Here is a 57671-nt window from a genome sequence, read left to right on the forward strand (position 1 = left end):
GAAAATGCCCAAGGGCGCATTGGTTAAATCAGCTTGGGGAAAGATTTCTGCTATTTCGCTTTGCAGCACAGCTTGACGTGCAGTTGTGCCGGAATCAACCTGCATGCGTTGGAGATGCTGTTGTTGCGGGGTGCCGTAAACGATTTCAATGGTGATTTTATCCATGGCGGCGATTGGCTTCTTCGATAAAAGAATCTACCAGTTTGCCGCTCAAATGATGGAAAACCGGGCTGATAAGGGTGGCCAGCAAGGGGTTGGAAAAATCATATTGCAGCTTAAATTCGATTTTGCAGGCATCATCGCCCAACGGAATGAATTTCCATGTGCCGTTTAGAGTTTTGAACGGGCCTTCCAGCAAATCCATATGGATTTCGCGTCCGGGAATGTTGTGGTTATGGGTAGCGAAAGATTGCTTAACGCCTTTGTAATCCATGAACAGGCGGGCTTTTAATTCGTTGCCTTCGCGTGAGATGATTTCGGTTTTGCCATACCAAGGCAGGAAATCCGGATAATCTTCAACGCGGTCGACCAGTTCGAACATCTGTTCGGCCGAGTGCAGAACGAGTACATTTTTTTCTACGGTTTTCATAAAGCAAAGCGTGTTTCGGCAAATTGAACAAAAGCGGGATTATAAACCAAAATGCCTGTCTGAAATGTTTTCAGACAGGCATTCTGTTTACTGAATCAGTTGCTTAATACATCTACGCCTTTAGGCGGCGTGAAGGTGAAAGTGTTGCCCGAAAAAGAGGGTTTGTTGTTTAAGTTGCTGAATTGAATGGTAGTTTGATTGCCAAAGCTGTCTTTAAGCTGCATATTGCTCAAAGCGGAGCCTTTGAAACCGATTCGGATGTATTGATAGCCGGCATTATTTTTTTTAGGCGTGGCGAGTACATAATCAATGCCGTCGGATGAACCGTCTTCTTTCAAAGCATAGCTGCTTTCAAGCGCGGTTTTGTTGGATAAGATGGCGGCCGGGCTGTCGCCGATGGTTTGGTTTTGGTTAGATTTGGTAACTTGTTTTAAATCAATGTCGTATAACCAAATGGTTTTGCCGTCACCTACGATGGTTTGCTTGTAAGGTTTGGTGTATTCCCAACGAAATAAACCCGGGCGGCGGATTTGGAAAGAGCCGCTGGCGGATTGGGTTTTCTTTTTGCTTTTCACGGTTTGGGTGAAGTTGCCGCTGATACCGTCGGAATCATTGTTAAACTGCTTCAAAGCATCAATTGCGCCCGCATGGGCTGCGCTGATGCTTAAGCTAAAAATAGTGGCAGCGGTAAAGAGTTTTTTCATTGGGGGTATCCTTTCTCTGTTCGGATGAATTTTATTGTTTGCTTGGCAAAGCATATTAAGCGATTCAGCAGAATTTACAAGGGTTTGGCCGCTTTTCAGACGGGCATTGTTTAATTGTAAAGATGCGGTTCAAATTAAAACCCTTGAAAATTCAAGCGGCAATAAAAATTGCTTTAACTTGAATTTAAACCCCTTTTACCTATGCTAAATACAACAGTATTTCAAATAATCTCTTGAGTGCCGGATAGAATAAGCAAATCCGCTATAATACAGCGATGAACAGCATTTATTCTCTTCTATATTCCGCGCTTTCAGCAAATGATGCCGACGAAAAATGCAAACTGACCAACGAAGCATTTGATGCTTGGGCGACAGGCAGTTTGACAGCTTCGGCTGATGAGCCGCCGTGTGATTTTCGTATGGCGGGGCATCCGGCAAAGCCGGAGCTGGTGCCGCCGTCTGAAGTGACACAACGCAAAATGAACACGCCGGAAGGTTATGCTGCTATGCTGCATGCGGTATGCCATATTGAATTTAATGCCATCAACCTCGCGCTGGACGCAGCTTACCGCTTCCGCAGCGTGCCACCGCAATATACCGCCGACTGGCTGCGTGTGGCGAAAGAAGAAGCTTATCATTTTGTGCTGATGCGCGATCGGCTTCGTGCGCACGGCTTTGATTACGGTGATTTTAAAGCGCACAACCATTTGTGGGACATGGCTTATAAAACGGCTTTTGATCCGTTGTTGCGTATGGCTTTGGTGCCGAGGGTTTTGGAGGCGAGGGGTTTGGATGTAACACCGGGTATCCGTGCTAAGGTGGCGCAGCGGGGAGACGAGGAAACTTGTGCGGTGCTGGATATTATTTACCGTGATGAAGTGGGGCATGTGCAGATCGGCAACCATTGGTATGTGTGGCTTTGCGAGCAACGGGGTTTGGAACCTGTGGCGCTGTTCCGTAATTTGCTGGCGCGTTACGATATGTTTATTTTTCGAGGTTATGTAAATTTAGAAGCAAGAGAGCGGGCGGGCTTCAGCCGATTTGAGTTGGACATGCTGGAGGATTTTGAAAATAGTATGAAAGCGGGCGGACAGCGGCGGAATTGGCAGAATGCTTTGAGGTGATATAGATTAGTTGAACCACTTGAGCAGTATCGTCATCTTTGGGTTAAGAGTGGGCGTGGTTTAAAGCATAGTTTATAAGTTGATTTATTATGGGATGCGCTCTAATGTATCCAATGTCGGTTTCTCAGATGCGATGCCTGTCTGAAAAATCAATTTATTCAGACAGGCATTCCTATAATTCTAACTATTTACCATTGTTCTTGAGTGATGAAAATGCCTGTCTGAAAACTTTTCAGACAGGCATTCTTCAAAAGGCTGTGCTGTAAGCAGAGCTATTCATCAGTTTCTTCGTCGCCGTAATATTTCACACCGATTTTAATCGGAGCGCGGCCTTGGGATTTACGGTGGTGGTTGGTGTCACGCAGTGAATAAGCGCAGCCGCAATATTCTTGTTGGTAGAAATGTTCGCGTTTGCTGATTTCAATCATGCGTGCGCTGCCGCCGCCTTTGCGCCAGTTGTATTCCCAGTAAACCAGATCGGGGTATTTTTCTGCTGCGCGCACGCCGCAATCGTTGATTTGGTTCATGTTTTTCCAGCGTGAAATGCCGAGCGAACTGGTAATTACGGGAAATCCGTGTTCGTGCGCATAAAGCGCGGTACGCTCGAAACGCATATCGAAACACATGGTACAGCGGCGGCCGCGTTCCGGATCCATTTCCATGCCTTTGGCGCGTTCGAACCAGTTATCCACGTCATAATCCGCATCAATAAAGGGTATACCGTGTTTCTCTGCAAAGGCGATGTTTTCGTTTTTACGAATTTCGTATTCTTTTTTGGGATGGATATTCGGGTTGTAAAAATAAATGGTGAAATCAATGCCTGAAGCGAGCATGGCTTCCATCACTTCGCCGGAACATGGTGCGCAGCAAGAATGCAGCAGCACTTTTTTGTGGCCGCCCGGCGGGGTGAGTATGGGGCGCTCGAAAGGTTTATCGTTTTGTAGTTTGCTCATGATGGTGTGCCTTACGAAGTTTCAGACAGGCATTGGATTGGATGGCTATTTATGTGCTTGTCTGAAAATATATCAAGCACATATTTTATCAGACTGAAAGGCCGCCCGAAAGCAGAGTTTCGGGCGGCCTTGTGTATGAAAAATTTAAAGTTTGTTTAAAGCATCTGCGAAAGTTTGAACTGTACGTTCGACATTTTGCAGCTTGTCTAAACCAAACAAGCCGAGGCGGAAGGTTTGGAAGTCGCTGCGTTCGCCGCATTGCAGCGGCACGCCGGATGCGATTTGAAGGCCGTATCCGATGAAGGCTTTGCCGCTTTGGATATCGGGATCGGTGGTGTAGCTTACCACTACGCCGGGTGCTTCAAAGCCTTGTGCAGCAACACTCGGATAGCCTTTTTCTGCCAGCAGAGTGCGGACTTTTTTTCCCAGCTCAAGCTGTTTTTCGCGCAGGTTTTCAAAGCCGATGTTTTCGGCTTCCTGCATCACCTCGTAGAGTTGGAACAAAGCATCGGTAGGCGGGGTGGCATGGTAAGCGTGGCCGCCGTTTTCAAAGGCTTCCATGATTTGCAGCCATTTTTTCAAATCCAGTGCGAAGCTGTCGGATTCGGTGGTTTGCACTTTATCGTAAGCCTTTTGGTTGAGCATGACCAAACCGCAGCCGGGCGAACCGCTCCAGCCTTTTTGCGGGGCGGAAATCAAGATGTCGATACCGAGTTTTTCCATATCCAGCCAGATGCAGCCCGATGCGATGCAGTCGATTACCAGCAGGCCGCCTACTGCGTGAGTGGCTTCCGCCAGTTTTTGAATGTAGTCGTCAGGCAGCATGATGCCAGAGGCGGTTTCAACGTGGGGTGCAAATACGATGGCGGGTTTGTAGGCGGCAATTTCAGCGCACACTTCGTCAATCGGCACGGGTGAAAACGGGGCTTGAGCCGCGTCTTTCTGGCGAGCGGTAAGCACTTTGGTGTCGGCTGCGAAGGCGCCTTTTTCTAGAATCTGCGTCCAACGGAAGCTGAAAAAGCCATTGCGCACAATCAAGCATTTTTCGTCGCGCGCAAGTTGGCGTGCCACGGCTTCCATGCCGGAGGTGCCGCTGCCGGGAATCACGGCAACGTGTCGGGCGCGGTAAACTTTTTTGAGTGTGGCGGATATGTGATTGAGCGCGGAGCGGAATTTTTGCGACATGTGGTTCAATGCGCGGTCGGTATAAACCACGGAATATTCCAGTAAGCCGTTTTCGTCAACTTCGGGGCGGGGCAGGGTGCTGCTCATACTAAAGATTCTCCTTGATTGTTTTATTCATGTAGGCTTGCTGCCTTGTGTCAAAAATATGTTGATTGCCATATTTTGTGCGGTTGCGGCCGCGTTTTAACTGCACGATATTAGCATTCTATGGCTGCAAATAAAAGCAATGCCTGTCTGAAAACTTTTCAGACAGGCATTTGCGCGGGTATAAGCACTGCGGATTATTTGCCCGCCTTGAGCTGCTGCCACAAGGCAACGGTTTGTTTTTTCGCTTTGTCGCTCATTTGCGGCATGACAAAACCGTTTTTCATATCTTCGGCGTTCGGGAAGATAGAGCGGGTTTCCACCAGCTCTTTCGGCAGTTTTTCACGCGCAGGCAGGCTGGCCGGTGCGAAGGTTACTTCCAAAGCGTTTTTGGCCGCCACATCCGGGTTCAGCGTCCAGTCGATATATTTGTGGGCGTTGACGATGTTTTTGGCATCGGCGGGAATCAGCCATGATTCAATCCAAAAGCCCATGCCTTTGGGGTTGAGCACTTCGATGCCGACTGTGCTGCCCACTTCTTCGGCGCGTTTCTTCGCCATGTTCAAATCGCCGCCGTTACCCGCTGCGATACAGAAGTCGCCGCGCGCCAGCTCGTCGATATAAGATGGGCTGAAACGTTTCACATCGGGGCGGATTTTTTCCAAAACTTTGGCGGCTTCGTCAATGTCGGCAGGGTTGGTGCCGGCAGGGTCTTTGCCTAAGTAGTTCAATACGATGGGGAACATTTCGCTCGGCGTATCCCACAAGGCGATGCCGCATTGTTTCAGCTTGTTGGTGTATTCCGGTTTGAATAATAAATCCCAGCCGTTTTCAGGCAGTTGGCCGCCCAGGATTTCTTTGCCTTTTGCGGTGATGGCCAGTGTGTTGACGCCGGAGAAATAGGGCACGGCGTATTCATTGCCCGGGTCGGCGGTTTCGAGCATTTTCAGAAGCTCGGGGTCGATGTTTTTATAGTTGGGGATTAAATCTTTATTGACTTTTTGATAGGCACCCGCTTTGATTTGGCGCGGCAAAAATGCGATGCCTGGCACCACTAAATCATAGCCGGATTTGCCGGTTAACACTTTGGTTTCCAGGGTTTCGTTGTTTTCGTAAAGGTCGTAGGTGAGCTTCAGGTTGTTTTGTTTTTTGAAGTCGTCTACGGTGCTTTCGTCAACGTAGTTTGACCAGTTGTAGATGTTTAGGGTGTCAGTTTGCGGCAGGTTGCTGCCGGCAGATGTGGCAGAAGCCGCTTGGCCGTTGGTTGGTTGTTCGGCTTTTTGTCCGCCGCAGGCGGCCAGCGCGAATGCAATCAGTGCGGTCAATAATGATTTTTTCATGATGGGTTATCATTCCTTGATGAGTGGAAAAAAGAGAGCCTTAGTGGTTTTGGATTAAGGCGGGAAACGATTTATTGTAATGGAGGATTTACAAAAAATCAAAATGGAAAAACATAGGCTTGATGCCTGTCTGAAAATAACATTCGCCGGGTATTTGGCTATAGAATACGGGATTCGTTCCATTTGAAGTGTTGATTGGTAATATTGATTATGAATTCCTTGGCGTTTGATGGTTTTGCGGCTGAAGCGGCGGTTGGTTTGTTGGAACGGGTTGCGCCCGAGGTTAGCTGTGTTGTATCGCCTTTTGTTGATAAGCTTTTTACTGCTTTGGCTGAAGGCCATTCGTTTATTTGGCTGGGCAAACAAGATGTTGCTGCACTGAAAAAAGCGGAGCCTGTTGTGGGTGAGGGGGTTGAAAACCCTCTGATTTTAAAGGGTAATAAACTTTTTTTTGGCAAAATGTGGCAGCTGGAGCGGGATTTGGCACGGCAGATTCTGCGCATTGCTGAAGTCAAACCGGAGCCGGTGGATTGGTTAAGCGCATCGCACCATTTGGCAGACTGGTTTTCAGAGCCCGGCAGCAGGGATCAGAAAGCGGCGGCGGCGTTGGCTTTGCTGCAAAACTTTATGGTCATCAGCGGCGGGCCGGGCACGGGCAAAACGACTACTGTAGCCAAATTGCTGGCTTTATTGTGCGTAAACTCGGGTAAGTTGCCGCGCATTGCTTTAGTGGCGCCGACAGGAAAGGCCGCTGCGCATATGGCTAAAGCGTTGCACCGCGCGTTGGGGCAATTTGATGCCGGATCGGATATCAAGGCGCATTTGGAAAATCTGGAAGGGCAAACGGTGCACCGTTTGCTTAAATTCAAGCCGCCTTATATGCAGCCGGTTTATTATGCCGATAATCCGCTTCCTTTGGATGTGATTGTGGTGGATGAGGCGTCGATGCTGGATACGGCGCTCTTATTGCAGCTTTTATCTGCGGTGCCGGACAGGTGCAGGGTGATTTTATTGGGTGACGAAAACCAATTGCCTTCCGTGGGTGCGGGCGCAGTTTTGGCTGCGCTTGCCCAACAAACAATGCTAACGGAAACAACTGCGCAGGAGCTTGCTAATTTATTGCCGGAACAGCCGTTTGACGTTTCAGACAGGCCTGTGCCTTTAGCAGAAAACATTGCACGTTTAACCATTAGCCATAGGTTTGGGGAACACAGCGGCATCGGCTGTTTATCGCGTGCGGTTGTGTGTGGGAATGCAGAAGATGCTATTGCGCAGTTTGAGCGGTTTCCAAATGAAATCAGTATTAACGATATGAATATTGACAAGCAGCTTGAAACTTTACATCGACTGCAGCAAAGCTACTGGCAGGCTGTGGCGCAAAATGATGTGAAAGCGGCTTTCGGGCATCAGGCCAACTGTGTGGTTTTGACAGCATGGCGCAGCAATGCAGAGCATTTCAATCAAGCATATCAGGCCTATCTGAAAAAAATCGGCATCATCAAGCAGGAAGAGCGTTGGTTTGCGGGGCAAATGCTGATGATAAGCCGCAATGATTATACGTTGGACTTGTTTAACGGCGATATTGGTTTGGTGCTGCGCGATAGCGAATCTGATTCGGGCGCACTGGCAGTTTATTTTCCCGATGGTACAGGGTTTCGCAAAATCGCCTTAAGCCGTTTGCCGGAATGCGAAACAGCGTTTGCTATGACGGTGCATAAAAGCCAGGGTTCCGAATATAAAGAAGTGTGGTTGCTGCCGCCCATGGGCTATGGAGTTGTTGAAACGGCGGAAGGCGGATTAAACCGGGCTTTGCTTTATACGGCGATTACCCGGGCGCGCGAGCGTTTTGTGTTTTTAGGCAAACAGGAAGCTCTTAAAGCTGCTTGTTTGCAGGAAGAAACGCGCCGAAGTGCGGTAAGGGAGATGTTGGCGGAAGGGATAAGTTGAGCGGGTTGGTGTTTATTATCGGTTAAGTATAAGCTTTCACGGAGTTTGCTATTCTTATGCCTGTCTGAAAACTATTTTTTCAGACAGGCATTTTTACAGTTTTATAGTTAATCAACTTAGAAAAATCACATGTTTAAATCATTAACGAATCTTGGCTATTACTGCCTGTCCGCTGGTACCTTTCTTTGCTTACTTTCTTCAGCGAAACAAAGAAAGTGAGTGCTGCGCGGCCATGAAGCGCAAGGGAATACAAAAATTAAAGGCGCACATTGCTATACCAAACTTTAAGTTGGTTAACTATAGTGAAATCGCTTATTTAAACAGTTGTGTCATAGTTTAGATCTTATCCGAGTGTGCTTTCCTTTTATTTATAGTAAAAAATGCCTGTCTGAAAGCCGCTTTCAGACAGGCATTTTTTACAGCTTGATAAGTTACTCTTTAGGCAGACGCAGAATAGATACAATCAATCCGCCCCAAATAACCAAAATTGAAATAACCATCATAATGATTGCAGGCGTACTCATGATTTGTCTCCTGTCGGTTGGGTGGGTTTGTCTTCGTGCGGCCAGCTCAGTTGGGATAGCATGAAGGCGATGACCAATAAACCGATTGCCATGCCCCAGCCCAAGCTGCCGACAAACCATGCCGGATAGCCTTCGTAGCCTTCAGACAGGATTTTTTTCGCCTCGGTAAACAGCATGAAGCCTAAGATAGCCGGTGTGATGATGCCTGCAAACAAGCGCCACAAGAAACCGAGTTTGAATGATGAAGTGGTGTTGACATGCGTGGTGAGCTGGTTGAAATTTTTAGTCAGCGTGATGCAGAGGATAGAAATAAAGCCTACGGCCACAATGCCGAAACTGTTTACAAATTTATCCATCACGTCTAAAACCGGCAAGCCTGTGGTGGTGCCGAACAGCAGGGTGGAAATCACCATTAACGGCAGGCACACGATAATGGTGGAGGTGATGCGGTGCATGCGCAGTTTATCTTGAATGGCTGCAATGATCACTTCCAAAATTGAAATCAGAGAAGTCAAACCGGCAAACACCAAAGAGCCGAAAAACAATACGCCGATAATGGCACCAAACGGTGCTTTGTCGATAATTGCCGGGAACGCGATAAATGCCAAACCGATGCCGGAAGTGGCGACTTCGCTCACTTCTTTACCTGCCGCAGCAGCCATAAAACCCAATGCGGCAAACACGCCGATACCGGCCAGCAATTCAAAGCTGCTGTTGGCAAAGCCCACAACCATGCCCGTGCCGGTTAAATCCGTATCTTTTTTCAGATAAGAGGCATAGGTGATCATGATGCCGAAACAGATGGAAAGTGAAAAGAAGATTTGGCCGTAAGCGGCGAGCCACACGGTAGGCTCGGTAAGTTTTTCCCAGTTAGGTGTAAACAAAGCGTTCAAGCCTTGGGATGCGCCGGGTAAAAATAATGCGCTGACCACCAGAATCAGGAACATCACTGTCAACAAGGGCATGAAAAACTGAGAGGATTTACCCACACCTTTTTGAACGCCCAAAGCCAAAATCAGCAAAGTAACTACCCAAACACCGATTAAGGGGCCGACGATGTTGTCGACGAAATTGAGACCCAGCGAGGCGCCGTCGGCCATTTGCAGATAATCTTTAAAGAAGAAAGCCGACGGATCAGCGCCCCAGCCGCTAAAAAATGCGAAATAGGTATAGCTGGCGGCCCAACCGATGATTACGGCGTAATAAATCGAGATAATCACATTAATCAGTACCTGCCACCAGCCGAAGGTTTCAAAATGCTTACTCATGCGGCGGTAAGCCAGCGGTGGAGAGCCGCGGTATTTATGCCCGATGGCATAGTCTAAGAAAAGCAATGGGATACCGGCGGTGAGCAGGGCAACCAAATAGGGGATGATAAAGGCGCCGCCGCCGTTGTCGTAAGTGATATAAGGAAAGCGCCAAATATTGCCCAAGCCCACAGCAGAACCGATGGCGGCAAACATAAACGCCTTGCGGGAGGAGAAAGTTTCCCGCTGGTGTTTTTTCGGATTTGAATCAGACACGATAAATACCTCAATGAAATATGTGGTAAATCAGTTGCTTATGAAATAATTTCTGGCAACAGTTATCTTTATGGTTGCAAACAAACCGACTTACTTTTAGCGTTTTGTAAAGTTATGCCATAAAAAATTAGGGTTATCGTAAAAAAAAATCAGAAAAATGGCAAGCAACAGGTCGATATTTGTTTGTGTTGGTGATTTGGTTATTTGCAAAGCAGGATGTGGAACTTAATTATTTAGAGATGGCTGAAAAGCGGTATTTTAAATGCCTGTCTGAAAGGTTTTCAGACAGGCATTTCTTCGTTTGCAAAATTTTTGCACAAGTGATGCATATTTTTCTTGCTATTTGAATTCATGTTTTGTATATTTGTATTCAAATGAATACAAAAGAAACTATTTGAAATGAATGCAGGCAACAGAATACCGGTTAGCGTGAGAATTTCTCAGGAAGATGCTGATTTTATAGCAAATTTAAATATAGAAGATGCGAATACACCTTCTGAGAAAATCCGCGAATTATTAAAGCAGGCGCGTTTGGCGCATACGCAGATGCATGATTACGGCTCGGCGTTGAATGCGACGGAGCAGTTTTTCCAATCAGCCAAGCATAAAGTGCTGCATGCTGAAAAAGAATATGGTGTGCACTCCCACATTCTGGCGCGGGTGTTTGAATTGCTGCCGGATTTGAGCGCGACATTGGCGGCCGATTTACCCGAGGGTGCTGATTTGGACATGCTGAAAAAATATGAGCGTGAAGTGATGTGGCGCATTGTCCGCCTGACAGACAGCATCCTCCAGCTGGCGATTACCGGAAAAGGCGCGGCATATGACGATAATGTGTTGGGCGAGTTGGAAAACACATTGAAGCTGGCGCAGATTGTGCAGCAGGCCGGCGATGTATAAATGCAGACAAACAGGAAAGGAAAGAATATGAGCGAAACATTGGCACGCAGAGTGGGGCGTTTGGTTAGCGGTGGTTTTCATGCCTTGGTGGACGCTGCGGAAAACTTGGCTCCAGAAGCGGTAATGAACGAAAGTATGCGCGAAATCGAGCGGGCGATTGATGAAGTGCGCGCGGAATTGGGCAAGGTGTTGGCGCAAAAGCATTTGGCCGCTAAGAAAATGGCGGATGAAAGTAACCGCCACGAAGCTTTGAGTGAAAGTTTACAGGCTGCGGTTAACAACGGCCGCGATGATTTGGCCGAGGCGGGCATTGCCGAGCAAATGGATATTGAAGCGCGTTTGCCTGTGTTGGAAAACACGATTGCCGATTGCGCTACGCAAGAAAAAGAATTGGAAAGCTTTATCGCGGCCTTACAGGCGAAAAAGCGAGAGATGCAGCAGCAATTGCAGCAATGGCGCGCGGCGCAGCAACGTTCGGCAGGCCCTGCGGACGCCGCAGGCGGTGATTTAAACCGCATTGCGCGCGATGCCGAAAAAAGCGGCAACACGTTTGACCGCGTAATGGGCCGCCAAAATGCCGTGCACAGCAGCACCGAAGCCGCGCAGTTGGCCAAGTTGAAGGAATTGGAAGATTTAAGCCGCAGCAATCGGATTAAAGAGCGGCTGGCCGCTTTGAAAGCCAATAAGTAAGCCGTTTTCAGACAGGCATCAATCATTCAGGTATGCCTGTCTGAAACACTTGGAAAGCAAACCATGTATCCATCTGAGCCTAAGCAAAAAAATAACAATAAATGGCTGGCTGTTGCGGCTGTTGTGTTGGTGTTGAGCATTGCCGGCTTGGTTTATGACAATTGGGATGGTGCGGCTGTTGAGGCATCATCATCCGAATCTGCTCTGCCTAAACCGGTATCACCGGCACAAGCTAACCGATCCGAAGCCGCCGTTGTTGAGCAGCGGAAAATTCCCCTTGTTGCTGCGCCTACACCTACGCCCGCCTCAGCCGCATTGCCCAGCAACACGCCGCAAGATGCCGAAGTTAATGAGTGGTATGCACAAGCTCAGGCTCATATGCGTAATGATGAATGGGATAAGGCTTTTCCGCTTTGGGAAAAAGCGGCAGCAAAAGGGCATGCCCGAGCTTTAAACAATCTTGCAGCTGCTTATTTGGAAGGAAGAGGAGTCAACAAAGATATCGAGCGTGGCTGCCAGCTGATGGAGCAGGCGGCAAACAAAGGCGCTTCTGTGGCTACTTGGTCAAATTTGGGCATGTGTATTGAAGATTTGCCTTCTCCCGATTACGAAAAAGCGGCTGCGGCTTATCAAAAAGCGGCTCATGGCGGCATGGGCGATGCGCAAATGGCCTTGGGCAGAATGTATGCCATTGGAAGAGGCGTGCCACAGGAAACTTCTTTTGCGCTTTATTGGATGGGCATGGCTGCGGGTAACCGTTACCCGAATGCGCTGCGTAGATTGGGCGAGTGTTTTTCACAAAGGGGATGCAGTAAACAATATTATGATCCGGCCATCGGTTATGCTTTGCAGCAGGCTGCATTTGAGCGTAGCGAAAAAAGCAGGAGTATTTTGAAACCTTTCCATCAATGGCGGCTGCGTTCCAAAGCTTTAAGCGGTTTGAGTGAACGCGACAAAAAATACGCCGAAGAATATCGGGCTGAATGGTCTGAACTGGACGATAAACAACTGGTGGAAGCCGCTTTGCTTGAAAGTGGTGCTGTCAAGCCGAGGTAAATGTTTTTCAGACAGGCCATCTGCCTTGCAAACACAAAGGAACGATTATGTGGGATTTAATCAATGCGCCGCAAACCCAGATTTTCGGCATAGCCATCATGTTGATGGTGTTGCTGGGAGTGGTGGAAACTTTATCGCTGGTGTTTGGCGGCATCAGCAATTGGGTAGATGGTTTGCTACCAGACAGTTTAACGGAGCCGACACACGCCGAAATCGGGCTGGACGGTGCGGATGCAGGCGCACTGGTGCGTTTTTTAAGCTGGCTTTATGTGGGCAAAATTCCGTTGCTGATGTTGATGGTGGTGTTTCTGGCTGTGTTCGGTTTGCTCGGCTATATCTTGCAGGCCTGTCTGAAAAACTTTGTCGGCTTTTATCTTAACGGTTTTCTGGCTGCGGGGGCAGTGTGGTTTGCCAGTTTGCCGGTTGTACGGGTGGTAGGCGGCAGGCTTTATAAAATCATGCCGAAAGACGAAACCACCGCCGTCGAGCAAAAAAGCCTGGTCGGCCGCGTCGGCGTGGTGGTGTTGGGCGAAGCGAGACACGGCAGCCCGGCAGAAGTGCGCGTGAAAGACGGCTTTGGCCAGCAGCATTATGTAATGGCGGAGCCGGACAACGGCGGCGTGCTGCAACAAGGTGAGGCTGTGTTGCTGGTATCGTTGGAAGGGAACACGTTTAAAGCGATTGCCAATCCGAGCGGCAGCTTGGTGGATTAGTTAAGATTTAAAGAGAAGTTTGTAGAAGTGATTTTGTAATTATTTATTTAGGGAAACAGATATGCCAAGAAGATTGGATCCCATTCCTGAAGGAATGAAGCAAACTTTATGAAATACATCTTTTGAAAATCAAGTTGTTACTTGGTTAATGCAAGACGGGTGGCAGGTATTTACACCTATTTTAGATCATGGTCATAAAACAGATGTATTAATTTCTGACGGTAAACGCTATTTTCGTATCCAAATCAAAACGGTAGATGCTAACAAGGGAAAGAAACAAGAAATTTTTAATGTTTGGGGAGAGTGTAAGATTGATTTTGTTATTTACTTTGCTCGTAATGGAGAATGGGGTTTTATAGTACCTGCTTTTTATGAGAATAAAAAGGTTTTAAATGATCCCGAGCATAAAATGTTTTTGTTGAAGAAAAATGAATTTTTAACTGCATTTCACATGGTTGATTAACAATTTGATTTATTTATATATTTTTCTAATTTACGTTTTGGTCAGCCTATATTTCAAATGGCTGCTTTCATGGGGTGGCGCGGAAAGGATAGAAGGCTGGCTGGCCGGTTTTTTAATCAATTTGCAGTCAACCGGTTGGGATACCGAGCAAATCCGGTTTTATGCTTTGCTCTCGTGGATTGCGTGGACGGTTTTTTGCGTGGTGTTGCTGTTGGCAAGTTGATGTGAAAAACATCAATATGCCTGCTTAAAAATTTGTTGAGTGGTATTGAATTAAAAGAAGAAAGGAAAGTTTATGGGTTGGATTTCAATTGCGAGCATTGCCGGTATCGTGCTGGTTGCCTTGTTTGTGCTCGGCCTGATTTTGGCGCGTCTGTATCGCCGTGCGAGCAAGGAAGTGTCGTTTGTGCGCACCGGCTTTGGCGGGGAAAAGGTGATTATGAACGGCGGTGCATTGGTGTTGCCGGTGTTGCATGAAGTGATTCCGGTGAATATGAACACTTTACGGCTGGAAGTGCGCCGTGCTGCGCAGCAGGCTCTGATTACGCGCGATCGGATGCGTGTGGACGTGGCGGCGGAGTTTTATGTGCGCGTGAAGCCTACCTCCGACAGCGTGGCCACGGCGGCGCAGACTTTGGGAATGAAAACCATGTCGCCCGAGCAGCTGAAAGATTTGGTGGAAGGTAAATTTGTGGATGCGCTGCGTGCGGTGGCTTCCCAAATGGCAATGGAAGAATTGCACGAAAAACGGGGCGATTTTGTGCAGAAAGTGCAGCAAGTGGTGTCCGAAGACTTGTTCAAAAACGGCCTGGAGCTGGAAACCGTGTCGCTGACCGGCTTGGATCAAACAGCGTTTGAGTTTTTCAACCCGCAAAACGCGTTTGATGCCGAAGGTTTGACCAAGCTGACAGAAACCATCGAAGTGCGCCGTAAAAAGCGCAACGATATCGAGCAAGACACGGATTTGGCGATTAAAACCAAAAACTTGGAAGCGGAGCGCACACGCCTGCAAATTCTGCGCGAAGAAGAATATGCCAAATTGGAGCAGGAGCGTGAAATTGCGGTGCGTAAAGCCGAGCAGGAAGCCAGTATTGCCGAGCAGGAAGCGGCTAAAAAACGTGAAGCCGAAGAAGCGCAAATTGCCGCTGCACGCGAGGTAGATTTGAAACGCATTCTGGCCGAGCGCGATATTAAAAACGAAGATATCCGCAAAGCGCAGGCCGTGGAGCAGGCAGAGGTAGAACGCCGCAAAGCGATTGAGTTGGCCGAGCAAGACCGCGCGATTGCGGTGGCGGAAAAATCCCGCGCCGAATCGGAGGCTAAAGCCGAAGCCGACAAAGCGCGTGCGGCTGCGGTGCGCGAAGAAGAAAGTGTGATAACCGTGCGCGAAACCGAGCGTGCCGAGCGCGCCAAAGCAGTAGAATTGATTGCGGCAACCGAGGCGGCGCAGAAAGAAGCGATTGCCGTAACCGTGGCTGCGGAAGCCGAGAAGCAGGCAGCGCAAGACCGCGCGGAAGCCGTTCGCATCGCGGCGCAGGCGGAGGCAGAGCAGGCACGTTTGGAGGCGCAAGGTCAAGCCGATGCGCAAGTGTTACTGGCCCAGGCGCAAGAGCAGCAGTATAAAGTTGATGCCGAAGGCAAACGCGCGGTAAACGAAGCGGCCAATGTGCTTTCGATTGAGCAGATTGAAATGCAAATCCGTTTAGCTATGTTGAAACACCTGCCTGACATTATCCGCGAATCGGTTCGCCCGATGGAAAACATCGACGATATCAAGATTCTGCAAGTCAACGGCTTGGGTGGTTTCGGCAGCACAAGTGCGTCAGAAGGTGTAGAAGGCGCTACACCACAAGGCAATCTAGCCGATCAAATGGTCAACAGCGCTTTACGCTATCGCAGCCAAGCCCCTTTGGTTGATAATCTGTTGAAAGAATTGGGTTTAAACGGTGGTGACATCAATGGGCTGACTCAAGGCTTGGATAAAACAATCAGCCCGAAAACGGAATAATGACTGAGTGAAAGTATTAATGCCTGTCTGAAAAGTAGTTTTCAGACAGGCATTTTTATTAGTCCGGTCACATCAGACTCAGGTTTGCCCCGAGTATTTTGAGTTTCAGTAAATTTTGGGATTCTCGGGACAAGCCCAAGCCTGACGTGTGTACTTTTTAAGCTAATTGACTATATACCAAAATTTAGGGCTAATTTACATAGTCAAAAAAAAAACGGGATATTAACTATCCCGTTTTTGTCCAGACAAACATTTAATGCCTGTCTGAAAGATTAACAGCGTACCGTTTAACATTTAAACTTTAACAGTCTCTGCTACTTCATTGTAGCTGTCGATTTCATTGAAGTTCATGTAACGGTAGATTTGATCACCTTGCTCATTGATGATGCCGATATTGGCTTGGTATTCCTCAATAGTCGGGATTTTACCTAGCTTCGAGCAGATGGCCGCCAACTCCGCAGAACCCAAGAACACGTTGGTGTTTTTACCCAAACGGTTCGGGAAGTTACGGGTTGAAGTCGACATCACGGTTGCACCTTCGCGCACTTGTGCTTGGTTACCCATACACAGTGAGCAGCCCGGCATTTCCATACGGGCACCGGCACGGCCTAACACGCCGTAGTGGCCTTCGTTAGTCAGCTCTTGGGCATCCATCTTGGTCGGCGGGGCTACCCACAGGCGTACCGGAATATCGCTCTTGCCTTCCAACAGTTTGGAAGCTGCGCGGAAGTGGCCGATGTTGGTCATACAAGAACCGATAAACACTTCGTCAATCACGGTACCAGATTTTTCTGACATGAAGCATACGTCGTCAGGGTCATTCGGGCAGGCAATAATTGGCTCTTTGATGTCGTCCATATTGATTTCGATAACAGCAGCGTATTCTGCATCTTTATCGGCTTCCAACAGTTTAGGATCGGCCAACCATGCTTCCATGGCTTTGATACGGCGTTCCAAAGTACGCGGATCTTTATAGCCGTCTGCAATCATGTTTTTCATCAACACGATATTGGACTTCATGTATTCGATGATCGGCTCTTTGTTGAGCTTCACGGTACAGCCCGCAGCAGAACGTTCGGCAGAGGCATCAGACAATTCAAATGCTTGCTCTACTTTCAAATCAGGCAAACCTTCGATTTCCAAGATACGGCCGGAGAAGATGTTTTTCTTGCCGGCTTTGGCTACAGTCAGCAAACCTTGTTTGATGGCATACAGCGGAATGGCGTTTACCAAGTCGCGCAGGGTTACGCCCGGTTGCAGTTTGCCGCTGAAACGTACCAATACTGATTCAGGCATATCCAAAGGCATTACGCCGGTTGCCGCAGCAAACGCTACCAAACCAGAACCGGCCGGGAAGGAAATACCTAACGGGAAGCGGGTGTGAGAGTCACCGCCGGTACCGACAGTATCGGGCAGAAGCAGGCGGTTCAGCCATGAGTGGATCACGCCGTCTCCCGGACGCAAAGCCACACCGCCGCGGGTAGAAATGAATTCAGGCAGTTCTTTATGGGTTTTCACGTCAACCGGTTTCGGATAAGCGGCGGTATGACAGAAAGACTGCATTACTAAATCAGCAGAGAAGCCCAAACATGCCAAGTCTTTCAACTCGTCGCGGGTCATCGGGCCGGTGGTATCTTGAGAGCCGACGGTAGTCATGCGCGGTTCGCAGTAAGTGCCGGGGCGAACGCCTTGACCTTCAGGTAAACCGCAAGCACGACCAACCATTTTTTGTGCCAAAGAGAAACCGGCTTTGCTTTCGGTAGGAGCCTGAGGCAGGCGGAATTCGGTAGAGGCGGGCAAGCCCAAAGCTTCACGGGCTTTGGCAGTTAAACCACGGCCGATAATCAGGTTGATACGGCCGCCTGCTTGTACTTCGTCCAGTAATACTTGTGATTTCAGTTGGAACTCGGCAACGGTTTCGCCGTTTTTCACAATCTTGCCTTCGTAAGGCAGGATGTCAACTACATCACCCATTTTCAGTTGAGATACATCTACTTCGATAGGCAACGCGCCTGAGTCTTCTTGAGTATTGAAGAAAATCGGAGCAATTTTGCCACCCAAGCATACGCCGCCGTAACGTTTGTTCGGTACGAAAGGAATATCCAAACCGGTATGCCAAATCACAGAGTTAGTGGCAGATTTACGGGAAGAACCGGTACCCACTACGTCGCCCACATAAGCAACAGGGTGGCCTTTGGCTTTTAATTCTTCCAGCAGTTTGATGGGGCCGACTTCACCCGGTTTATCGGGGTTGATGCCGTCGCGCGGGTTTTTCAGCATGGCCAATGCATGCAGTGGAATATCGGGGCGGCTCCATGCGTCAGGAGCGGGAGAGAGGTCGTCGGTATTGGTTTCGCCGTCGACTTTGAATACGGTAACGGTAATTTTTTCAGGCACTTTTTCGCGTGAAGTGAACCATTCGGCGTTAGCCCAAGATTCCAAAACAGCTTTGGCGTGTGCATTGCCTTTGTCTGCTTTTTCTTGTACATCATGGAATGCATCAAACATCAGCAGAGTGTGTTTCAAACCTTCAGCGGCAATCGGAGCCAGTTTTTCGTTGTCTAAAAGTTCAATCAGCGGATGAATGTTGTAACCGCCAAGCATAGTGCCGAGAAGTTTAGTTGCATACTCGGGAGAAACCAACGGGCTGGTTACGCTGCCTTCAGCAACGGCGGCAAGGAAAGATGCTTTTACTTTTGAAGCATCGTCCACGCCGGGCGGTACGCGGTTGGCAAGCAGATCAACCAGAAATTCACCTTCACCTGCAGGCGGATTTTTCAACAGCTCTACTAAATCAGCGGTTTGTTGTGCAGTGAGAGGAAGGGCGGGAATACCGAGCGCTTCGCGCTCTGCAGCAGCTTTGCGATAAGCTTCTAACATCATTTGTTCCTTTATGCGTGTTTTTCTTCTGAAACCGCATGTAGTCATGCGGACTTACCAGCTATCATAAACTAAATTTTATGAAACAGGAAGAGTTTATGAAGCTTAGTTTTTGCTTGATTCACAAAGTGGTGTTTTGAGGGTAATGCCTGTCTGAAAGCTTTATGGGGTTTGTTGTAAAAGGCCGGATAATTGAGCGTGCTGCCGGTTTGTAAAACAGCTGTGGTGTACTTTGGGAGCGTTGGCAAAAAAAAACCGCCCGATTGGTTTCGGGCGGTTTTGAGTGTCGGGTTATCGGCGTTTTTTACTTTGTTCGTAAATAGGCATGACTTCCGGCATCATTCTGCGCAGGTTTTTCATGCGGGCGTCGTTGGATGGGTGGGTGGATAATATAGTACCCAAGCCGCCGTTGCTGCCTGCTACACGATTCATTTTTTCCCAAACGGTAATGGCTGCTTCGGGGTTGTAGCCGGCTTGTGCCATCAGGCGTAGACCGCCTTCGTCTGCTTCGTCTTCCTGTTTGCGAGAGAAAGGTTTGGTAATGCCCAAATCGCTAACCAGCGTTGTGCCTAAATTAACCATATCGCTGCTGGCGCCTGTGGAAGATTGCAATACGGCACCGCCGATGTCGGCAGCCAAACCTGTTAAGACTTGCTGGCCGACGGCTTTTTTACTGTGTTCGAGCAAGGCATGAGTCATTTCATGGCCGACAACGGCAGCGATTTCGTCATCGGTAAGTTTCAGGCGATCAACGATGCCGGTGTAAACTGCCATTTTGCCGCCGGGCATGGCCCAAGCATTCATTTCATTCGATTTGATAACAGTCATCTGCCATACGAAAGGCACGCCGGTTTTGTTGGCTTGATTAGCATAAGGCTTCATGCGGTTGAACACGGTATGTACGCGGCGAGAAGTTTGAGACGTGTTGTCTATCATGTTTTTATTACGTGCGGTAGTCACAACGTCGGTGTATTGTTTGGCCGCTGCTTGATTCAGCGTGGCTGTGTCATAGCCGACAACGTCGGCTATTCCGGTACAGCCCGACATACTTAAGCTTATCGTGGCGATCAAGGCTGTAAAGGTGGTTTTTTTCATGTATATAAACTCCTGCAAATTCGGCATTAATTATCAAATGCCTGTCTGAAAATATCGTTATGGTTGGTTTTCGGTTTGGCTGCATCCGCCGTTTGGTTTGTAATATTTTGTCGCTTCGGGCAACAATTTTTGCAGATTATCTATCCGCTGCTTATTGGTAGGGTGGCTTGAGGCGACAATGTTTTTAAAATTATGGTTACTTTTGAGGTTTTCCATTTTTTTCCACAAGCTTACGGCTTCTTGCGGATGATAACCTGCTTGTGCCATCAATTGCATGCCGCCTTTATCGGCTTTATTTTCTTGACTGCGCGAATAGGTCATTTTAACGCCATAGTGAGTGATGACATCTGTGCCGAGATTGGCGAAACCGCCGCTCACGCCGGTGGTGGCCTGTAAAGCGATGCCTGCTGTTTTGCCGGCAAGTCGGGTAAGCACTTGTTGGCCTGCTTTCTTTTTGCCGTGTTCTTTTAATGCGTGGGTCATTTCATGGCCGATAACGGCTGCGATTTCTCCATCGCTCAATTTAAGCGTGTCGGCCATTCCGGTGTAAAACGCCATTTTCCCACCGGGCATAACCCATGCGTTCAGCTCTTTGGATTTGATAACTGTTATCTGCCAGTCGAATGGTGTACCGGTTTGGTTTGATTGTTCTGCATAGGGTTTCATGCAGTTGAAAATCCGGTGGACGCGGCGGGCAGTTTCCGACTCAGTATCTACAAGATAGCGGCCGTCGGCAATCCTCATCATTTGGCGGTATTGTTTGGCGGCGGTCTGGTTGAGAGAAGCTGTATCATGGCCGGCCATTTCTGCAACGACATTACAACCGCCGAGTAACAGTGAGACGGACGATAATGCGAAGGCTTTTACAATGGTATGTTGGGTTTTGATCAAAATTCACACTTCCTGAGCTTAAGGAACATAGCATAAATAAACGGGTTGATTAATGCTTTTCGATGAAAGGTTACTCCGATAGCGTTTCGTGTCAGTGTCATACCTACATTTGAATGGAGCCGCTTACGGTTTGTATGATTTCTTCTGTGCCCGGGTTGTCGGCTGTCATTTCCGGTACGGAGGAAAGTGCGGCGTCCATAGTTTGGGATTTCATGGCTGCGGTTTGGCGCGTACGGAAATTGCTGTCTATTTGGATATTCACGATTTTATAGCCTCTGAAACCTAAAGTTTGGCTGATCACCTCGGCGCGTTTTTTAAAATTTTTTAAAGCCTGTTTGCTCAACTCATTGGTGATTTCGCTGCGTTTTTCAGGCGATACTGTAAAGCTTAAGCGCATTACGGCAGCATCATTTTGGCTGGCGGCAATCAGTTTGTTTAATGCTTGAAAATCTTTGCTTTCCACACTGACATACGCGCTGTCGTACCAGCCGGTTACTTTACCTTTTTCATTGTAATGGGGTTGGGTGCTGCGATTGATTACCGCACCTTTAAACGCTTTGTTGGCTGAAATTCGAGCATTGAGCGTATTGAGGCGTTGAGTAATCCGGTTGCTGACCGCCTGACGGTCTTTGCCTTCTTCTTCAATAGCAAAAACAACGCTCATTAAGTCGTTATCGGCAGTTGTGCTAACACTTTCCGAAAAAGAGACCACGTTGTAGTTTAAAGGTTCGGCAAATACCGGTGTAGCAATTAACGGCAGTAATAACAGAGCAATGGCTTTACGCATAAGTTTCTCCTTTTGAGTTGGAAAAAAACAGGTTACATATAAACGGAGATTATTTTATTCCTACTTTGACCATCTTAAGGGTTTACTTGTTTTGCATTTTAGACAAATACCGGCCATGAAACTTAAAATTTCCTACCATGTTGTTTTGTATTGTATGAAATATTGATTTTTACAGCTATACAAATGCCTGTCTGAAAAAAACTGTAAGTAAATTTGCTCTAATGGCTTGTCAAGCCTACTGCTTTAGCAGTATAACCGAATAGGCGTTATCATTAACGATTATTCATCTGTGTAAAAAGGTATTTATCATGTTTTTTGACAAAATCGAAGCAGCACCTGCCGACCCCATTTTGGGTTTGGGCGAAGCATTTAAAGCAGAAACCCGCGAGAACAAAGTCAATCTGGGTATTGGCGTTTATAAAGACTCAAAAGGTCAAACACCGATTGTAAAAGCCGTGAAAGAAGCTGAAAAGCGTCTGTTGGAAACTGAAAATACCAAAAATTATTTAACCATCGACGGTGTAGCAGAATACAACGCCCAAACGCAAAAATTACTCTTCGGCGCAGACAGTGAAATCATTGCTTCCAAGCGAGCGAAAACAGCGCAAAGCTTGGGTGGCACGGGCGCGTTGCGTGTGGCGGCTGAATTCATCAAACGTCAAACCAACGCTAAAAACATTTGGATTTCATCACCTACTTGGCCGAATCATAATGCGATTTTTAAAGCTGTGGGCATGAATATCCGCGACTACCGTTATTATGATAAAACCACGCATGGCTTGGATTGGGATGGCCTGATCGAAGATTTGGGTCAAGCCGAAGCGGGAGATGTCGTGCTTTTGCACGGCTGCTGCCATAACCCGACAGGTATTGACCCTACGCCAGAGCAATGGGAAACCTTGGCGAAAATGTCTGCCGAAAAAGGCTGGCTGCCATTGTTTGACTTTGCTTATCAAGGTTTTGCCAATGGGCTGGAAGAAGACGCTTACGGCCTGCGTGCCTTTGCCAAGCTCAATAAAGAATTGTTGGTGGCCAGCTCTTATTCTAAAAACTTTGGTATGTACAACGAGCGCGTGGGTGCGTTTACCGTGGTGGCTGCCGATGAGGAAACAGTCAACCGCGCGTTTAGCCAAGTGAAAACCATTATCCGCACAATATATTCCAATCCGGCTTCGCACGGCGGCGCGACTGTGGCTTTGGTGTTGAAAGACGAAGCTTTAAAAGCGCAATGGATTGCCGAGCTGGATGAAATGCGCGGCCGTATCAAAGAGATGCGCCAGCAATTTGTAGATTTGCTGAAAGAATATGGAGCGGAGCAGGATTTCAGCTTCATCGTGAAACAAAACGGTATGTTCTCATTTTCGGGCTTAACGCCTGAACAGGTTGACCGCTTGAAAGATGAGTTTGCGATTTACGCTGTGCGTTCAGGCCGTATCAATGTGGCGGGTATCACACAAGACAATATCCGCTATTTGTGCGAAAGCATAGTGAAGGTATTGTAAGCACTGAAAGATAAAGCGGCTGAATTTTGAAAGCCGCTTTATTTATTGAATATGGTGGAATTCCGCATAAAGCGCGGACAAATACTGTATAGCAGTTACATGGATTTCATTATAAAAATGCCTGTCTGAATTTTTCAGACAGGCATTGTAATCATTTCGGTGGTTTTAATTTTCAGATTTGTTTTGAGCCTTATCTGTTTTTTCGCTTTGCGAGCTTTGAAACAGCGGCGCTTTGTTATTTTCGTATTCCTTTTGCTTTTCTTTATCCTTGAACTTCACTTCAAAAAGCTCCGCGCGGCTGAAAGTTTTGCTGATTTTTTCTTCCATGCCCGGCGTGTTCTGCACCCAATAAAGTGCAGCAATGGGGAGCCCTACAAGCAGTAAAACCGTTTTGCTGATTCGCATTGTTATACCCTCGTGTTTTATTAATTTGTTTAGTCATTTATATGTTGTTTACGATATTTTAACAATCACGGTTTGATGGAAAACAGGTTTTGGATAAACGCTATCATATTTTTATTCAACGGTTTTATTGTTCTTTTTTCTGAAGCTCATAATCTGCCGGATGGCATTCAAACTGGTGCCTATGCCGCCGACCAGCAGTAATAAGAGCAGGGGCCATAATAGAATTTGCGGTACGAACCATAATAATAATGCGGCGAGCAATAAAACAGTGCCTATCGCCAAATAAGCCCATGCTTCGCTTTGGTCGACAAGGCGGGTTTGCGATATGTTGGTGTCGAACACATGGCTCAATTGCATCACTTGGCGCATCACGCCTTTTACGTGCCCGCGGTGCAGGGCTTTATGGTGTCGGTAGATAGGGCGTCGGTCGGTGCGGGGTTCAACGCGGGCTTTTTGTACCAATACTACTTCTGTGGCGTTTTCCAAGTCTTTCAGAAAAATTCGCTCAAGTTGGTAAACGGTGGCAGGGTCTTCTATGGAAATATCCAATTCGCGGTTGGCATACCAGCTGGAAAGATTCAGATTGGTGCTGCCTACGCGCGCCCACTGGCCGTCGATAATGGCGCTTTTGGCATGAATCATGGTGCCGTCCCATTCAAAAACGCGCACGCCTGATTCAAGCAATTGGCGGTATTGGGTGCGCGATACTGTGCCTATCCATTTGATGTCGGAGGTGCGCGGAACCAGAATGCGCACGTCGACGCCGGCTTTGGCTGCGTTAATCAATGCCTGTACATACATGCGGGTCGGCATGAAATAAGCGTCGGTAATCCAAAGGTTTTGGCGGGCCAGCCCGATAATGTTTAAATCCAGCCGCATGGTGTTGGTGTTGGCCGGCGTGGTGGCTAGAACACGGGCGCAGGATGAGCCGGAAGGATCGGCTTCGCCGCTTTCATAATTGCGCATCTTGGCAGGCATCGTGCCGTTTTGGGAGCGCAAAGTGTCTTCAAAGGCATTTAAGATGTCGTGCACAACCGGGCCGGTTACTTGCAGGCCGGTGTCGCGCCAAACGGAAATTCCTTTTTCCGGCCTGCCTTCCCATGCGGAGGAAATACACAATCCGCTCACAAATGCGATGCGTTCGTCAATAATAATAGACTTCCGGTGGTTGCGCGATAATACACCTAAGCCGCCAAACCAGCCGGGCGGATTGTATGCTTTGACTTCGGCTCCGGCTTGGATTAGAGGCTTGAAAAATCCGCGCAGATGGGCGTTTATCGAGCCCACCCAGTCATATATTAAAGCGACGGCCACGCCCTCGGCCAGTTTTTCCAGCAGAATATCACGTATGGTTTTGCCGAATTTATCTGGTGCAAAAATATACATTTCAATACAGATACTTTCTTTGGCCGAACGCAATGCCGCTTCCCAGGCAGGAAAGTTTTCGGTGCTGTCTAGCAGAATGGTAATGTCGTTGCTGCAAGAGGGGCGGGCACCGGAAGCACGCTGAATCATTTGCTCAATCAGCGTGTTTTGATTTGCGATGTGGACGGTGGGTATCTGCGTATTCATAGCGGTTATTATAGCGTGATTGGTGCGGATAAACTCAATGCCTGTCTGAAAGGTTTTTCAGACAGGCATTGTTTGAATTGGTTTGATGGGTAAGGTTTATGATGAGCTGCCGCTGCGCACGATGGAGCGGATGATAAAGCGGTTGGGGTGCAGTGCTTCGCGGATGCGACGTGAGAACGGGTTGGGCAAACCAAGTATTTCTGCGGCAAGGCTTTCTGCGCAGATGGGTGCGCTGGCTAAACCGCGTGTGCCGTGCGCAGTGTTGACATATACATTGGGCAGATAGGGGCAGGGAGCGGAGAGGCGGTAATTGCGGTCGAGTGCGAGTTTGGCGTACACCTTTTGCATGGCTTCGTAATCGCCTAGCGGGCCGACAAGTGGCAGATGGTCGCTGCTGTCGCAACGCACGGCGGCATGGCCTTGCAATGAATGCCTGTCTGAAAGCAGGCTGCGGGCAAGTTTGGGGTGCAGCTCGCGAAGCATTTCTTGATTGGCTTGCTCTTCTGCTTCTCTCCACTCGCTTGAGCTATCGTGTTGGATAAATGTAGCGCCATAACAATGAATGCCTTGCCAGGCAGGAGCCATATAGCTGGCGCCGGAAAGTGCTATGTGCAGGTTTTCAGACAGGCTTGTGGCAGGTGCCAAAGCGGTTTGACCGCGGATGAACCTTAATGGCAAATGATTCAACGGCGGTATTTGGCCGCTTGAGGCGCCGGTGCAATAAACTATGCAATCAGCTTCTATTGTGGTTTGCGGTGCGGTGAGCTGCCATTGTTTCCCTGTGTGGCGGGCTTTTTGCAGTGGGGCGTGGGTGTGCAATGTGATATTGGGATGGGTAAGTAGAGCGTTGACAAAAGCAGGCGGGTTGAGCCATATGCCTTGCGGCCAGAATAAGCCGCCTTGTGCTAAAGTTACCCCGGCAAGGGACGAGGCTTCTTCTGCGTCAATGCTGCGGTAAAGATGGGTATGATGGGCTTGCTGACCGAGCAAGGCGTTGCGCTGTGTTTCTGCTTTGTTGTGATTCAGATGAAGAACACCGTTGCCGCCCCAGCTGCCTTGTTGGGGCAGCAAATGCTCCAGCAGCCTCCGGGTATGGCCGTAGCCGCAGAGTAGAAGCTCGGTTTGTTCGGTGTTGTGCGGCGAGATTTTGGCATAGAGCAAGCCCTGTCTGTTGCCTGATGCAGCCTGTGCGGGTTGGTTTGCTTCTAAAACGCTCACGTGCACGCCATGCTCCGCCAATGCTCGTGCTGTTGCCGCGCCGGCTATACCGGCACCGACAACAGCCACATGTTTTGGTTTGGATAATGCGGGTGGAATGAACCAAGGTTTTTGCGGCCTTTCCGGCGCTTGTGCTACGGCCTCAGTCTGCCATTGAACGGGTTCGCCGAAATGTTCGTATAAATGGGCAGCGGCAGAGGGAGGCATCAGCCATAAAGAAGTGTTGGGTAAAACCTTGTGCAACACATTCGGCCCGCTGAATTGCAAACAGGACAATTCTTTGTGTAAGAGCAAGGCGAGCTCCTGTTCGGCAGGTTCAGGCTCTTCAGACAGGCATAGTTCGGGCTGCACCAAATCCGGTAAACAAATGACGATATGCCGATATGATTCGGCAGTTTTCAGTAATGTTGCAAGAGCGGGAAAATGGTTGAAGGTTGCAGGCATGGCATTTTCAGACAGGCATGATAAAAAGGCATATTAGCCTTATGCTGCTTTTAAATAAAGGGTAAATACCAGCAATGCCTGTCTGAAAACCCAAATAAAATACATAAAAGCAGTTTCCATTCTGCTGCGTTTATTATATATTTCAAAAAATCGGCTACGGCCGACTACAAACATTATCGCTTGGATAACACTCACACTTCATTCCGGGCTTTTTTGAAATCCAAAAAGGTAAACGCCTTTACCAAAATTAGGAGAATATTTATGACAAACCAGGCAGCGGAACGCATACAACACGAAGGCCTGCGCAGCAAAATCATGTCGGCCGAACAGGCGGCCGAGTTTATCAAAAACGGTATGACGGTCGGCATCAGCGGCTTTACTGGCGCAGGTTATCCGAAAGCCGTACCTACCGCGATTGCAGAGCGTGCAAAAGCCGCACACGCGCGCGGCGAAGAGTTTGCATTCGGCATGATTACAGGTGCTTCTACTGCCCCGGAATGTGACGGCGTATTGGCGGAAGCCAACTGCATCAGCTTCCGCAACCCTTTCCAATCAGACCCAACTTTGCGCAAAAGCATCAATGCCGGCAACACCGCTTACCAAGACATGCATTTGTCGCATGTTGAGCAACAAATCCGTAACGGTTTCTATGGAGAAATGCAGGTTGCCATTATCGAAGCAACCGGCATTACCGCAGACGGAAAAATCATTCCTGCGATGGGTATCGGCCACTGTAACGAAGTGTTGAAAGCAGCCAAGCACGTTATCATCGAAGTGAACACCAAGCAAAACCCGCTGTTGGAAACCATGCACGATGTGTATTTCGATATCGGCACTCCGCCAAACCGCCAGCCGATTCCTTTGGTAAAACCTGATGACCGCATCGGCACGCATTATCTTGAATGCGATTTAAATAAAGTGGTGGCCATCGTATTAACCGATGCTTTCGACCGCAACAGCAAATTTGCCGATCCTGATGAAAACTCAAAACGCATTGCTGCACAAATCATTGACTTCTTCTCTCACGAAGTGAAAGCGGGCCGTTTACCGAAAAACCTGTTACCGCTGCAATCAGGTGTGGGCAATGTGGCTAATGCCGTGTTGGCAGGCTTGTTGGATGCGCCGTTTGACGATTTGACCGGCTTTACCGAAGTATTGCAAGACGGCATGCTCGATTTGATTATCGCCGGTAAAATGAAATCCGCATCAGCAACTGCTTTGTCATTCAGCCCGGATGCTTTGCAACGTTTCAACGATAATATCGAATTTTTGCGCGACAAAATCGTTTTGCGCCCGATGGAAATCACCAACAATCCCGAGCTTATCCGTCGCTTGGGTGTAATTGGTATGAATGCCATGATTGAGGCCGATATTTACGGTAATGTAAACTCGACTCACGTTATGGGCACCAGAATGATGAATGGTATCGGTGGCTCAGGCGACTTTACCCGCAATGCATTCTATTCATTCTTCGTAAGCCCTTCAGTGGCTAAAGACGGTGCAATTTCCTGCATCGTGCCGATGGTTTCACATCACGACCATACCGAACACGACGTAATGTTTATCGTTACTGAGCAAGGTATGGCTGATTTACGCGGCAAATCACCGCGTCAACGTGCCAAACTGATTATTGAGAATTGTGCACACCCTGACTACCGCGATATGCTTCGCGATTATTTCGATCGCGCAGAAAAAGCAGGCGGTCTGCACACTCCGCACCTGTTGAACGAAGCCTTATCATGGCACCAACGTTTTGTTGAAACAGGCGACATGCGTGTGAAGTAAATAGTTATATTGATAAAAAGCCAACCTCCGCTTTATATAGCGGAGGTTTTTTTAGGCCTGTCTGAAAGCAGAGTCTGAGCGGAAGTAAAATGCTTTCAGACAGGCATTGTTTATCCGCGTAGAAACTGCCCGCAACATTGCTTGAATTTTTTTCCCGATCCACAAAAACAGGGTGTTTTCATGCTTGGCAGCGGCACGGTAGGATCGATAAAATACCAAGTTCCATCAATGCTCACAAAAGCTGATAGCTCACGATGAATATGGGTTTCACCTTGCTCGCTGAAGCGTGCTTCAAATTCTACTTGAGCGTGGTGTTTTCCCGCTTTAGGACGGTGTTGTAGAACGGTTAACCCTAGCCATTCAGCGCTCCGGCTCCACGCATTAATGTCTGCACGGTTTAATAATGCTTGTTGCGCAGGCACTGTGGTCGATACAATATAATCGATTTGTTGTAAAACATAAGCTGCATAACGCGAACGCATCAATGTTTCGGCATCAGTTGCAGAATGTTTACCTTGATGCAGAGGGGCGCAACAGTCTGCGTAAAACAAGCCTGATTGGCAGGGACAAAGCGAAACGTTCATTGTCAAAAGCCCTTAATTTGAGGAGTGGCGAAATTTTACTCCATAAAGATTTTTTCAGACAGGCACGGAAATAATCTGTTGCGTTGCGCTAATACCGTTATGAGAGACTCTTTGCAGGTTTATTGTGAAAAAACTTGCTTTTGCCAAGTTAAGTAATTAAAATTACGAGTTTACGAAAATTCAGATTTATTTCAGGAGACATCAAATATGGCAAATAGCGCACAAGCCCGCAAACGTGCTCGCCAAGCTGTTAAAAACCGTGCACACAATGCCAGCCTGCGTACTGCTTTCCGCACTGCGGTTAAAAAAGTATTGAAGGCGGTTGAAGCAGGTGATAAAGCTGCTGCCCAAGCAGTTTTCCAAGAAAGCGTTAAAATTCTTGACCGCATCGCCGATAAGGGCGTGTTCCACAAAAACAAAGCTGCTCGTCATAAAAGCCGTTTGTCTGCCAAAATTAAAGCAATGGCTTAATTTCAGTAGACCTTCAGCTGGTTCGACGCATTAAGCATGCCCCCAGATAGCCCGTCGGTTTATATTTGGGGGCATTGTTATTCTTAGTCCGGTTGTATCTGTTGAGCATAAAACGGGTAGGCTAATATATTGAAGATTGTATTATGAATCGGTTGAAATATAGTGCGCTGATTTGTATCGGTATGTTGCCCTTGTCGGTGCAAGCCTCGGATCCGGCACTGCAATGTACGCTTTTAAAAGACAATGCCTTGCGTTTGGCTTGTTTCGATAAAGTATATGCTGCACAATTTCCGCCACAGAGCTTACCGAAAGCGCCTAAACCGCAACCTAAATCAGTAGATTTGGTTAAGTCAATTGAAAGCAGTATTGATAATCAAGAAACGGTTGTGGTATTCGACGGTGCAGGGAAGGCCGGAGAACCTTTATCAGACCTGATTGAATCAGCAGATGCCTACACCCCGCTCAGCCAGCTATATGATTTGGATGAAAATAACCAAAACGGTATTTTGTCGCTGCGGGAACATAATCCTATGTACATCCTGCCTGTTTGGTATAACAGCGCGCCAAACGCTAAACCACACAGTTCCACGAGGGGTGAGACGGCTGCGGAAAAGTTTTCCGATCAAAAGCGCCTAGAAACCAAACTGCAAATTTCTTTTAAAACTAAAATCATGGAAGATCTGTTTAAAACGCGCGCAGATATGTGGTTTGGTTATACTCAAAAATCAGATTGGCAGGTTTGGAATCAAGGGCGGAAATCTGCACCTTTCCGTAACAGCGATTACATGCCTGAATTGTTGATTACCCAGCCAGTGAAAGCCAATTTGCCATTTGGCGGGAAATTGCGTGTATTGGGAGCCGGTATCGTGCACCAATCAAACGGCCAAAGCCGGCCTGAGTCACGTTCGTGGAATCGTGTTTATGGCATGGCCGGAATGGAGTGGGGTAAACTTACCGTCGTTCCGCGTGTATGGATGCGTGCTTTCGATATGAGCGGCGAAAAAGATGATAATCCGGATATTATGGATTACATGGGTTATGGTGATCTGAAGTTACAATACCGCTTTAATGACCAGCAAACTTTGGGAACCACGCTGCGGTATAACCCGAAAACCGGTAAAGGTGCGATAGAAACAGGTTATGCATTCCCGGTAAAAGGTAAATTGAAGGCCTATGTGAGAGGTTTCCATGGCTACGGTGAAAGTTTGATTGATTACAATCATAAACAAAGCGGTATCGGTATTGGTGTGATGTTTAATGACTGGGATGGTTTTTGATTGTTGAATCCACTCGTTTCTTTGAGCCCGGATGCGTATAATAAGCGTTTGGGCCGTTCTATTTATTATGGAAAAATCAAGTAATGGCAGAGAAAAAACCGGAAAGCGGGAGCATTGGCAAGGCGCTGAAAAAATATCTGATTACCGGTATTTTGGTATGGCTGCCGATAGTGGTTACCGTTTGGGTAATCACTTATATTGTCGGCGCTTCCGATCGTTTGCTTAATCTTTTACCTTCATATTGGCGTCCGGAACAATATATCGGCTTTAAAATTCCCGGGTTGGGTGTCATCGTTGCCATTGTGGTACTTTTTATAACCGGGGTGTTTGGCGCTAACGTATTAGGCAGAAAAATTCTAGAGGCATGGGATAGCCTGCTGGGTCGTATTCCGGTTGTGAAGTCCATTTATTCCAGTGTGAAAAAAGTGTCTGAATCATTATTTTCAGATAATGGACGATCTTTCAAAACGCCGGTATTGGTGCCGTTTCCACAGCCAGATATTTGGACAATCGCTTTTGTATCAGGAAGCATTCCTCCTTCAGTTGAAAGAGGCCTGTCTGAAAACGGTGGGGAATATATTTCTGTGTATGTGCCTACCACACCTAACCCCACCGGCGGTTATTACATCATGGTTAGAAAAAGCGATGTGCGCGAGTTAAACATGAGTGTAGATGAAGCGCTGAAGTATGTGATTTCTTTAGGGATGGTAATGCCTGATGAATCGCCGGTAAAAATTTTACCAGAAGTGAAACAGATAGAAAAACAAGCAGATAAATAAACTGGTAATTGATGAAACAAATTTTATTGTTGGTTTTTGTTTTGTTGGGTATCACTACACTCGCTTATTCGGCATTTGAACATGATGTGGTAAATGCAAAAGATGAGCCGGTTTATCTCTTTAATTGAATGAAATAATTGGAATTTAGACAATGATGGCTGAAACAGGTGTGGCGGGATACGCCAAAAGAGCCGATAAACCGTTGGGTTAAAAAATATGAGTTGGGCCAATGCCGCCTTTACAGGCTGTGGGGATTGGCGGTAAGCAGTATTACCGAACTTGGATGTGTCAGCTTCATAATTGGCCAGACAACAAACTTTATGTATTAAACGAATAAGAAAAAATATTTGCTTATCATGTGGTTTTCCGTGAATTCCAAAATTCTGAAGAATACCAAGCATATATCTACGGCAGACCAAATGCAGAGCAACTGTAATATTTAAAAACAGGATTCGAGTAATTTATGCCTGTCTGAAACATTATTCAGAGGGTGTGAGCGATAAATTTAAATTAAAACAAATAACAAGGTGATTTTATGCGTACCAATTATTGTGGCTTAATCAGCGAGCAATATCTAGATCAGATCGTTACTGTAAAAGGCTGGGTACACCGCCGACGCGACCACGGCGGTGTGATTTTTATCGATTTACGTGACCGCGAAGGCATTGTGCAGGTGGTTATCGACCCTGATACCCCCGAAGCATTCAAAACCGCCGATTCAGCCCGTAACGAATACGTGTTAAGCATTACCGGTAAAGTACGCAACCGCCCCGAAGGTACGGCCAACGATAAAATGATTTCCGGCAAAATTGAAATTTTGGCGAAAGAAATCGAGATTTTAAACACCGCCGCTACGCCTCCGTTCCAAATCGACGACGAAAACATCAGCGAAAACGTGCGCTTGACCAACCGCGTTATCGACCTGCGCCGTCCGCAAATGCAGCGCAATTTGCGCCTGCGCTACCAAGTGGCCATGGGCGTGCGCCGTTATTTGGACAGCCAAGGCTTTATCGACATCGAAACGCCGATGCTGACCCGTTCCACTCCCGAAGGCGCGCGCGACTACCTCGTGCCCAGCCGCGTGCATCAGGGCGAGTTTTTCGCCTTGCCGCAATCTCCACAATTGTTTAAGCAACTGCTGATGGTGGCCGGTTTCGACCGTTATTACCAAATCACCAAATGCTTCCGCGATGAAGACTTGCGTGCCGACCGCCAGCCTGAATTTACCCAAATCGATATTGAAACTTCGTTCTTGAACGAAGATGAAATCATGGACATTACCGAAGGTATGGCCAAACAGGTATTCAAAGAGGCATTGGGTGTAGAGTTGGGCGATTTCCCGCGCATGCCTTTCTCTGAAGCCATGTTCTACTACGGTTCGGACAAACCCGATATGCGTGTGTCGCTCACATTCACCGAGCTGACCGACTTGATGAAAACCGAAGAATTCAAAGTATTTCGCGCTGCAGCCGACATGAAAGGCGGCCGCGTGGTGGCTTTGCGTGTGCCGAACGGTGCGAAACTGAGCCGCAAAGATATCGACGAATACACCAAATTTGTCGGCATCTACGGCGCGAAAGGCTTGGCTTACATCAAAGTCAACGACGTAAACAATATTACCAACGGCGAAGACAGCGGCCTGCAATCTCCGATTGTGAAATTCCTGTCTGAAAACTGCCTGAAAGAAATCATCGCCAAAACCGAAGCGCAAAACGGCGACATCATTTTCTTCGGTGCCGACAAAGCCAAGATTGTGAACGAAGCCATCGGCGCATTGCGTATCAAAATCGGCCACGAACACGGCGCGGAAAACGGCTATTTCGTAGACGAGTGGAAACCGTTGTGGGTAGTGGATTTCCCGATGTTCGAATACGACGAAGAAAACGACCGCTATGCCGCCATGCACCATCCGTTTACTTCACCCAAACAAGGTCATGAAGATTTGATGGAAAGCGATCCCGAAAACTGCTTGGCGCGTGCCTACGATATGGTGCTGAACGGTTGGGAAATAGGCGGCGGCTCTATCCGTATCCACCGTGCCGACATTCAGGAAAAAGTGTTTGCCGCCCTGAAAATCACCCCCGAAGAGCAGCAAAACAAATTCGGCTTCCTGCTCGATAACCTGAAATTCGGTGCGCCTCCGCACGGCGGTTTGGCGTTCGGCTTAGACCGTTTGGTCACTTTGATGACCGGTGCCGAATCCATCCGCGATGTGATTGCTTTCCCGAAAACCCAGCGCGCCCAATGCTTGTTGACCAATGCGCCGAATGCGGTTGATGAGAAACAACTGCGCGAATTGAGCTTGCGTTTGCGTGCTAAATCAACAGAAAACTAAATGTGAGACGTAGGAAAAAGCTTGTTATGGTGAACGTTCTAGGAGTTAAATTTGTAACTAAGGTTCAGTCTCAAAATAAGTGGATTACCATTCCTGCAGATATAAAACGTATTCTTGGTATTTTTGAAGACACAGACTTACATGATTTAGTTATTGAAATAAATTCTGCGAAAGGAACAAAAATTCAAGTCATGAGAACTGCTTCGGGTGGTGAAATCACGAAAAATTTTAATGAGCATATTGAGCTTGATGAATTAGTCACTGTTTGTATAACCAAGGTAGGATAGTTTATTTGATTGGGGCCGTTTGAATTTTCAGATGGCCCTTTATTATTTGAGACTGAAAAGTTGATGGTAAGACTTTTAGTAGAGTTCCTCATTAATTACTATGGTCTTACTTTTTTGTAGTACGATTATTTGTAATTTATGATCTTATATCAATTAATTAGAAATGCGATTATATTTAGTAAAATTTTATTGTTTTTCATGTAAAGCTGGAAGAAATTAGTTTTGGAAAAGAATCCTTTAAAAACAATGACAATTGTAGCAGTAGCCGTGGCTCTGGCTATTAGTTTCTGGTATAGCTCAGCTTGGCTGCAGCTCTGTTATGGGCTGGCTTTATTTTTATTTGGCATGCAGAGCATTGAAGAAGGCTTGCATAATGCGGCGGGAGGCATGCTGGAGCGATTGATGACCAGAAGTACAGCTACTCCGTTAAGAAGTATGCTCTTCGGTATGGGAGCAACATTTGTTTTACAATCAAGCACATTGGTTTCTTTGTTAACCATGGCATTTCTTAGTGCAGGCTTGATTTCTTTAGTAGGGGGTATTGCGGTTATTTTAGGAACCAACTTGGGTGCAACCAGTGGTATTTGGCTGTTGGCTTTGGCAGGACAAAGTATCAGCTTAAGTCCTGCTGCTGTGCCTATGTTGGTGTTTGGTATTTTAGCCGGATTCTTTAAAGGAAAAATGAAAGGATTCGGCAGAGTTTTGGTGGGCATCTCGCTTATATTTCTAGGAATTGATGCCATTAAAGGTGGCTTTCAGAGTGTAGGGAGTGCTTTTGATTTTGCTTCGGTTCAAGTTCAAGGCGCTGCCGAAGTGGCTATTTTCAGCTTTATCGGTTTGTTATTGACCATTGTGTTGCAATCCACCCATGCTACGCTGATTCTTACGCTTGCGGCTTTGGCCGGCGGGCAAATCAGTTTGGCGCAGGCTTTTGCTATCGCGATAGGCTCTAATGTAGGAACCAGTGTTTCTACGGCTTTTGTTGGTATGTTGGGCAGTGACCGTGGAGGGCAACGGCTGGCTATGGCACATTTGCTGTTTAACGTTGTAACTGCGCTTTTGTCTTTGTTGTTGTGGATTCCGATTACATCTGCGGTTCAAGCAGTAGGTGTTTGGTTAGGGATGAGCGATTTGCTTCAGTTGGCATTCTTCCATACGATATTTAATGTGTTGGGTTTGGTTGTATTTTGGAATTTTCAAAACCAATTGGCAGACGAACTATTGCGCCGTTTGCCCGATGCCGTACAAACAGGTTTGCAGGAGCCGAAAAGAGAAAAAAAACGCCATGCCTTATATCTGAATGAAAATATGCTGCGTTCGGGTGATACCGCCTTGCGTGCCGTATGTAAAGAAATCGAACATCTAAATACATTGAGTTTGGAAGTGATCTGTCAGGCACTGTTCATTCCTGAACAAGCGCTTTATGAGGATACGTTATCGTCGGAACTGAGCCTGCCTGAAAAAGTGCAGAAAATTGATGTTCAAACGCTTTACCAAGACCGGATCAAGCCGTTGTATGGGGAGTTGGTGGAATTTACCAGTAAAACCGATATTGACGAGCGTGATGATAAACAGAAATTGTTGATGAATGCGCATATGGCGGCGATGCAAATGGTGGAGATCGTTAAAGGTTGCAAACACCTTCAAAAAAATATGCAGCATTATTTGCAACAGCCACAATCTCCTGTGTACAAAGAATATTTGGATTTGCGTGCGCATTTATTTGATACGCTGAAATATTTTTACCGAACATCTTTATCGGAAGCCGATTCGCCAGAGCGTACCGATAATATTGCAATATTAGCGCAGCATGTTGAAATACTGGATACTGTTTTCCGAACCGGAATATTGGAAAAATTGCGCGCAGGAAAAATTGACAGTTGGCAGACAACCTCTTTAATGAATGACATCAATTACGCCAAGCGCATTGGCTTGGGATTTTTGGATATTCTGAGGGAGGAAAAAGAGCTGATGATGCACCCTACCGAAAAGGAGCAAGAAGCTGCATAGGTTTGGAAACGTAATGCCTGTCTGAAAGTTGCTTTTCAGACAGGCATTCTTATCATAACCGTTTATAGTCAATCAACACATTTTTGACACCAAGCGGCAAGCCGCAGGCAGTGAAGATGGTACGGTGAGGAACAGCAACGCCGTAACAGAAATAAAGTTTATTTGCGATATATATTCTTACGTTAATCTTGAAAACCTGCGATTACTATAGGGAAAATCTACACCATACACAAACCAAATCAATAAGGCATATAAAAAAGCCTGAATCCATAAGCTTGTACTTAAATTTCCTGCCTTCAAAGGAATAGAAGGGATACAAGTCATCACCATTCCAAGCAAAATTGAAGCAATTGCCAGCCATTGGTAAGCGCGCATACCCATAAAGTAGGGGGTTTGCGGTTCGCCGCGAAGTGATTCTTCTACAAACCGGAAAATGCCGCTGAGAATGAAATATATGCCTGTTACGAATGATGCGGGCATTTCCAGTGTATACAATCGCCACAAAAGAAAGAAACTGAGAAAGTTTGCCGCCATTGAATAAAACTGTGTGGGATAAAGGTTTTGTCCGCATAAACCGGCCAATTTGTTGACTCGGGATTTGGGGTGTGTGAACCGTAAACCCTGTACCGTGTCGGTGGGTTTGCCATGGCAGCAGCCTTGAACCAAGCAGCGGCATCTGCCGAAAAACTGGATAGGGCATGCAGCTAGAGCTGCCGCCGCTAATAGTGACCAGATATCTGCTCCGAACAGCCCTGCCGTAAATACTGCAGTCAAAATGCCGATAACGCTGCCATAGTAACCAAAGGGGCGCAATAAGGCGGCGGAACCTTCTACCCATTGCGCCCACAATCCGGCACCGATAAAGCCGGAAAAGCCTATCAGATAAACGGCCCACAGGTTGCCGGGCAATAGATAAGCCATGATTAAAAAACCGAAAAATCCGCCCAAAGCCGCATAAAATCCGTGATTAATCAGGCGCACTTTGCCGAATTGCCATTCACGCCAGGAATTTGCAATCCGTTCGCAGAAATGCAATAAGCCCATATAAACCGACTTCCTATATCTGATCAGGCAATACACCAAAACAGCAGAAGCGGCATCTGCAAGGGTATGGTTGTGGGTGGTCAGGCAGCTTAAGATGACCAGCCATGCTGCTGCTACAAGATAGCGGCGGTATGGTACAGGTGTGCCGGCGAAGTAATGCGCGGCAATGAGTGCCCAAAAAATATGGAAAGACGGAAATGAAGCCATGGGCGAATCGTATTGACGCCCCCATTCAATGATATTGCTGAAAAGCGAATCGGGCAGCGTTTGGTAATCTATTGCTGCCGGAACAACCAGATAGCTATAAAAGATCAGTAACATTCCCCAAAAAGCGTCACTCATCCATGCCCGCAAACGTTGGTTGCTGTCGATAACAAACGGAACGGCTATGGTGAGCGGGTAAGCCAACAGATAAAACAATACGGTAAACGGCAAAATCGGCACATAAGCATCGGCCGCGGTGTTGCTGTAAAACATATCTGAAGGTAAACCTAGCCAAACAAATATTTCGTAGCCCAACAGCCATGGCACAAACACCAGCAAGGCGGCCCGTGTTTTTTCAGACAGGCCTGGTTTGCGCACATTAGGGGGAGGAAGATCCAGCCATGTTTTGTGCAACAAAGGCTTGGCACCGAATTGCCGTTCGATAATTTCACGCTCAAAGCCGTATATGTAAGCCACAATCATCAGTGCAAATAGCGGTGTAACCAGCCACATGCCGGCAGACGAACCGTTCAGCCATGACCAACCCAAACACAGCAAGACCGCGCCTGCGTAAATCGGATGCCGGCAAACGCGGTAAGCGCCTGAAAATACATATTCCTCAGGAGGAAACGCATTCATCGGCAAACCTTTGCCTGTGTGCCATAAACCGATCATCGCCCATAACATCAAAGCTATTCCGGCCGCCGCGATCAATCCGCCCGGCCATTGTGCAACGGGTAAAGGTAGTGTAACCGCATGATCGGCGTATATTGCCCATTGCCACAGTAATGCTGGTAGAAGCAGGCAAAACACGGCAGCATAGAGTATTTTTTGCAAAATTAAAGGCATATATTTTCTTCAATAAAACCGTTATTGCGTTGGTTTTCTCTATTTATTAAAAGGCAATTAAGAGCGCCACAATACTTTTTCATACAGCGCCCAACCTGTTTCAGCCGGTGCACCGGGTATAACGAGTTCGGCGCGGCTTTTCCACTTGGTTTCGCGTGTTTTCAAGAAATCTTTACCGAACACGCGGTTGAGCACCGGAAAACGCCGGGCCAGTGTCAGTAAAGGTTCGTCTTTGATCACAGCAGGTTCGTGAAAGTTTAAATGCAAGCTATGCTCAGGCAGTAACAAACTGTATTGATCCAAGATGAAATTTTGATAGCACTTGCCATCCAGATAAAGCAGTTTCAAAGGATTTGTGCCGCGCCATTCCAGCCATACCAGTGTATGGGAAGGAGAAAGGAAACGCCCCCAATACAATTCGTTTAAAGGCAGACGCCACGGCTCTAAAGTCAGCATTAGTGTTTCTGCGTAGCCAAGGCCTTGAAAATGTTGCCCATTCAGCAAACAGGAAAACCGGGCCTTGGGTGTGTGGCAATGCCAGCGGACATATTTATTTGTATCAGTAAAAGTGGCGGCGTTGAGTAAATCTACATCGTTAAGGGGTGCGTCCAGAGCTTGCCATTTAGCCGATACGGATAAGTTTGATTGCTGAAAAATACGGTGATTTTCACCAAGCTTTGCAGCTTTCAGACAGGCATCTTCATGCAAAACGTTATCCGAACTGTGAAGCATCACTGAAGAATACGGTAGGCGGACGCCCAGGAATGATAGTTCCGCAGCATACGCAATCATGGCATTGCCGTGTTGGTCGATGCCGTCGAAATAATGTTTGCGGAGGGTAAACACGTGATGTTCCTGTGGGGCTGGTAATGGAAGAATACAAATTGAAAACAGATACAGATTGCTTAGTATCAACCGACATAACACTGATGCCTGTCTGAAAACAACGTTCAGACAGGCATCAGTGTTATGTGTTTAATCAAAGAAAGTACCGGCTTTCACCAAGCGTTTGGCGTAATAAGGTTTATCCAGACTTTCTGTACGCACAACGCTACCGGACGAAGGGGCATGGATAAATTGGTTATTACCGATATATAAGCCGACATGGGAAATGCCGCGACCGGAAGTGTTGAAGAACACCAGATCGCCCGATTTCAGTTTTTTGGGGTTAATACTGCGGCTGGCCGCTGCCATTTGGCGGGATGTGCGCGGGATATTAACATCCAATGCGTTTTTATACAGATATTGAATCATGCCGCTGCAATCGAAGCCGGTGTCGGTGGTGCCGCCCCAACGGTAGGGCGTACCGACCAAATCCATACTTTGCAAAATCAGCTCCCGTCCGCCTTCTTGCTGGCTGATGTGCTTGATGCGTACGGGCTTGACGCTGCTTTTAGACGCATGGGTTTTGGTTTTTTTGCTTGATGAAAAAATGCCGCAAGATGAAAGCGTAACAGTCAATATACCCAAACAGGCGGCGCGGTAAAGCGGTTTCAGATTCTTCATGGCGGTTCCTTGAATGAAATGCGTTTTCAGCCGGCGGTTTAGTCGGGCTGCGGCACTTTATGCTGCACCGCATACACCGCAGCTTGTACGCGGCTGCTTAATTCCAGCTTGCGCAAAATATTCTGCACGTGCACTTTAATGGTGGACTCGGCTAAATCGAGGCGGCGGGCGATGATTTTGTTGCTGTGGCCGGCAGCCAGATAACCGAGGATTTCCAGCTCACGCGGGGTCAGGCCGGCGAGTTGGTTGTTTTTAGGCGCCGGTGTCGGTGAAATGAGCGATTGAACCAGGCGGGCGGTCATTTCGGGTGAGAACACATTGTCGCCGTCAACGGCTTTGCGGATGGAATCAAGCAGAAAATCGGCATTGATGTTTTTCAACAGAAAGCCGCGAGCGCCCAAACGCATGCATTCGGTGAGATCCTCGCTGTCTTCCGATACGGTAAGCATCACCACGGTTTGCTCGGGGTTGGCATTAAGGATTTGCTCCAATGCTTCCCGCCCGTTCATCACCGGCATATCCAAATCCAGCAATACGATGTCGGGGCGTAGCTGCTCCGTGATTTTTACGCCGGCCAAGCCGTCTTCAGCTTCGCCGACAACATTGAAGTCTTCTTGGCGGGAAAGCAGGGCTTTAATGCCGCTGCGGAAAAGTGTATGGTCGTCGATCAGTACGATATTGATGCTCATGTGGCTTCTCTTTTATTCTCATGTAAAGTCAATGTGATGGTGGTGCCCTGGTCTGGTACGGACGCTATGTTTAGATCCGCATGAATTCTGCGCGCCCGCTCGTGCATAATGCCGATACCGACATGGTTGCTGCCCATAGCTTTCAGCCTTTCCGGGCTGAATCCGATGCCGTTATCATGGATGCTCAGAACGAAATCTTGGTTGTTTTGTAGGGTTATTTCAACGCTGTCTGCACGGGCGTGTTTGCGGATGTTGGACAAGCTTTCCTGCAAAATGAAGATTACTTGCAGCTGCTGCTCCGGGCTGAGCGGCAAACCATGCCCTTGCCAGGTAACCCGAGCCGGAATATGGGTTTGCTGGGTAAACCGCTTCGCCAGGGTTTCAACTGCTTCGGTAAAGTCTTTTCTGCTGACTTTTGTGCGGAAGTTTAGCAGAAGTTCGCGCACATCGTCATAGCATTCTTGCACGCCTTCTTTGATGAAATTCATATTTTCCTGAACCTGCTCCTGCTGGCCGGTTTGCATGGCGTTTTCAAGCATTTGTACTTGCAGGTTTAGAAAAGTCAGAGTTTGTGCAATGCTGTCGTGCAGGCCTTGGGCCAACAGATTGCGCTCCTGTAAAACGGCAAGCTGGCGGTTTTCTTCTATGAGCCGGATATTGGCTATGGCCAAGCCGAGCTGGTCGCATAAAGTATTCAATAAATCGGTTTCTGCGGGTTCTAATGTGGTTTCTTCTTTGAAGTAGAGCGTAAAAATGCCGATATCCTGCTCTTTATGGCGCACATGAAACACAGCCACATCTTTGAAACCGACTTTTTCACAAAGGTTGGCTTGAGCCGGTGGCTCTTTGTGGAAAAAATGCACTATTTGCTCACCGGCCCGGCTGGCTGCGTGGCCGCAAAAGCAAGCTTCCAAACGCTCGCACTGTTCGGCAGTTTGCAGATTTTCAGGCAGGCCTTTACTGGCTGCCAAGTCCATGCGGTTTCGTGTGAAATCCAGCAGGCGAACGCTGCCGGCGGACGCTGATGTTTGCGGCAGCACATGGTTGAGGAAATCTTGTGCGGCTTCTGTGGACGCATGGGTTTGGTGGAGTTGGCGGGTGGTTTGATAGAGTGTTTCCAGCTCATGGTTTTTGCGGGCAAGGTCGTGCGTTTTGCACTGAACTTCCTGCTCAAGATTGTTGTAAAGCTTTTGCAGATGAGCACCCATTTGATTGAAGCCGTCGGCAAGTTGGGCAAATTCGGCCACGCTGCCCAGCGCCACTTTTTTACCGAACCGTCCGGCTCGAATGGCTTCCACGCCCAACCGCAAATGGTTAATCGGATGGATAACCCAAGCGTAGAGTAAAACCATCATCACCGCCGCGCCAATCAACACCATAATCATCAGGCCTGTCTGAAAAAGCCGTAGCCATTCGGTGTCGCGGGCGTTTTCAAGTTCGGTTAGATGAACCAGCCGGCTGATTTCTTTAACGAAGTTTTGTAAAGTTTCAGCCGAGGCAGGTTGCTGCCCGGTTGCGGCGGCAAGCAGCATGGGGCGGGTCAGCTTTTGCCAGTGATGCACCACTTTTTCCATTTGCTCGTGAATCTCTTCTGATTCGGGTAAAAAAAGCGGGCGTTTCGGGTCTCCGTTTTGCAGGTTGGTAAGGATGCGGTCAAATTCTTGAATGTCAGGCTGAATAGTTTGCGTATCGGCACTTTTTGCGAGCTTGAAAGCCATCAGATAAGTACGCATACGTAGGCTGCCTGCATCGTTGATGGCTGCCCCCGCCCCTTCCATGCGCCAAGACAAAACAAGCGTAAAAGCAATGGATACCAAGGCTGCCGTTACGCCAAACGCGGTCAGCAGTTTCAAACGGGACGAAAGGCTGAGGTGGCTGTTCATAAGCGGGCCGTTTATAAACTTAATTAAGAATTAGGCCAAAAGTAGCATTTAAAAGAACTAGCTTCAATTCTACTAAAGAATAGGGCATCTTCCCAGCTTACGGAATTCAGGTAGAATCCGCCTGTATTTCATTTTTTCAGACAGGCATTCCAACATGATCAGCATTCTTTATTTCGGCGTATTGAAGCAGCGCCTGCAAACCGAGCAGGAAACCATCGAATGGCAGGGCGGCAGCGGCAATGATTTGCTCCGGCTGCTGCGCGCTCGCGGTGAAGAATGGAACGATGCGCTGGCTGAAGACAAAATATTCCGTATCGTGATTAATAAGCAGATTAGCCCGTGGAGCGCAGACATTCCCGACGGCGCCGAGGTGGGATTGCTGCCGCCGGTAACGGGAGGCTGAAGATGAAACTGACCGTGCGTGTGCAACAAGAAGATTTCAATTTGCAAAACGAATACGATGCGTTGCTGGAAGAAGCGGAAAATACCGGTGCGGTGGCGGCATTTGTCGGGCGGGTGCGCGACAGAGATACCGACACACCTTTGTCGCATCTTTTTCTGGAACATTATCCCGAAGTTACCGAGCATGAAATCAAACGCATTGCACATGAAGCCGACACGCGCTGGCCGCTTACCGCCTGCACCGTTATCCACCGGGTGGGGCTGCTGGGGGCAGACGATCAAATCGTGTTGGTATTAACGGCCGGCGAACACCGCAAAGCCGCATTTTCCGCGGCTGAATTTTTGATGGATTATCTGAAAACCCAAGCACCGTTTTGGAAGCAGGAACGTTTTACCGACGGGCGGGAACATTGGGTGGAAGCCAAACAAAGCGATGCCGAGGCCGCGGATAAATGGCGCTGAACGCATTAATCCTGTCAGGCGGGCAGGGCAGCCGCATGGGCGGCTGCGATAAAGGGCTGGCAACATATCAGGGCGAAGCGTTTGTCGACCATATCATTCGCCGCTTGAATTTGCCGCGGGCCCAAATTGCCGTGAGTGCCAACCGCAATCAAACGGAATATGCAAAGCGCGTGCCGCTGGTGTTTGGCGATTTGCCGGCTTATCAAAACTGCGGCCCGCTCGCTGCGTTGGCCAGCGCGGCTGAAACAGTGTTGGCTGATGCCGGTTGGTTGCTTGTCGTGCCTTGCGATACCTTGCATTTGCCGCAAGATTTATGCGGCAGGTTGGCCGAGGCGGCAAAACGAACCCCCGATTGCCGCGCTTTTTATGCCGCTACCGAAACACAGCAACATTACGGAGTGATGCTGGTACACACGGATTTGCTCGGTTCGGTTGCCGCTTATCTTGATGCGGGCGGGCGCAGCATACAAGGCTGGCTGCGTGAACAACGCGCCAGCGCCGTGCATTTTCCAAGCGAAGCCGAATTCCGAAACTACAATACCTTGCAAGATATGGAGAACCCACATGCTTGATTTTGAAACCGCGCTTACCCAATTGCTTGCCACGCATTCCTGCCGCTTGGGCAGCGAAACCGTATGCCTGTCTGAAAGCATGGGCCGGATACTGGCAGAGCCGCTGATTGCGCGCTATCCAAGCCCTTTGTTCGACAACAGCGCGATGGACGGCTACGCCGTATGCGACACTCAAGGCGGCTTGCAAGACTTTACCGTAGTCAGCCGGGTGATGGCCGGTGAAATCAGCAACACGCCTTTGCAACACGGGCAGGCCGTGCGCATTTTTACCGGTGCCGCATTGCCCCCGCAAGCCACTGCGGTGGTGTTGCAGGAAGACTGCCGTGTCGAAGGCGACAAACTGCATGTCGGAGCGACCATCAAAGCGGGGCAGCATATGCGCTTGAAAGCAGAAGAAATAAAAGAAGATGATATTTTACTGGCGCGCGGCAGCATGATGTCTGCCGCTGCCGTGAGCCTGACCGCATCGCAAGGCTGCCATGAATTGCCGGTTTACCGAAAAATGCGGGCCGTTGTGTTTTCCAGCGGCAACGAATTAACCGAACCCGGTGCCGGGTTGGGCGAAGGCAAAATTTACGATGCCAACCGCTACCAGCTGATTGCATGGCTGCGTACTTTAGGAATCGAAACCAATGATGGCGGCATACTGCCCGACGATTTAATGCAAACCCAAGCCGCTTTGCAGCAGGCGGGTGATCAATACGATGTGATTATCACCAGCGGCGGCGCGTCGGTGGGCGATGCCGATTATTTGAAACAAGCCTTGCAGAATATCGGCGAGCTTACCGAACACAGCATCGCCATCAAACCCGGCAAACCGTTTGCCTGGGGCAAAGCAGGCGGCGCGCATGTGTTTGTGTTGCCGGGCAATCCGGTTTCCGCGTTTGTAACCGGGCAGATATTGCTGCTGCCGGTGTTGAACAAATTAATGGGCAAAAATGAAGCAGATTGGCAGCTTGCAGAGTTATATGTTACCGCTGCATTTACCACCAAAAAAGCCATCAAACGCCGCGAGTTTCTGCGGGTGAGGGTGGAAACGGCCGATAACGGAGAAACCGTCGCCCGCCTGCTGCCCAACCAGGGTTCGGCTATGTTGGCTACTTGCGTGGCGGCCAATGCCTTATGCGACGTGCTGCCGAATACTTTGATAAAAGCCGGCAACAAAGTGCGCGTAGTGTTGTTGAAGTAAAAAGAATGCCTGTCTGAAAAAATGTTTAACTTCACTGATTTTCAGACAGGCATGTTCATGATTTTGGTTTCAGTGTTTCAGCTCAAAAAATCCAAGCCGATATCTAAAGCACGGCTGCTGTGCGTCAGATAGCCGAGCGCGATAAAGTCCACGCCGGTTGCGGCCACTTCGCGCAGGCGGTTGAATGTGATGCCGCCCGACGCTTCGCAGCGTGCTTTGCCGCGGCACATGGCTACGGCTTGTTTTAAAGTTTCGTTGTCCATATTGTCGAGCAGCACCAAATCCGCGCCGCCCGCCAAAGCCTGCTCCAACTGGGCTAAAGTGTCCACTTCCACCTCAACGGGAATCAGATGCCCGGCAAGCTGTTTGGCGCGTTGAACGGTTTCTTTCAGGCCGCCCGAATAGACCAAATGGTTGTCTTTAATCAGAATCGCATCGTCCAAACCCATGCGGTGGTTGCAGCCGCCGCCTGCCCGCACGGCGTATTTTTGCAGCGTGCGCAAGCCGGGAATGGTTTTGCGGCTGCAGGTAATGCGCGTTGGATAATCTTTGATTTCGGCAACGGCAGCAGCAGTCATGCCGGCAATGCCGCTGAGATGGGTCAGATAATTGAGCGCGGTGCGTTCGGCGGTGAGTAAGGCGTGCGCTGAACCTTTTACCTTAGCCAACACTTGGCCTGCCTGAATATCAGCGCCGTCTGCCGCCAAAGCCTGAAATTCAATCGAAGCATCGGTTTCGGCAAACGCCAGCCGAGCCAAATCCATACCGGCCAATACGCCGTTTTCACGGCTGACCACCGCCAATTCGGCCTGCACGCCGGCAGGAATGGTTACTGCAGACGTTACATCACCGCGTCGCCCCAAGTCCTCCAGCAAAGCCTGCCGGACAAACGGCTTCAACACCACATCGGGCAAAGGAAACAATAAAGGTGAGGTGGCAGCTTGCTGCATAGGGTTCTCCATGAATGTGTGTTCGGATACTTTTAACATCTAACATCAATCGGCAGCCAGGCGGGCGAAATCGTCCCGTTCGGGCTGGTTTTGCCAAAGGTATTCGGTGTGCGTGGCGATTTCGTGTGCCAACGGTGCGCCGTATTGGTCGGCGATAAAGCCTAATGCCATGTCCATGCCCGCCGATACGCCTGATGAAGTATAAAATGTTCCGCTGCGTACCCAGCGGGCGACGGGCTGCCAATCCACCGCGGCGTTGACGCTGCGCACCCATTCAAAGGCTTTTTTATTCGACGTGGCGCGCAGACCGTTGAGTTTGCCGGTGGCGGCCAGCAATGCCGAGCCGGTGCAGACGGCCAAGCAGTAACCCGCTTGGTCTGCCCATTGTGCTAAACGCCCGATAAATTCTTTATCATGCACCAAACCGCGCGTGCCCTGCCCGCCGGGGATAAGCAGAATACTGTTTTCAGACAGGCATTCGAGTTTCTGCGTATCGGTGTAAAAGCCTTGATGGCTGGGTATCAAGCCGCCGCTGAGGGAAACGTAATGCATGTCGGCGCCGGGAATGCGGTGCAGAAATTCTATCGGCCCCATCAAATCGAGCGTTTCGTAATCGTTGAAAAACAAGCAGTAAATATCCACAGTTTACCCTTTCAAACAGGCATTATTTGCGCAACGGCAGTTTGATGTCGGAAATCAGGCTTTCCAGCAATACGTTGTCTTTAAATCGATAAAGCTGTGCCGGACGGCCGATGCCGCCGGCAGTGTTACCCGCTATCGGTTCGATTAAATCCTGATGCTTGATCTGGCGGCGGAAGTTTTGTTTGTGCAGCCTGCGGCCGGTTAAGGCTTCGATGCTTTGCTGCAATTGCAGCAGGGTAAATTGCGGCGGCAGTAATTCGTAAATAATCGGGCGGTATTTGATTTTGGCGCGCACACGCGACATGGCGGTGGCCAATACGCGCCGGTGGTCATGCGCCATAAACTTGCCTGTTGAGGCCAAATCAAATCCTGACGACTGCTCCGGCGATTCGTGAATCAGCCCCGCTTCATACAGCAATTCGTAGCGCAGCAGCACATATTCCTCCGACCATTCGTAAGGTGCCAGCCCCCAGCACAAATTCATACGGTTTAAGCGTTCCTGCCGCCCGGCTTCCGTGTCGGCCGTATTGGCCCAGCGGCGGATATGCTGCACGATATGGGCGACGGTCTGTTCATGATCGGCACAGCAGGCGTTTTCCCACGGGAAATAGCCGTACCAGTCGCACCATTTGGCCGTGCCGCTCAAAATCGTTTCGTCGGCTTCGCGCACCAAGCCCAAATAGCTCACATACAGCACGGGCAAGCCGTGTTCGTTTTTGCGGTCGGCATCGATAAACGTGTAGAGCTGTTCCACATAACCCATAGGCTGGCCGGTTTTCTTCGCCACCCAAACGCGCACGCCCGCCTGAAGCGAACGGTGCACCGGCAGCAAAGGGCCGTTGAGCAGCAGGCTGCCGTTATCAACGGTGAGCACGCGCGGCCGGCCGCCGGTTACGGCAATCAATACCGCCACCAATTCCACCAAGCCTTCAACGCTGCCGCTTACTTCGGGAAATGAATCCATCTGCTTTGCGTCCGGTTGTTGATTGAAAACAGCATTTTACTGCATATATCGCAATGCCTGTCTGAAACCTCGTGCCGCAGATTTCTTCTTGCCTATTATACTCAATATGAGCATAATGCAAAAAAAAGAAATGTATCCGAATAAAGATTAAGAGGAATCCTGCCATGCAAACCGGCCAATACCGTGCTTTCGACTACGATGCCCCCCTGTCGAACCAGCCCACTTCCGCCTGCCAAATCCGCCAAGCGTGGGCGCGCGTGCCCGAGCCTTTGTCCCATGAAGCAACAGGCCGTCTGAAAAACGACATCCGTGATTTATTGAAACAGCACAATGCCGTATTGGTGGCGCATTATTATGTCGACCCGCTGATTCAGGATTTGGCTCTGGAAACGGGCGGCTGCGTGGGCGACTCTTTGGAAATGGCGCGCTTCGGTGCGGAACATCCCGCGCAAACGCTGGTGGTGGCCGGCGTGCGCTTTATGGGCGAAAGCGCCAAAATCCTCAGCTCCGAAAAAACCGTGTTGATGCCGGATTTAGAGGCGGAATGTTCTTTGGATTTGGGTTGTCCGGCCGATGAATTTGCCGCGTTTTGCGACCAGCATCCCGACCGCACGGTGGTGGTGTATGCCAACACTTCCGCCGCCGTTAAAGCACGCGCCGATTGGGTGGTTACTTCTTCGATTGCGCTGGAAATCGCCACGCATTTGCATCAACAGGGCAAAAAGCTGATTTGGGGCCCCGACCGCCATTTGGGCGAATACATCCGCAAAGAAACCGGCGCCGATATGTTGCTGTGGCAAGGTTCGTGCATCGTGCATAACGAATTTAAAACGTCCGAACTGGCCGCCCTCAAAGCCAAGCATCCTGAAGCCGTGGTGTTGGTGCACCCCGAATCTCCGGCAGGCGTAACCGAATTGGGCGATGTGGTCGGCTCCACCAGCAAACTCTTGAAAGCAGCCATCGAGCGGCCGGAGCATACCTTTATTGTGGCCACCGATTTAGGCATTCTGCACGAAATGCGCAAACACGCACCGCATAAAACCTTTATCGCCGCACCCACCGCCGGCAACAGCGCCACCTGCAAAAGTTGCGCGTTCTGCCCATGGATGGCGATGAACTCGCTGCAAGGTATCCGCCATGCGCTGGAAAACAAAACCGGGGAAATCCTGCTGGACGAGCAGCTGGGCAAAGCCGCCAAACTGCCGCTCGACCGCATGTTGAATTTTGCCGCCGTCTTAAAACAACCCAAGCAAAACCCTTTCAACGGAATCGGGCCTGCATAATGAACACCGAATGGGACATTATCATCGCCGGCAACGGCTTGGCCGCCTTAACGCTGGCACTCTCGCTGCCTGAAAGCTGCCGCATCGCCGTTTTGTGCAAAAACCGCCTGCAACACAGTGCCAGCAGCCATGCTCAAGGCGGCATTGCCGCCGTTTTGTATGATCCCGACACGTTGGACAGCCACGTTGCCGACACCTTAACCGCAGGAGCGGGATTGTGCGATGAAACGGCAGTGCGCGAGATTTTGGCGCAAGGCGGCCAAGCGATTGAATGGCTACTGCAATTTGACGTGCCGTTCGACCGAAATTCAGACGGCCTGCTGCATTTAACTCGCGAAGGCGGCCACAGCATGCGCCGCATCGCCCATATTGCCGACCACACCGGCAAAGCGGTAATGGAAAACCTGCATCACGCCTTACGCAACCGAGCCAATATCCATGTGCTTGAACGCCATACGGCGCTGGATGTGTTGAAAAATCCCGAAGGCTCGGCTTGCGGCTTGCGCGTGTTGTCGCAAGAAAACGGCCAGACAGCCGAATGGCACGCCCGCTATACCGTGTTGGCCGGCGGCGGCTTGGGGCAGATTTATCCGCACACCACCACGCCGCCGGAATGCACAGGCGACAGTATTGCCATGGCTTTGCGGGCAGGCTGCACCATCGAAAACGCCGAGTTTATCCAATTCCACCCCACCGGCTTGGCCTTGCCGCGCAAAACAAACGGGCGGACTTTTTTAATTTCCGAAGCCGTCCGCGGCGAAGGCGGCGTGTTGCGCAATCAACAAGGCGAACGCTTTATGCTGGGTCGGCATCCTTTGGCCGAACTGGCGCCGCGCGATATTGTCGCCCGCGCCATTGCCCGCGAAATCGCCAAGCAAAGCGAACCGTTCGTGTGGCTCGATATCAGCCACCGCCCTGCCGAATTTATCCGCAGCCACTTCCCCAGTATTTACGCCCACTGCCTGAAAAACGGCATCGACATCACCCGCGAAGCCATGCCCGTTTGCCCCGTGCAGCACTACACTTGCGGCGGCGTAGCCACCGACACTTGCGGCAGAACCCAAATCGCCAACCTGTTCTGCCTAGGCGAAGCCGCCTGCACCGGCCTGCACGGAGCCAACCGCTTGGCCAGCAATTCGCTGCTGGAATGCGTGGTAACGGCACGCAAAGCGGCTGAAATGATAGAGAAGGGCGGGAAACAGATTTTGTTGAAACGCACAGAGCCAAGCGTTCACGCACCGGCGAATCCACCCTCAAACCTGCCTGTATTCAGCCGCGAAAATCTGCACCAACTCACTGCTTCGTGCTTAGGCATTCTGCGCAATCATAACGGTTTAGCCGAAGCGCAGACCGTCTTAAACGCTTGGCTGAATACCTTACCCGAACCGCAAACCGCACGGGAATACGAAGACCGCAATCTCTTGCTGTGCGCCAAAGCCGTGGCCGATGCCGCCGCGCAACAATGCCGCAATGTCGGCGCACACTTAAATACTGATTTATAGCGAGATAGTAATAAGTGAGGCCGGCAGCGGACAAAAAGATATTCAGGTTGGGCACGAGTGTGGCGGTAAATGATCAGGATGATGGAAATGCCTGTCTGAAAAGTGGTTTTCAGACAGGCATATATTATATGCACCATCACAGTTTGAAGAATCAGCGTAATATAGAATTTCCGTTATTTTTGGGTTCAACCTTGAAGATGGCAGAAAGGTTAAATATTTAAACTTCATAATCTATTTGGTTGTATGATATGCCTGTCTGAAAAACATTTTCATCCAACCTATCGGAATAGGTTTTTGAGGTCCGGGAGGCCGCCATGTCTGCATCTCATGAACATCACCACAGCCACACAGCCAATAAGCAGGTTTTGCGCACTTCATTGATTGTTATCGGCGTGTTTATGCTGATTGAGGTGATTGGCGGTATGGTGACCAACAGCCTTGCATTGCTTTCCGATGCAGGGCATATGTTTTCCGATGCGCTTTCTTTGGGTATTTCGCTGCTGGCGATGAAGCTTGGCGAGCGTTCGGTAAACCGTTATAAAACTTTTGGTTATAAGCGTTTTGAGATTCTGGCTGCGGCGTTTAACGGGTTGACTTTACTTGTGATTTCGCTTCTGATTGCTTGGGAGGCGATCGGCCGCTTTATCCAGCCGCCTCCGGTTGCGACGACCGGCATGCTGGTGGTCAGCACGCTGGGTTTGCTGATTAATATCTGGGTGGCGTGGTATATGCTGAAAAACAGCGATACCGAGGAAAACCTCAATATGAAAAGCGCTTATCTGCATGTGTTGAGCGATTTGTTCGGTTCGCTCGGTGCGATTGCAGCGGCTTTGTTGATGATGGCGTTTGGCTGGCAGTGGGCTGATCCGCTGGCAAGCATGTTGGTGGCGGCTTTGATTGCACGAAGCGGCTGGGGCGTGATGCAGCGTGCTTCCCATATTTTGATGGAAGGTGTGCCGGCCGATGTGGATTTAGACCATATTTCCGGCATTATCCGGCAAACCGAAGGTGTGGATGCCGTGCATGATTTGCATGTGTGGAGCATCAGTAACGGCATACATGCTTTATCTTGTCATATTGTGGTGGACGGCGGTATGAGTGTCGCCGAGGCGGAGCAGATTGTTTACCGTTTGGAGCATAGCTTGGCGCACGAGAATATCCAGCATGTTACGGTGCAAACGGAGAGCAGGGTGCACCCGCACGGCGATGATTTATTATGTAAAATGCCTATTCATGAGCACCATGAACATCATCACCATCATTAATGTTAAAATGCCTGTCTAAAAAAATTCAGACAGGCATTTTACAGAAAGAATAATTCACAATGACTATCCAAGCCGTATTATTTGACCTCGACGGCACTTTAGCCGACACCGCTCTTGATCTGGGCGGCGCATTGAATTCACTGCTTCGCAAACACGGTTTGCCGGAAAAGCCGATGGAAGAAATCCGCCCCGTTGCCAGCCACGGTGCGAGCGGGTTGATTATGCTGGGTGCAGGCATCTCGACATTCCATCCGCATCATGACCGCTGGCGTAAAAACTATTTGGCCGAATACGAACAATGCTTTGATAAAGACACGGTTTTGTTCGATGGTATCAACGAATTAATCGGCAAATTGGTTGGCCGCGGTTTGAAATGGGGCATCATCACCAATAAGCCGCAAACCTTTACCGACCGCCTGGTGCCCAAGTTGGCATTTGCGGAGGAACCGGCCGTGGTGGTGAGCGGCGATACCTGCGAAGAGCCGAAACCGAGCGTAAAACCCATGCGCCATGCTTGCGCCGAACTCGGTATTCCGCCGGAAGCCTGCCTTTATGTGGGCGATGCTGAGCGTGATATGATTGCCGCCAGAAAAGCCGGTATGACATCGGTTTTGGCAGAGTGGGGCTATATCTCGCAAGACGATACTGTGGAAGATTGGCCGGTGGATTTTTCCATTGAAAAGCCGCTGGATTTATTGAAACATTTATAAAACCAAAGATAATGACCCGTAAACCCGATGCGTTTGGCCGCCTGATTAATGCTTTGAAAACATTGCCCAATGTAGGCCCCAAATCCGCTCAGCGCATGGCTTACCAGCTTTTGCAGCATAACAGGGAAGGCGCAGCCGAACTGACGGCCGCATTGCAGTACGCGCTCAAGCAGATTCGGCACTGCCGCCTGTGCAATACATTCTGCGAAGATGAAATCTGCCCCATCTGCGCCGATGCCGAGCGCGACCCGCGCCGTTTGATGATTGTGCATATGCCTGCCGACGTGGCGGGCATGGAAGCCGCGCGCTGCCACGACGGGCTTTATTTTGTATTGATGGGGCAGGTTGATCCCGCTCAGGGCATGGATTTAACGCATATTGCGCTCAACCCTTTAATCGAAAGGCTGAAAAACAGCGAGGTTGAAGAAATCATCATTGCCACTAATTTCACTGCCGAAGGCGATGCCACGGCTTATGTATTGTCTGAATTATTTAAAAACCTGCCGTATAAAGTGAGCCGCCTTTCCCGCGGCATACCGCTGGGTGCCGAGCTGGAATATGTGGATGCGGGCACACTGGCGCAGGCTGTGTATGAGCGGCGGCAGTTAAAAGATTAAACACACCATGCCTGTCTGAAACAGTTTTCAGACAGGCATTTCAAACGAAGGAAAATTTATGTATCAAAAGAGAGCGCGCCCGATAAGGCCATGGATTATCATGTGCGTGGTGTTGATATTGTTTGTGTGGCTGCTTTATGCCTTGGGCAATATTCTGACGCCTTTTATCGTTGCCGCTGTGATGGCTTATATCCTGAACCCGCTGGTGGAAAAGCTGCGCAACCGTGGTGTTAAACGCGGCTTGGCTTCCATGCTGGTTATGGTGTCGGCTTTGGTGTTGCTGCTGGCTTTGGTGCTGGTGATTGTGCCGATGCTGATTAATCAGTTCAACAATATGCTGGAGCGGCTGCCGCAAATCGTGAATTTTATTCAACACAAGATATTGCCTTGGCTGAACAATATGGTGGGCGACAGGGTGACCATCAACACTCATACCGTAGCGGTGTGGCTGCAATCGCAAACCGGAGAGTTGAGCAAAGCATTGAAACAGGCTGCCCCCGCGCTTATGCGGCAAAGCGGCAATGTGGTAATGGGTTTGAGCAATTTGCTGCTGTTGCCTTTCCTATTGTATTACTTCCTGCTCGACTGGCAGCGCTGGTCGCACGGTATCCGGGCGTTGGTGCCGCGCCGCTTTATCGAAAGCTACATACGGATTGCCGGCAATATGGATAAAGTGTTGAGCGAGTTTTTGCGCGGCCAGCTGATGGTTATGCTGATTATGGGCTTGGTTTACGGACTAGGCCTGATGCTGGTGGGGCTGGATTCGGGTTTCGCCATCGGCATGATTGCCGGTATTCTCGTGTTTGTGCCTTATTTAGGCGCATTCACCGGTTTGCTGCTGGCTACCGTTGCCGCTTTGCTTCAATTCGGTTCTTGGCAAGGGCTGTTGATGGTGTGGGGCGTGTTTGCAGTGGGTCAATTTTTGGAAAGCTTTTTCATCACGCCGAAAATTGTGGGCGACCGCATCGGCCTATCGCCTTTCTGGGTAATCTTCTCTCTGATGGCATTTGGCCAGTTGATGGGATTTGTCGGCATGCTGGTCGGCCTGCCTCTTGCCGCGGTAACTCTGGTGTTGCTGCGCGAAGGTGCGGATGCTTATTTCGGCAGCCGCTTTTACAAACACAAATAAACCATGCACTTTAAAATATTTTCAGACAGGCATATGCCTGTCTGAATTTTTTTGTCGGCTTAACTATATATCTTTGGAAGGATTAACCTCCATTACTTTTATCTGTAAAGTAACAGGGAATCAGAAAAAGGATGTCATGATGAATTTATTCGACACACGCAACGTTACCTTTGCCGAGCCGATAGAAATGCTTTACGCCTGCCACGAAAAAGTGCGCCGCTTTTGCAGCCAGCTAAATATGCTGCTTGCTTATATTGCCGAAAATGGTTTCAACGAAATTGCGGAACAAGCCGTTAAGCAAATTGTCCAATATTTTACCGTCGCCGCGCCGCTGCACCATCAAGACGAAGAGCAGGATTTTTTTCCGCTGCTGCTCAAATACGCGCCCCAAGCACAAAGCAGCATCGAAGAGTTGGAAAAACAGCACGAAAGCCTGCATGAAAACTGGTTGGCATTGCATGAAGAACTTGTCCGGCTTAAAACCAACCCGCAACATATTCCAAACGAGCATCTGATAAAACGCTTTACCGATGGGTATGCGGCCCACTTGGCGGTGGAAGAGCCTTTATTCGAAATGGGCAAACAACATATTCCTACCGGAGAGTTGGCTGAAGCGGGCAAACAAATGGCAGCACGCAGGGTGTAAATTATCCGGAGATGATTCATTTTTCAGCGGTTATGTTTTTTGGGTTTATTGACAAGCAGTATCCCGGTTGATTATAGTTTGCCGCAAAAGTTGGTTGATGATGAACGTACTTTATAACAAAGGAGTAAATTATGGCGACATTTGAATTGAAAAAAAACGATGCAGGTGCATACCATTTCAACTTTGTGGGTGCCGAAGGAAAAACCATTCTGCGCAGCGAGCAATACAGTAGCAAAGCCGCAGCGCAAAACGGCATAGAATCAGTGCGTAAGAATGCCGATCAAGAAGGGCGCTACGAATTGAAAGAGAGTAGCTCGGGCCAATTCTACTTCAACTTGAAAGCGGCCAACGGCCAAATTATCGGCACCAGCATGATGTATGCCGACAATGCCGAGCGGGAAAAGAAAATTGCAGAAGTGAAACAAGGCGCAGCAAAAGCAAGCGTAATGGAAGTTTGATGAGCAGTTATTTCGAGTGGGGCCTGTCTGAAAATAAATTCAGACAGGCTTTGGTTTTTGCAATATAAGGAAACACAATGAAGCAAAACAAAAAATTATGGCTGTTATGCCTAGCCGCAGCATTAAGCTTGGGCGCTTGCGGCGGCAACGAAGATTCAGACCGCGACGACAGGGGTTCAAAATACGAACGCGAAGCCGACGATAGAGATCGGGAGGATCACAACCGCCGTGATAGCGATGACGATAGAGAGCGCCATGATGACGATCGTGATGACGACAGAGACAGAAAATATGACCGCGATAGAGACGATGACCGCGATAGAGATGATGATAGAAACGACAAGCGTCGCGATAAAGACGATTAACCGCTAAGCAGCCACGACACAATGCCTGTCTGAAAAGCCTAGGCTTTTCAGACAGGCATGATTGTTCGCCATATAAGCCTGCCGCTTATACTGAGCAGTTATCCATTTATACCGCCATAGCGTATAATCTTAAAGTGATACACAACCATAACCTACTCATTATTATCTACATTTTAGGAACTTGCATGTTACAAGGCGAACACAAACCCACTAACACCCATTCCGCAAACTACGGCTTTCTGATTATGCCGCGTTACGGTTTATTTTGGCTGTTTATCGCTTTAACCGTCATCAGCCTGCTATGGCAGATTTGGTGGCTTTTTATCATATCGCTCTCATTTACTGCGCTCGGTATCCACGACGTTACCCAGAAACGCCGCGCCATCTTGCGCAACTATCCAATTGGCGGCCATATCCGATTCTTATTGGAAAACTTCCGCCCCGAAATCCGCCAATATTTTCTGGAAGACGACCAAGAACAAGTGCCGTTTTCGCGCCAGCAGCGCTCGCTCGTGTACCAACGCGCCAAAAATTTAGACAGCACCACCGCATTCGGCAGCATCAACGACCTCAACAAAACCGGCAGCGAATGGTTTCTCCATTCCGGCAACAGCCATAAAATCAGCGACAGCAAATTCCGCGTACACGTGGGCAACGAGCGCTGCCTGCAACCCTACGACTTATCCGTGTTCAACATTTCCGCCATGAGCTTCGGCGCACTTTCCGCCGCCGCCATCGAAGCCCTCAACAAAGGCGCCAAAATGGGCGGCTTCGCCCACGACACAGGGGAAGGCAGCATCAGCCCCTATCACCAAAAACACGGCGGCGACCTGATTTGGGAGCTGGGCACAGGCTATTTCGGCTGCCGCGACGAACAAGGCAACTTCAATCCCGAAACCTTCGCTAAGCGCGCCGCACTCGAGCAAGTGAAAATGATCGAAATCAAGCTTTCACAAGGCGCCAAACCCGGCAAAGGCGGCGTGTTGCCCGCATCCAAAATCACCGAAGAAATTTCCAAAACCCGCGACGTGCCCATGGGCATAGACTGCATTTCCCCGCCCAGCCACCCCGCATTCTCCACCCCGCGCGAACTGGTTAAATTCTGGCAGCAGCTGCGCGAACTTTCCGGCGGCAAACCTGTAGGCTTCAAGCTTTGCATAGGTATGCCGTGGGAATTTATGGCCATCGTCAAAGCCATGATGGAAGAAGACAATTATCCCGACTTCATCGTGGTTGACGGCGCAGAAGGCGGCACCGGTGCCGCGCCCGTAGAATTTATGGATTCACTCGGCATGCCGCTGGTCGACGCCCTGATTTTCGTACAAAATACTTTGGTCGGCGCAGGCATCCGCGACAAAATCAAAATAGGCGTGAGCGGCAAAATCGTGAGCGGCTTCGACATCGCCAAAATGATGAGCCTCGGCGCCGACTGGTGCAACAGCGCCCGCGGTTTCATGTTCGCCGTAGGCTGCATCCAATCCCGCTCCTGCCACACCAACAAATGCCCCACAGGCGTAGCCACCCAAGATCCGTCGCGCCAGAAAGCCCTGGACGTGCCCGACAAATCCGAGCGCGTGAAAAACTTCCACGCCAACACCCTCAAAGCACTGGCCGAAATCGTAGGCAGCACAGGCCTAACCCATCCCTCGCAGCTCAAACCGCACCACATCGTGCGCCGTCAGCCCGACGGCTGGATCAAACTCCTGTCTGAACACTACCAATTTATCGAACCCGGCTCGCTGATTACAGGACACTGCGGCCGCCCCATTCTCGACCGCATGTGGAAACTCGCCGATCCCGACAGCTTCCAAGCCATGGGCATTGCTGATGAAATTATTAAAGGCGAAGATTGATTTAAGCCGTATAGCCGCCCCGCTTACATTGTAAAAGCCCGAGTATGACGAGTGTACTATTTTGAAGTTGATTAAACCCATCGCTTAAAAAAATGCCTGTCTGAAAAAACAACTTAATGTTTTTCAGACAGGCATTTTTTTAATCACAGTTTTTAAAATCAATACCTCGTTTTATTGAGCTTTGTAAGTCGGATACTTCCATCCGACAAATCGGTTCAGATAAGTAGAGCAGATAACTAGAATTATCAAGCGCACTTTTCAAATCCGAATCCGCTAGGCTTCTTTCATGTTCGGGAATCAATAAGCGGATATGTAAAATCTTTGCTTGCTGCTGCCATCGCAATGATATAGGCGGATTTGGT

Annotated in this window: 57 protein-coding genes (2 of these 57 cut by a window edge); 31 read left to right on the forward strand and 26 right to left on the reverse strand. The window is 48.9% G+C overall.

From position 1 onward, the window contains the following. The 3 genes from AKG09_RS05085 to lolA form a co-directional block, all read right to left on the reverse strand. On the reverse strand, window positions 1-165 hold the 5' portion of the coding sequence (locus tag AKG09_RS05085) for an RnfH family protein (RefSeq protein WP_054618392.1). Its footprint begins 138 nt before the window's first position; the window shows 165 of its 303 coding nt (coding positions 1-165); it begins with the start codon at window positions 163-165; its stop codon lies beyond the left edge, outside the window. Beyond that, window positions 158-589 carry a type II toxin-antitoxin system RatA family toxin gene (locus AKG09_RS05090; RefSeq protein WP_054618393.1) on the reverse strand — a complete coding sequence of 144 codons (432 nt, stop codon included), beginning with the start codon at window positions 587-589 and terminating at the stop codon, window positions 158-160. Before AKG09_RS05090 ends, AKG09_RS05085 begins: the two co-directional genes overlap by 8 nt. A 95-nt stretch (window positions 590-684) precedes the next feature. Then, the gene (lolA, locus tag AKG09_RS05095; protein WP_054618394.1) at window positions 685-1293 is read right to left on the reverse strand and encodes an outer membrane lipoprotein chaperone LolA; all 609 of its coding nucleotides are present in this window, start codon (window positions 1291-1293) and stop codon (window positions 685-687) included. A 275-nt stretch (window positions 1294-1568) separates the two neighbouring features. Here lolA and AKG09_RS05100 point away from each other — a divergent pair, with 275 nt between their 5' ends. Further along, complete coding sequence (locus AKG09_RS05100) at window positions 1569-2417, forward strand: ferritin-like domain-containing protein (protein WP_054618395.1); 849 nt, start codon at window positions 1569-1571, stop codon at window positions 2415-2417. 272 nt (window positions 2418-2689) lie between these two features. On the opposite strand, the gene AKG09_RS05105 is transcribed toward AKG09_RS05100, so the two are convergent. The 3 genes from AKG09_RS05105 to AKG09_RS05115 all read right to left on the reverse strand — a co-directional run bounded on the left by AKG09_RS05105 (window position 2690) and on the right by AKG09_RS05115 (window position 5979). Further along, window positions 2690-3370, reverse strand: a complete 681-nt coding sequence (locus AKG09_RS05105; protein ID WP_054618396.1) for an epoxyqueuosine reductase QueH — start codon at window positions 3368-3370, stop codon at window positions 2690-2692. Between the two features lie 144 nt (window positions 3371-3514). Continuing rightward, window positions 3515-4642: an aminotransferase class V-fold PLP-dependent enzyme gene (locus AKG09_RS05110; RefSeq protein ID WP_054618397.1), complete on the reverse strand. Its 1128-nt coding sequence runs from the start codon at window positions 4640-4642 to the stop codon at window positions 3515-3517. 194 nt (window positions 4643-4836) lie between these two features. Beyond that, complete coding sequence (locus tag AKG09_RS05115; RefSeq protein ID WP_054618398.1) at window positions 4837-5979, reverse strand: extracellular solute-binding protein; 1143 nt, start codon at window positions 5977-5979, stop codon at window positions 4837-4839. A 210-nt stretch (window positions 5980-6189) separates the two neighbouring features. Between AKG09_RS05115 and recD the strand changes: the two genes are divergently transcribed. Further along, the gene (recD, locus tag AKG09_RS05120; RefSeq protein WP_054618399.1) at window positions 6190-7926 is read left to right on the forward strand and encodes an exodeoxyribonuclease V subunit alpha; all 1737 of its coding nucleotides are present in this window, start codon (window positions 6190-6192) and stop codon (window positions 7924-7926) included. A 431-nt stretch (window positions 7927-8357) separates the two neighbouring features. Here the strand turns inward: recD and AKG09_RS11620 are convergent, their stop codons facing one another. Beyond that, on the reverse strand, window positions 8358-8450 hold the full coding sequence (locus tag AKG09_RS11620; protein ID WP_082391806.1) for a methionine/alanine import family NSS transporter small subunit: 93 nt from the start codon (window positions 8448-8450) through the stop codon (window positions 8358-8360). Continuing rightward, the gene (locus AKG09_RS05125; protein ID WP_082391809.1) at window positions 8447-9973 is read right to left on the reverse strand and encodes a sodium-dependent transporter; all 1527 of its coding nucleotides are present in this window, start codon (window positions 9971-9973) and stop codon (window positions 8447-8449) included. Before AKG09_RS05125 ends, AKG09_RS11620 begins: the two co-directional genes overlap by 4 nt. 399 nt (window positions 9974-10372) lie before the next feature. On the opposite strand from AKG09_RS05125, the gene AKG09_RS05130 reads away from it, so the two are divergent. From AKG09_RS05130 to AKG09_RS05160, 7 genes are all read left to right on the forward strand, one after another. Then, a complete protein-coding gene (locus tag AKG09_RS05130) occupies window positions 10373-10873 on the forward strand; it encodes a hypothetical protein (protein WP_054618401.1) in 501 nt (166 codons plus the stop codon). Between the two features lie 27 nt (window positions 10874-10900). Then, window positions 10901-11563 (forward strand): PspA/IM30 family protein, encoded by a 663-nt coding sequence (locus AKG09_RS05135; RefSeq protein WP_054618402.1) that lies wholly within the window; start codon window positions 10901-10903, stop codon window positions 11561-11563. 63 nt (window positions 11564-11626) lie between these two features. Continuing rightward, a complete protein-coding gene (locus AKG09_RS05140; RefSeq protein WP_054618403.1) occupies window positions 11627-12619 on the forward strand; it encodes a tetratricopeptide repeat protein in 993 nt (330 codons plus the stop codon). 47 nt (window positions 12620-12666) lie between these two features. After that, window positions 12667-13332, forward strand: coding sequence for a YqiJ family protein (locus tag AKG09_RS05145; RefSeq protein ID WP_054618404.1), 666 nt, complete (start codon window positions 12667-12669; stop codon window positions 13330-13332). A 148-nt stretch (window positions 13333-13480) separates the two neighbouring features. Next, entirely contained in the window at window positions 13481-13795 is a 315-nt protein-coding gene (locus tag AKG09_RS05150) for a hypothetical protein (RefSeq protein ID WP_231623902.1), read from the forward strand. 4 nt (window positions 13796-13799) lie between these two features. Continuing rightward, window positions 13800-14018 carry a hypothetical protein gene (locus AKG09_RS05155; protein ID WP_156320803.1) on the forward strand — a complete coding sequence of 73 codons (219 nt, stop codon included), beginning with the start codon at window positions 13800-13802 and terminating at the stop codon, window positions 14016-14018. Between the two features lie 72 nt (window positions 14019-14090). Beyond that, window positions 14091-15803, forward strand: coding sequence for a flotillin family protein (locus tag AKG09_RS05160; protein ID WP_054618406.1), 1713 nt, complete (start codon window positions 14091-14093; stop codon window positions 15801-15803). Window positions 15804-16097: 294 nt separating this feature from the next. Here AKG09_RS05160 and acnB read toward each other — a convergent pair whose 3' ends face one another. From acnB to AKG09_RS05180, 4 genes are all read right to left on the reverse strand, one after another. Then, complete coding sequence (acnB, locus tag AKG09_RS05165) at window positions 16098-18683, reverse strand: bifunctional aconitate hydratase 2/2-methylisocitrate dehydratase (RefSeq protein WP_054618407.1); 2586 nt, start codon at window positions 18681-18683, stop codon at window positions 16098-16100. A gap of 291 nt (window positions 18684-18974) precedes the next feature. Next, the gene (locus AKG09_RS05170; protein ID WP_054618408.1) at window positions 18975-19778 is read right to left on the reverse strand and encodes a M48 family metallopeptidase; all 804 of its coding nucleotides are present in this window, start codon (window positions 19776-19778) and stop codon (window positions 18975-18977) included. 57 nt (window positions 19779-19835) lie between these two features. Continuing rightward, entirely contained in the window at window positions 19836-20669 is an 834-nt protein-coding gene (locus AKG09_RS05175; protein WP_082391811.1) for a M48 family metallopeptidase, read from the reverse strand. A gap of 103 nt (window positions 20670-20772) precedes the next feature. After that, window positions 20773-21456 carry an SIMPL domain-containing protein gene (locus tag AKG09_RS05180; RefSeq protein WP_054618409.1) on the reverse strand — a complete coding sequence of 228 codons (684 nt, stop codon included), beginning with the start codon at window positions 21454-21456 and terminating at the stop codon, window positions 20773-20775. Between the two features lie 308 nt (window positions 21457-21764). Between AKG09_RS05180 and AKG09_RS05185 the strand changes: the two genes are divergently transcribed. Further along, window positions 21765-22958 (forward strand): amino acid aminotransferase, encoded by a 1194-nt coding sequence (locus tag AKG09_RS05185; RefSeq protein ID WP_054618410.1) that lies wholly within the window; start codon window positions 21765-21767, stop codon window positions 22956-22958. Window positions 22959-23123: 165 nt separating this feature from the next. Here the strand turns inward: AKG09_RS05185 and AKG09_RS05190 are convergent, their stop codons facing one another. From AKG09_RS05190 to AKG09_RS11880, 4 genes are all read right to left on the reverse strand, one after another. Then, entirely contained in the window at window positions 23124-23285 is a 162-nt protein-coding gene (locus tag AKG09_RS05190) for a hypothetical protein (protein ID WP_156320804.1), read from the reverse strand. Window positions 23286-23474: 189 nt separating this feature from the next. Next, entirely contained in the window at window positions 23475-24935 is a 1461-nt protein-coding gene (locus AKG09_RS05195) for a phosphatidylserine/phosphatidylglycerophosphate/cardiolipin synthase family protein (RefSeq protein ID WP_054618412.1), read from the reverse strand. A gap of 96 nt (window positions 24936-25031) precedes the next feature. Further along, complete coding sequence (mnmC, locus tag AKG09_RS05200) at window positions 25032-26597, reverse strand: FAD-dependent 5-carboxymethylaminomethyl-2-thiouridine(34) oxidoreductase MnmC (RefSeq protein WP_054618413.1); 1566 nt, start codon at window positions 26595-26597, stop codon at window positions 25032-25034. Window positions 26598-26636: 39 nt separating this feature from the next. Further along, window positions 26637-26792, reverse strand: coding sequence for a hypothetical protein (locus tag AKG09_RS11880; RefSeq protein ID WP_156320805.1), 156 nt, complete (start codon window positions 26790-26792; stop codon window positions 26637-26639). 66 nt (window positions 26793-26858) lie between these two features. On the opposite strand from AKG09_RS11880, the gene AKG09_RS05205 reads away from it, so the two are divergent. Continuing rightward, window positions 26859-28382 carry an acetyl-CoA hydrolase/transferase family protein gene (locus AKG09_RS05205; RefSeq protein ID WP_054618414.1) on the forward strand — a complete coding sequence of 508 codons (1524 nt, stop codon included), beginning with the start codon at window positions 26859-26861 and terminating at the stop codon, window positions 28380-28382. Window positions 28383-28492: 110 nt separating this feature from the next. Here the strand turns inward: AKG09_RS05205 and AKG09_RS05210 are convergent, their stop codons facing one another. Further along, window positions 28493-28966 carry a YchJ family protein gene (locus AKG09_RS05210; RefSeq protein WP_082391814.1) on the reverse strand — a complete coding sequence of 158 codons (474 nt, stop codon included), beginning with the start codon at window positions 28964-28966 and terminating at the stop codon, window positions 28493-28495. Between the two features lie 207 nt (window positions 28967-29173). Here AKG09_RS05210 and rpsT point away from each other — a divergent pair, with 207 nt between their 5' ends. The 6 genes from rpsT to AKG09_RS05240 all read left to right on the forward strand — a co-directional run bounded on the left by rpsT (window position 29174) and on the right by AKG09_RS05240 (window position 36125). Continuing rightward, window positions 29174-29437: a 30S ribosomal protein S20 gene (gene rpsT / locus AKG09_RS05215; RefSeq protein WP_054618416.1), complete on the forward strand. Its 264-nt coding sequence runs from the start codon at window positions 29174-29176 to the stop codon at window positions 29435-29437. A gap of 143 nt (window positions 29438-29580) precedes the next feature. Then, the gene (locus AKG09_RS05220) at window positions 29581-30714 is read left to right on the forward strand and encodes a phospholipase A (protein WP_054618417.1); all 1134 of its coding nucleotides are present in this window, start codon (window positions 29581-29583) and stop codon (window positions 30712-30714) included. A gap of 83 nt (window positions 30715-30797) precedes the next feature. Further along, the gene (locus AKG09_RS05225; RefSeq protein WP_054618418.1) at window positions 30798-31493 is read left to right on the forward strand and encodes a DUF502 domain-containing protein; all 696 of its coding nucleotides are present in this window, start codon (window positions 30798-30800) and stop codon (window positions 31491-31493) included. A 535-nt stretch (window positions 31494-32028) separates the two neighbouring features. Then, window positions 32029-33828, forward strand: a complete 1800-nt coding sequence (gene aspS, locus AKG09_RS05230) for an aspartate--tRNA ligase (RefSeq protein WP_054618419.1) — start codon at window positions 32029-32031, stop codon at window positions 33826-33828. Between the two features lie 26 nt (window positions 33829-33854). Continuing rightward, complete coding sequence (locus tag AKG09_RS05235; RefSeq protein ID WP_054618420.1) at window positions 33855-34115, forward strand: hypothetical protein; 261 nt, start codon at window positions 33855-33857, stop codon at window positions 34113-34115. 246 nt (window positions 34116-34361) lie between these two features. Next, window positions 34362-36125 carry a Na/Pi cotransporter family protein gene (locus AKG09_RS05240; protein WP_054618421.1) on the forward strand — a complete coding sequence of 588 codons (1764 nt, stop codon included), beginning with the start codon at window positions 34362-34364 and terminating at the stop codon, window positions 36123-36125. 177 nt (window positions 36126-36302) lie between these two features. Here the strand turns inward: AKG09_RS05240 and AKG09_RS05245 are convergent, their stop codons facing one another. From AKG09_RS05245 to AKG09_RS05265, 5 genes are all read right to left on the reverse strand, one after another. Then, window positions 36303-38222, reverse strand: coding sequence for a prolipoprotein diacylglyceryl transferase family protein (locus AKG09_RS05245; protein ID WP_054618422.1), 1920 nt, complete (start codon window positions 38220-38222; stop codon window positions 36303-36305). A gap of 57 nt (window positions 38223-38279) precedes the next feature. After that, on the reverse strand, window positions 38280-39068 hold the full coding sequence (locus AKG09_RS05250; protein ID WP_054618423.1) for a hypothetical protein: 789 nt from the start codon (window positions 39066-39068) through the stop codon (window positions 38280-38282). A gap of 129 nt (window positions 39069-39197) precedes the next feature. Continuing rightward, complete coding sequence (locus AKG09_RS05255) at window positions 39198-39719, reverse strand: C40 family peptidase (RefSeq protein WP_369814084.1); 522 nt, start codon at window positions 39717-39719, stop codon at window positions 39198-39200. Window positions 39720-39766: 47 nt separating this feature from the next. After that, a complete protein-coding gene (locus AKG09_RS05260) occupies window positions 39767-40417 on the reverse strand; it encodes a response regulator transcription factor (protein WP_009116584.1) in 651 nt (216 codons plus the stop codon). Beyond that, window positions 40414-42300, reverse strand: a complete 1887-nt coding sequence (locus AKG09_RS05265) for a type IV pili methyl-accepting chemotaxis transducer N-terminal domain-containing protein (RefSeq protein ID WP_054618425.1) — start codon at window positions 42298-42300, stop codon at window positions 40414-40416. The genes AKG09_RS05260 and AKG09_RS05265 overlap by 4 nt, the downstream gene beginning before the upstream one ends. A gap of 154 nt (window positions 42301-42454) precedes the next feature. Between AKG09_RS05265 and AKG09_RS05270 the strand changes: the two genes are divergently transcribed. Genes AKG09_RS05270 through glp form a run of 4 tightly spaced genes read left to right on the forward strand, consistent with a single transcriptional unit; the run spans window position 42455 to window position 44925 of the window. Beyond that, window positions 42455-42703, forward strand: coding sequence for a MoaD/ThiS family protein (locus AKG09_RS05270; RefSeq protein WP_054618426.1), 249 nt, complete (start codon window positions 42455-42457; stop codon window positions 42701-42703). A gap of 2 nt (window positions 42704-42705) precedes the next feature. After that, window positions 42706-43164 carry a molybdenum cofactor biosynthesis protein MoaE gene (locus AKG09_RS05275; protein ID WP_054618427.1) on the forward strand — a complete coding sequence of 153 codons (459 nt, stop codon included), beginning with the start codon at window positions 42706-42708 and terminating at the stop codon, window positions 43162-43164. After that, window positions 43155-43736, forward strand: coding sequence for a molybdenum cofactor guanylyltransferase (locus AKG09_RS05280; RefSeq protein WP_054618428.1), 582 nt, complete (start codon window positions 43155-43157; stop codon window positions 43734-43736). The genes AKG09_RS05275 and AKG09_RS05280 overlap by 10 nt, the downstream gene beginning before the upstream one ends. Further along, the gene (gene glp, locus AKG09_RS05285; protein WP_054618429.1) at window positions 43729-44925 is read left to right on the forward strand and encodes a gephyrin-like molybdotransferase Glp; all 1197 of its coding nucleotides are present in this window, start codon (window positions 43729-43731) and stop codon (window positions 44923-44925) included. Before AKG09_RS05280 ends, glp begins: the two co-directional genes overlap by 8 nt. Window positions 44926-45002: 77 nt before the next feature. Here the strand turns inward: glp and nadC are convergent, their stop codons facing one another. From nadC to AKG09_RS05300, 3 genes are read right to left on the reverse strand one after another with little or no spacing between them, the layout of a single operon-like run. Next, window positions 45003-45875 (reverse strand): carboxylating nicotinate-nucleotide diphosphorylase, encoded by an 873-nt coding sequence (gene nadC / locus AKG09_RS05290; RefSeq protein ID WP_054618430.1) that lies wholly within the window; start codon window positions 45873-45875, stop codon window positions 45003-45005. A gap of 45 nt (window positions 45876-45920) precedes the next feature. Then, window positions 45921-46517, reverse strand: a complete 597-nt coding sequence (locus AKG09_RS05295) for a DJ-1/PfpI family protein (protein WP_054618431.1) — start codon at window positions 46515-46517, stop codon at window positions 45921-45923. Window positions 46518-46539: 22 nt separating this feature from the next. Then, window positions 46540-47481: a hypothetical protein gene (locus AKG09_RS05300; RefSeq protein WP_054618432.1), complete on the reverse strand. Its 942-nt coding sequence runs from the start codon at window positions 47479-47481 to the stop codon at window positions 46540-46542. Between the two features lie 164 nt (window positions 47482-47645). Between AKG09_RS05300 and nadA the strand changes: the two genes are divergently transcribed. The 10 genes from nadA (at window position 47646) to AKG09_RS05350 (ending at window position 57309) form a co-directional block, all read left to right on the forward strand. Next, on the forward strand, window positions 47646-48764 hold the full coding sequence (gene nadA, locus AKG09_RS05305) for a quinolinate synthase NadA (protein WP_054618433.1): 1119 nt from the start codon (window positions 47646-47648) through the stop codon (window positions 48762-48764). Continuing rightward, complete coding sequence (gene nadB, locus AKG09_RS05310) at window positions 48764-50266, forward strand: L-aspartate oxidase (protein WP_054618434.1); 1503 nt, start codon at window positions 48764-48766, stop codon at window positions 50264-50266. The genes nadA and nadB overlap by 1 nt, the downstream gene beginning before the upstream one ends. 314 nt (window positions 50267-50580) lie before the next feature. Next, window positions 50581-51531, forward strand: coding sequence for a cation diffusion facilitator family transporter (locus AKG09_RS05315; RefSeq protein ID WP_054618435.1), 951 nt, complete (start codon window positions 50581-50583; stop codon window positions 51529-51531). 59 nt (window positions 51532-51590) lie between these two features. Further along, the gene (locus tag AKG09_RS05320; RefSeq protein ID WP_054618436.1) at window positions 51591-52241 is read left to right on the forward strand and encodes an HAD family hydrolase; all 651 of its coding nucleotides are present in this window, start codon (window positions 51591-51593) and stop codon (window positions 52239-52241) included. A gap of 11 nt (window positions 52242-52252) precedes the next feature. Next, window positions 52253-52858, forward strand: a complete 606-nt coding sequence (recR, locus tag AKG09_RS05325) for a recombination mediator RecR (RefSeq protein ID WP_054618437.1) — start codon at window positions 52253-52255, stop codon at window positions 52856-52858. Between the two features lie 58 nt (window positions 52859-52916). Continuing rightward, window positions 52917-53987 (forward strand): AI-2E family transporter, encoded by a 1071-nt coding sequence (locus AKG09_RS05330; protein ID WP_054618438.1) that lies wholly within the window; start codon window positions 52917-52919, stop codon window positions 53985-53987. A gap of 139 nt (window positions 53988-54126) precedes the next feature. Continuing rightward, the gene (locus AKG09_RS05335) at window positions 54127-54633 is read left to right on the forward strand and encodes a hemerythrin domain-containing protein (protein ID WP_054618439.1); all 507 of its coding nucleotides are present in this window, start codon (window positions 54127-54129) and stop codon (window positions 54631-54633) included. A gap of 131 nt (window positions 54634-54764) precedes the next feature. Continuing rightward, the gene (locus AKG09_RS05340) at window positions 54765-55091 is read left to right on the forward strand and encodes a YegP family protein (protein ID WP_054618440.1); all 327 of its coding nucleotides are present in this window, start codon (window positions 54765-54767) and stop codon (window positions 55089-55091) included. 77 nt (window positions 55092-55168) lie between these two features. Beyond that, entirely contained in the window at window positions 55169-55456 is a 288-nt protein-coding gene (locus tag AKG09_RS05345; RefSeq protein WP_054618441.1) for a hypothetical protein, read from the forward strand. A gap of 185 nt (window positions 55457-55641) precedes the next feature. Continuing rightward, the gene (locus AKG09_RS05350) at window positions 55642-57309 is read left to right on the forward strand and encodes an FMN-binding glutamate synthase family protein (protein WP_054618442.1); all 1668 of its coding nucleotides are present in this window, start codon (window positions 55642-55644) and stop codon (window positions 57307-57309) included. Between the two features lie 297 nt (window positions 57310-57606). On the opposite strand, the gene AKG09_RS11625 is transcribed toward AKG09_RS05350, so the two are convergent. Further along, window positions 57607-57671: the 3' end of a lectin gene (locus tag AKG09_RS11625; protein ID WP_231623903.1), read on the reverse strand. It continues 460 nt past the right edge of the window; 65 of the gene's 525 nt are visible here — the last part of the coding sequence; its start codon lies off the right edge, out of view; the stop codon is at window positions 57607-57609.

Source organism: Neisseria sp. 83E34 (assembly GCF_001308015.1).
Classification (GTDB): Bacteria; Pseudomonadota; Gammaproteobacteria; order Burkholderiales; family Neisseriaceae; genus Neisseria.

Coding starts and splice junctions, on each gene's coding strand:
- AKG09_RS05090 (WP_054618393.1), bottom strand. CDS start 589: ATGAAAACCGTAGAAAAAAATGTACTCGTTCTGCACTCGGCCGAACAG.
- lolA (WP_054618394.1), bottom strand. CDS start 1,293: ATGAAAAAACTCTTTACCGCTGCCACTATTTTTAGCTTAAGCATCAGC.
- AKG09_RS05100 (WP_054618395.1), top strand. CDS start 1,569: ATGAACAGCATTTATTCTCTTCTATATTCCGCGCTTTCAGCAAATGAT.
- AKG09_RS05105 (WP_054618396.1), bottom strand. CDS start 3,370: ATGAGCAAACTACAAAACGATAAACCTTTCGAGCGCCCCATACTCACC.
- AKG09_RS05110 (WP_054618397.1), bottom strand. CDS start 4,642: ATGAGCAGCACCCTGCCCCGCCCCGAAGTTGACGAAAACGGCTTACTG.
- AKG09_RS05115 (WP_054618398.1), bottom strand. CDS start 5,979: ATGAAAAAATCATTATTGACCGCACTGATTGCATTCGCGCTGGCCGCC.
- recD (WP_054618399.1), top strand. CDS start 6,190: ATGAATTCCTTGGCGTTTGATGGTTTTGCGGCTGAAGCGGCGGTTGGT.
- AKG09_RS11620 (WP_082391806.1), bottom strand. CDS start 8,450: ATGAGTACGCCTGCAATCATTATGATGGTTATTTCAATTTTGGTTATT.
- AKG09_RS05130 (WP_054618401.1), top strand. CDS start 10,373: ATGAATGCAGGCAACAGAATACCGGTTAGCGTGAGAATTTCTCAGGAA.
- AKG09_RS05135 (WP_054618402.1), top strand. CDS start 10,901: ATGAGCGAAACATTGGCACGCAGAGTGGGGCGTTTGGTTAGCGGTGGT.
- AKG09_RS05140 (WP_054618403.1), top strand. CDS start 11,627: ATGTATCCATCTGAGCCTAAGCAAAAAAATAACAATAAATGGCTGGCT.
- AKG09_RS05145 (WP_054618404.1), top strand. CDS start 12,667: ATGTGGGATTTAATCAATGCGCCGCAAACCCAGATTTTCGGCATAGCC.
- AKG09_RS05150 (WP_231623902.1), top strand. CDS start 13,481: ATGCAAGACGGGTGGCAGGTATTTACACCTATTTTAGATCATGGTCAT.
- AKG09_RS05160 (WP_054618406.1), top strand. CDS start 14,091: ATGGGTTGGATTTCAATTGCGAGCATTGCCGGTATCGTGCTGGTTGCC.
- acnB (WP_054618407.1), bottom strand. CDS start 18,683: ATGTTAGAAGCTTATCGCAAAGCTGCTGCAGAGCGCGAAGCGCTCGGT.
- AKG09_RS05170 (WP_054618408.1), bottom strand. CDS start 19,778: ATGAAAAAAACCACCTTTACAGCCTTGATCGCCACGATAAGCTTAAGT.
- AKG09_RS05180 (WP_054618409.1), bottom strand. CDS start 21,456: ATGCGTAAAGCCATTGCTCTGTTATTACTGCCGTTAATTGCTACACCG.
- AKG09_RS05185 (WP_054618410.1), top strand. CDS start 21,765: ATGTTTTTTGACAAAATCGAAGCAGCACCTGCCGACCCCATTTTGGGT.
- AKG09_RS05190 (WP_156320804.1), bottom strand. CDS start 23,285: ATGGAAGAAAAAATCAGCAAAACTTTCAGCCGCGCGGAGCTTTTTGAA.
- AKG09_RS05195 (WP_054618412.1), bottom strand. CDS start 24,935: ATGAATACGCAGATACCCACCGTCCACATCGCAAATCAAAACACGCTG.
- mnmC (WP_054618413.1), bottom strand. CDS start 26,597: ATGCCTGCAACCTTCAACCATTTTCCCGCTCTTGCAACATTACTGAAA.
- AKG09_RS05205 (WP_054618414.1), top strand. CDS start 26,859: ATGACAAACCAGGCAGCGGAACGCATACAACACGAAGGCCTGCGCAGC.
- AKG09_RS05210 (WP_082391814.1), bottom strand. CDS start 28,966: ATGAACGTTTCGCTTTGTCCCTGCCAATCAGGCTTGTTTTACGCAGAC.
- rpsT (WP_054618416.1), top strand. CDS start 29,174: ATGGCAAATAGCGCACAAGCCCGCAAACGTGCTCGCCAAGCTGTTAAA.
- AKG09_RS05220 (WP_054618417.1), top strand. CDS start 29,581: ATGAATCGGTTGAAATATAGTGCGCTGATTTGTATCGGTATGTTGCCC.
- AKG09_RS05225 (WP_054618418.1), top strand. CDS start 30,798: ATGGCAGAGAAAAAACCGGAAAGCGGGAGCATTGGCAAGGCGCTGAAA.
- aspS (WP_054618419.1), top strand. CDS start 32,029: ATGCGTACCAATTATTGTGGCTTAATCAGCGAGCAATATCTAGATCAG.
- AKG09_RS05235 (WP_054618420.1), top strand. CDS start 33,855: ATGGTGAACGTTCTAGGAGTTAAATTTGTAACTAAGGTTCAGTCTCAA.
- AKG09_RS05240 (WP_054618421.1), top strand. CDS start 34,362: ATGACAATTGTAGCAGTAGCCGTGGCTCTGGCTATTAGTTTCTGGTAT.
- AKG09_RS05245 (WP_054618422.1), bottom strand. CDS start 38,222: ATGCCTTTAATTTTGCAAAAAATACTCTATGCTGCCGTGTTTTGCCTG.
- AKG09_RS05260 (WP_009116584.1), bottom strand. CDS start 40,417: ATGAGCATCAATATCGTACTGATCGACGACCATACACTTTTCCGCAGC.
- AKG09_RS05265 (WP_054618425.1), bottom strand. CDS start 42,300: ATGAACAGCCACCTCAGCCTTTCGTCCCGTTTGAAACTGCTGACCGCG.
- AKG09_RS05270 (WP_054618426.1), top strand. CDS start 42,455: ATGATCAGCATTCTTTATTTCGGCGTATTGAAGCAGCGCCTGCAAACC.
- AKG09_RS05275 (WP_054618427.1), top strand. CDS start 42,706: ATGAAACTGACCGTGCGTGTGCAACAAGAAGATTTCAATTTGCAAAAC.
- AKG09_RS05280 (WP_054618428.1), top strand. CDS start 43,155: ATGGCGCTGAACGCATTAATCCTGTCAGGCGGGCAGGGCAGCCGCATG.
- glp (WP_054618429.1), top strand. CDS start 43,729: ATGCTTGATTTTGAAACCGCGCTTACCCAATTGCTTGCCACGCATTCC.
- nadC (WP_054618430.1), bottom strand. CDS start 45,875: ATGCAGCAAGCTGCCACCTCACCTTTATTGTTTCCTTTGCCCGATGTG.
- AKG09_RS05300 (WP_054618432.1), bottom strand. CDS start 47,481: ATGGATTCATTTCCCGAAGTAAGCGGCAGCGTTGAAGGCTTGGTGGAA.
- nadA (WP_054618433.1), top strand. CDS start 47,646: ATGCAAACCGGCCAATACCGTGCTTTCGACTACGATGCCCCCCTGTCG.
- nadB (WP_054618434.1), top strand. CDS start 48,764: ATGAACACCGAATGGGACATTATCATCGCCGGCAACGGCTTGGCCGCC.
- AKG09_RS05315 (WP_054618435.1), top strand. CDS start 50,581: ATGTCTGCATCTCATGAACATCACCACAGCCACACAGCCAATAAGCAG.
- AKG09_RS05320 (WP_054618436.1), top strand. CDS start 51,591: ATGACTATCCAAGCCGTATTATTTGACCTCGACGGCACTTTAGCCGAC.
- recR (WP_054618437.1), top strand. CDS start 52,253: ATGACCCGTAAACCCGATGCGTTTGGCCGCCTGATTAATGCTTTGAAA.
- AKG09_RS05330 (WP_054618438.1), top strand. CDS start 52,917: ATGTATCAAAAGAGAGCGCGCCCGATAAGGCCATGGATTATCATGTGC.
- AKG09_RS05335 (WP_054618439.1), top strand. CDS start 54,127: ATGAATTTATTCGACACACGCAACGTTACCTTTGCCGAGCCGATAGAA.
- AKG09_RS05340 (WP_054618440.1), top strand. CDS start 54,765: ATGGCGACATTTGAATTGAAAAAAAACGATGCAGGTGCATACCATTTC.
- AKG09_RS05345 (WP_054618441.1), top strand. CDS start 55,169: ATGAAGCAAAACAAAAAATTATGGCTGTTATGCCTAGCCGCAGCATTA.
- AKG09_RS05350 (WP_054618442.1), top strand. CDS start 55,642: ATGTTACAAGGCGAACACAAACCCACTAACACCCATTCCGCAAACTAC.